The sequence below is a fragment of the Aquisalimonas sp. genome (assembly GCF_007120195.1).
Classification (GTDB): domain Bacteria; phylum Pseudomonadota; class Gammaproteobacteria; order Nitrococcales; family Aquisalimonadaceae; genus Aquisalimonas.
On record NZ_SKOG01000008.1, the window covers coordinates 1 to 56797 of the forward strand.

Genomic DNA, 56797 nt, shown 5'->3' on the forward strand with positions numbered 1-56797 from the left:
AACAATTTGGTTCGACGACGTAGCGAAGCGGAGTCGGTCGTTGGCGCGCAGCGGCAACGACCCGCAGGGCAAGGCGCGCAGCGCCGCAGCAATCCCTCCCTCTCCGCCACCTTTCCTAAGCGGGGCCGCAGGTCCCGCTTAGGAAAGGTCATGGACTCGGGGGATTCGAACCCCCGGATGAACAATTTGGTTCGACGACGTAGCGAAGCGGAGTCGGTCGTTGGCGCGCAGCGGCAACGACCCGCAGGGCAAGGCGCGCAGCGCCGCAGCAATCCCTCCCTCTCCGCCACCTTTCCTGAGCGGGGCCGCAGGTCCCGCTCAGGAAAGGTCATGGTCCGGGGGATTCGAACCCCCGGATGAACAATTTGGTTCGACGACGTAGCGAAGCGGAGTCGGTGGCTTCCTTAGCGCACTGGTGCCGCCGCCCCGCCCGGTGCCGTAACTATTCTACTGCGTGTGTAGCCACGCACTGTTTGCGTGACATCACCTGGATGGCCCCACGGGCACACCCGGGTCCCAGGGAGCAGGCCTGCAATCGGGGGATTAGCCGAAATGTGCAGCGAATCGGGAGGCCGCCAACTCAGCCGTCGTCGAATCATTGCTGCCTCCGCCTGGGCCCTTGCCGGTGCGATCTCGCCAAGTGCAATGATGGCGTTCGCCGCAAGCCGCCAGCGCAGCCTGCGCCTTCACAATTTGCACACCGGGGAGGCCCTGTCTGTCACCTACTGGGAAGATGGCAACTACCTCCCGGACGCCGTGGGGGAGATCAGCTACCTCCTGCGGGACCACCGCACCGATGCTGTTCACCCGATCGACACGGAGCTGTTGGATACGTTGAACGCGCTGCAGTCCAGCCTCGGTTTTGACGCTCGCTATGAGGTTATCTCCGGTTATCGCTCACCGGCGACCAATGAGATGCTGCGTCGCAAGGGCCGGGCCGTAGCCAAGCGGAGCATGCACATGGAAGGCAAGGCAGTCGATGTCAGAGTGCCTGGCCAGCCGCTGGAGCGGGTGCGACAGGCAGCGATGGCTCTACGTGCTGGCGGCGTCGGTCATTATGAGAACTCCGGTTTTCTCCACGTTGATGTCGGGCGGGTCCGCTCCTGGTAGCCGACGCCCCGCCGCAAAACGCCGCGCCGCGAGCAGACACAGGACGGGCAGGGGCGAAGCCAGGGGATCAACCCTTGACGCACACGATTTGCCGCAGCTCGTGCAGGCTTTCCACCAGATCCGACTGATTGGCCATGACCTGGTTGATGTCCTTGTACGCCCCGGGGGATTCATCCAGTACGCTGCGGTCCTTGCGGCACTCGACATGGCGCGTCTGTGCCCTGAATTCCGCCAGGCTGATGCGCTCTTTGGCCTGACGCCGGCTCATCGCACGCCCGGCGCCGTGCGCGCAGGAGTCGAAGGCGTCCGCGCTGCCAAGGCCGCGCACGATGTACGAGCGCGCTCCCATGCTGCCGGGGATGATGCCGAGATCGTCCCGGCCAGCGCGGATCGCTCCCTTGCGCGTGACCCAGACGGTCTTGCCGTAATGGGTTTCCCGGGCGATGTAGTTGTGATGACAGTCGATGACCTCATCGGTGACCTCGAATGTTGGTAATACCCGGCCCAGGGCGCCCAGAATGTTGCCCAGCATCACCTGGCGGTTCGTGTGGGCATAGTGCTGTGCCCACTCGACGGCCGCGACGTAGTCGTCGAACCAGCGTGTGCCTTCGCGCAGATAGGCGAGGTCGCGATCAGGCAGGTTGATGTTGTGAACGCGCATATCATCCCGGGCGAGTTCGATGAAATAGCGCCCGATGGCATTACCGACGCCTCGGCTGCCGGAATGCAGCATCACCCATACCTGCCCGGATTCATCCAGGCACACTTCGATGAAGTGATTACCGCCGCCGAGCGTGCCCATTTGCTCGATCCACTTCCGGTCCATGTTTCGCCCCATCTCGCCGATGACAGGATGTTCGTCGAGGATCTTGCGTAACCCCGGTTGCAGCGGCCGGCAGGCTGCCATGGGGGCATCTGCCGATTGGTGGCTTGCCTGGCCCAGGGGAACCACCGACTCGATGGCCTGGCGCATCGGGCGTAGATTGTCTGGCAGGTATGAGGCTTCCAGGCTCAAGCGCGCCGCAGTCATGCCGCAGCCGATGTCCACGCCGACCGCCGCGGGGATGATGGCCTCCCGGGTCGGGATGACGGCGCCGACAGTGGCACCCCTGCCAAGGTGCGCATCGGGCATAGCGGCCACGTGATGGTGGATGATCGGCAAGGCCGCAATGCGCCTGAGCTGCTCACGAGTTGCGTGGTCCACCTCGTCCGTGTAGACGAGTACCGGAGCCCATTCGCCTTCGAGTTGCTGTCGGATCGGCATGTTTCAGCACCGAAGCGGGGCCGAGAGCACACCCGGCCCCTCGTTTTGATGTCTACATGGAATCGAGGAACTCCTTCCAGGGCGTGGCGAGCATCGTCTCTGTGCTGCCGTGGCCATAGGAGCGAATGATCATAGCCGCGCGCTCCACCGCTCTGGGGTCATCACTCGCCATGACGAATACCTCCTGTCTCCCGGTGTGGGTTGGCAGGCGGGAATGCACACTCTATTCGTAGAGTAAGCATAGACAAGCCCCGAGCATTCGACGAACGCGCGGCGGGGTAGTGGCGCGGCTTCGCGGGGCGGCGCTGCAGGGGACCGAGGAACCGCAGCCGGGCAGGGTTGTCTTATTCAATATCTGCGAGATATGGATTAATTCGGGGGTGTACGTCATGCAGCCGGTTCGGCTACTGGTGGTTGTGCTTGTACTTGTGCTTGTTCCGGCCGTTAGCGCAGCGTCTGGTCACTCGTCCTATGGGTATTGGGGTATCGACCTGCTGGGCACGAAAATTACCGAGGGCGCCGACGCTTTTGGTGACGACTTCGACGACGAGAGCGGCGGCGTGCGCTTCTACGGTGGCTACCGTGTCAACGAATGGGTTGGTGTTGAGGCGGGTCTCCACGACCTGGGGCGTTTCCGCCAGGGTGATTTTCGTGCCAGCTATAACGCCCTGGTGATCTCCGGCATGCTGTACGCGCCGGTCTCTCGCAGCGTTGACCTGTTCGGTCGTGTTGGTGGTGGTGTTGCGCGGCTCGATGAGCGCGACGACGGCTTCTCCGTGTTCACCCGCAAGCCAATTGGCAAGGCTGGGGTTGGTGTGCAGATCCATGTCAATCCCCATCTCCTCGTGCGCGGTGGGGTGGACGTGTACGCCCTGGAGCCCCAGGTGCGCGGCCCGGGCGGCAGTGAAGGGGAGCGCACCAGTCAGCGAATTGGTGCGGGCTATCTGGGTCTGAACTTCCTGTTCTGACTCCCCCCTACGGGGGCCCAAATGCGAAAGATGACGCAACAGACTGCGGCCGGGCGCTCGCAACGAGTTCCCGCGCCCCGTGATGGTGTGTGGGCCCTTCAACTTGACCGGCATAATCCAGGTTCGATGTATTCATTAACTCTTTAACCACCGGATCCGGCCATCGTCGGTGATCGTTGGCGCGACGTGTGGCATGCCCGCACGGAAGGCAGTGGCTTCTGGCTGGAACAGTGGCTCAGCCGTCAACGCCGTGATGACTATTGGCGTCACGGGTCGGTGAACGAGCACTATCGGTGCCCCCGCGGTCACTCTGCAGGTCGCGGCGGATCGCCCTGTTGCAATGATCGCCGTGCGGCTGTCCGACGTCGCCGTGGACGACGAGGCCACCCGGGTCACCTACGGCCTGCTGAACCTCACCCATCGGGACGGGCACGACGAGCCCAAGCCGCTGGAACTCCCCATCCGGGCGGCGCGAGACAGTGTCGACGCTATCCGCGACCCTGGCCCCCCGCGCGGGGCGCCCGCCGGTCGGACAACCCTAAACAGGCCCAGAGACTACGGTTGGACCGTGGTGCGGGATTTGGCGGCCGATTGCTCAACCCTGGAGGTGAAGAAGGACGAGGGCGAGTTTCGCTTCGACGAGCTGCAGGTTGCCATGCAGGTGCGCACAACGGAGTGGTACAGCCACACCAGAAACGATTACGATTCGGTGCGGGGCGAGGTTGAGTGTGTTCGCGGTATGTCCCGTGGTGACTGGTCGATTTCGGTGCGTACCCGCACGGTACTGACCTCCGATTGCGACGACTTCCATCTGCGCGCGGAAATGGACGGCTACGAAGGCGACCAACGCGTGCATTCCCATAATGTGGACCGCTCCATTCCCCGGGATCTGATGTAGCAGACGGGGACTTTGAGCCGTTTGACCGGGGGAACCGCTTGGGCACGGGGCTGCTGCATTGGACAACATAAGCCTCAAGACGCCAGTATGCACTGGATTAAGTTCTGAGCAGTGCCTTGCGATTGAGACGGACGTGTTTCCGCGCTTCGTTGCAGGCTGAACCGCTTGCAGGGGGTGCGAGTGACGTCACTCAGATTTGCGCGGTGGTCCGTGTCGCCAGACCGAGGTCGCCCTCGACGGAGTCATGATGACAGACGATAGCGCCGAACAGCAGGCCCGTCTGGAGCGATTCGCCCAGCGCCTCGATGACGCCTGTGAGCGGCTGGCGCAGGTCCAGTCCTTTGCCAAATTCACCCAGAGTGCAGGTGCATTGGAGGCGGCCCGACGCTTGATGGCGGTGCCGGGGGGCGTAGAGGTGGTCTACCGCCGTATCTGTGCGCTCGAGGCGGCCGGCATATTCATGGGCAGCGACTGGGAGTTCCCGGAAAAGCTCCAGCCCGTTATGGCTGCTAACACGCTCAAGTTGAGCAACGATCACACCCTGATCCTGGAATGTCTCAGCGAACTGCGTCTGGTGGCGGTGGCGCGAGGGGAATTGGCATCGGCGACCCTCTCACCCGACGATGCCCGGCAGTTTCTCGCCCGGGTGCTGGCGCTCAACCTGCGACTGGTCTTTGGCCAGATGGATGAGTCCGAGCGTATTCGCCTGGGCCGGAACGCCGAGCTTGTGTATCAGCACCAGCGGTTCGTGGCAGAGCAGGTCGGTTTCGGCGAAGTGGTCGAGGAGCTGATCAGCGAAATCTGGCGCATCCTTGCGCAGCGGCCGATCGAGTTGGGCCATGTCCACCAAATGATCAATAGCGTTGCCGGCTACCTCAACAGCGGCGAACCGGGGGTGCCCGCGGCGAGCGCGCGCGGTGCCGAAAGGCTGATCAGTGCGCTTTACGGGCCGACCCGCGGCTGCCAGGAGGATCCGGGGCTCGATGTCTTTCGCGACCGCCTGGCCGGCATGGACGAAGCGGCGTTGCGCAATGAAGCCCTTGGTTTTGGGCGGGCCATGCATGACACCGGGCTGGTCTCCCCTTACCACCCGGTGTTTCTGCACTATGTGCTCGACCATGCGCCGGACCTGGTGTCGTCCACCCTGGGTTTGAGCAGCACAGGGGTTGATGGGCTCACCTGTTACAGCGAGCTTGTCCACAAGCTGATCCGCGAGGCACTGTGGCCCGAGACGGCACAGGCGGTGTACGGGCTGGCCGGGTTGCTTGAGCGCGGTGTGCTCTACAGTGGTCCGGTGCCGGCCGCTTTGTGGCGGCAGATCCACCTTCAGCTCTCGCCGGAAGCGGAACGGCTGCTCGGCGTACAGGACGACAATGCCCGCTCGGCGGCATGGGCACGCCTGCTCGCCGGGGTGATCAATGTGCTCGGCTGTCCGCGGGGTATTGGTCAGGGCAACAATCCCACCTGCCAGTCCGCGCGGGCGCTGTCCATGTGGTCGAGCAACGACCCGGATTACCTGCTGCAGGTCGTGGCCTGGGCCACGCGCGATAATGATGTAAGCGCGCACTTCGAGGGCAAAGCGCTCTCGTCGGCGGCGCTCACGGCGCATATGCCACCGGCCCCGTTATATGATGTTGATCCCGTTTCGGCAGTGACTGTGCCGCACCTCGATGCCCTGTATATGGAGATGGGGCGGCTTTGCGCGTTTCGCAGCGAGGACCCACACAAATGGGTGAATCCAGAGTTCCATGGGTGGTGGGTGGGGCGTGGATTCGCCATCGTGGTCGATGTGGCGACTGGAGCTGTGGTCAATTTCGCGCGCTTTATACGCCGTTTCTACGCCTGCTACCATCCGTTGTACAATGGCAAGAACCCGGTGATCCATTCCCAACCCGCCGGCATTGCCGTCACGGACTCAACCGCAAAGTTCGTGGGCTGGCATGCCATTGCCATCGAGCGCGTCGGTTATGATCCCGACGGCGAGATGCGTGTGTATTTTTTCAACCCCAACAACGACAGCACTCAGGATTGGGGGAACGGGGTGGAGGTGTCCACAGAAGGGGCGGGCGAACGGCACGGGGAGTCGTCGTTGCCATTCGAGCAGTTCCTCTCGCGGCTGTATATCTTCCACTTCGACCCGCGGGATGAAGCCGTGGATGCCACGATTCCCGAGGGCGCGGTTGAGAGAATTGCCGACATGGCCAAGAATAGCTGGGCGGCCGGCCGCCAGTTCAGCTGACGGCCGCCGGGCCCTCGGAGATACGCGAACGAAGCGTTGCCGCGGCGTTACACGTAGAAATCCAGCTCCTCTTGGTGCTTCAGCAGATCCCGCAGTTTGTGCGGGTTGTCACCAAAGAAGTAAATCAGACCCCAGTGGGTGCCGAAGGCGGTGCGCTTGGTCACCGTCTCCTCCAATGGAGGCGTGAGTTCGTGGTACTCGAAGTACTCGTGGTTCTCGGTCTCCTCCGGAATCTCTAACTTGCTGACCACACGGCGGCGCGGGTAGACGCCGAAGCAGCCCGCATGGCCCTTGGCATCCAACACCGGGCGGGGGAAGAACGCCTCGATCTCTTCTTCCGTGGTCTTCGGATCGAATGCCAGTACCATGCCCTGATAGGCGTTAAAGCCGTACGCGCGCTCCAACAGCTCGAAGACCTTGAAGCCCGGCGGCCGATACGCGACCTCGCCGAAGTACATGGTGCCGTCGCTGGTCACGAAGTACTCCGGGTGGATGAACCCGAATTCGATGTCGAAGGTCTTGATGAGTTTCTCGATTTCTTTGGTGATCAGGTTGCGCCAGCTTTCCAACTCCGGCGTCGCTGGCACGAATACCGAATAACCCAGCGTGACGTACTCGGAAATATTCAGGAAGCGGATCTTGCCATTCTGGATCCAGGCCTCAACGGCGAATTCCCAGCCGTCCAGGTGGCTTTCCATCAGCACCGGAAACTCTTCTTCCGGAATCGTGTCGATATCTTCCGGCTTGCGAATCACCCGGTGCCCGAGGCAGCCGGCCTTGTCGAACGCCTTGAGGTGAATCGGGTCATCCGGGTCACCGTCGAGCTTGAGCAGGGTCTGGTTGACGCGCTTGAGGAAGCGGATCACGTCCTGGCGGTCATGGGCTTCCTCGAAAATGCCCACGCGGATGCCGCCGAGCTGGGCGCGGCGCTTCATCAGGGCCTTGTCCCGGAAGAGAACGGCCTGGCCGTGCAGCCGCGGGTTGCCCATGAGCACGGCGTTTACGGCGCCCGCCCATTCCACTGTCTCCTCGAATAGTGGGATAGCGACATCCACACCCTCGTCCCGCAGCCGCTCGGCGATCTCCATGGAACGGTCGTTGAGGCGCTCGAAATCCCATGGAATAAACGGGATGTTGTGCTCTTTGGCATAGTCCGCGGCCCATTCAGGGGCGACGATGACGTAGCGCCGGTCGAAACGCTCCAGGGCATCGATGCAGCTGATGCTCCAACCGAGGATGGCAATGTAGCCTTTGTTCGGATCTTTCTCAGTCATTGGCGAATCTTCTCCAATAGGGGTGGGATGGGCGGGCGTCGTTGCATGCCCGCGCTACGAGCGCACCGGTAACGGGGGAGACAGTTCAAGTGCGAAGGCGGTGCGGCCTGGTGCCCTGCTGTCGGGACGTGCCGACAAACCTGTCGCCCCGTTGTCATTGTTGGTACAAATATTACGCACTTATTGGTCAGGTTAACACGTCGGCGACGCCGATTTTGGTTGCCATACTGGCATACGACCGCCTTGGCGTATATGACGGGCGTGCGAGTGCGCAATGCTAGCTGGTCATTTCCAGTATATCCAGGCGTCGAGTGGGCCAGTTAACCACTGCGGTGTATGCGGTCATGCGCTTGGCAAGCTCTGGATGATCCCGGCGGATCACCTCGGCGGCAAAGTGGGCGAGAAAGCGGGATTTCAATTCCGCGCGGGCGCGGTCGACACCGAATTCCTGATACGGTGTCGAGGCGAGCAGCAGAAAGCCGTCATCGGGGATGCGCCCGGCGGCCATGTTGTCGACGATGATTCCTGCGGCGGTGCCGATTGGCTCCGAGAGGTTGGGGTTGTAGGGGCCGATGATGAGCGCCATGTTTGGCACGTGCAGGAAATCGAATCCGCCACCCAGGCAGATCGCCCACTCCCGGTGCTCGATGTCCAGCTCGCGGGCCACGCCGCGAATGGAGTGAACGTGCGCCAGATTGCCCTCCAGGAACGGCAGCAAATCCCGGCAGACCGGGGCCGGCATGTCCGGACAAAGGGCCATCACCCGCTGCTCAAGCGACGGCGCGTCATCGACGTCGAGGGCCGATACATCGAGGGTGGCGCCGTCGTTACCGTGAATGATCAGGGCATCGCTGTCCGTTTCGAAGCCGCAAACCAGCGGGTAGACATGGGCGTGATCGTCGCCGAACAGGGCCTCCGCCTGGGTGCGGATCTGGTAGGCGTGGTCCACGGCGGCCTCGGTGTCGCAGTCAAACCCGGCACAACCACGGGAGGGATCGCCCCGGGAGAAATGGTAGGTGATGAGCATGAGCGCGGGATGCCCGGCGCGGGTGGCCTCGTGCACCGTGCCCGTAAGTATCTCGCCCAGATAGGGCCAGCCCAGATCGAAGATGCCGCCGAGGTTGCGGAATGGGTAAATGATGCCCAGCGGGGTGCGCGTTGTATGGGGAATCTGGATGCGCCCATCCATGCACTTGAGCACGATGATGCGGGTGGGATGCACGGCCAGGTAGCGTTCGCGCGCGAGCCACGCCGACGGGCTGCAAAAGCCCTCCGAATACGCCCGCGAGAGTTCCATGAGCCAGTTGACGCGTTCATTGATGGGACGGGTGTGGATCTGCATCGGTCTCGCGGCCCCTGCTGCCTGGGTGGTTCCCATCATGAGGGTTTGGATGCCACCTTTTCCAGCCCCCGCACGGCGTTTTCTTCAGCATCCGGCAGACGTGCTGCGGCGTCGGCAATGCCGGCGGGGTCCGGCGCTTCGAGTCGGGTCTGGTTGGCCAGATGGCTCCAGGCGTCCGCGCAGTGCCGATAGGCGATCGCGGCATCATGGAAACCCGCATCACCGGTCAGCCGCGCCACCTCGGCACAGAACCCGGCTTGCAAGCGTCGGAAGAGCCCGCCACCGGTGCCGGCTTTCTCCACGAACACCGGGATGGCCCGCACTGACGCGGTCAAGGTGCCGTCATCGAAGATCTCCGGCCAAGCGGCGATGTCCTGGGCGAAGGTGCGTACGCCCTCCAGACCGGTGGCCGTGAGGGCGCCGGCGGGCAACACGTTCGGGTCGAACAGGGAGCCTGTCCCCTGCCGCATGTGCCGCGCGGCTTCTGCGGCAGCATCCCGCGCGACCGTCAGGAGGTCCGGCAGACGGCGCGGGAAGCGCAAGAGGAGTGCGGCGTGACGGTTCGGATCCGGAAAGCCCTGCGAGTTGCGCGCGCGGGCCAGGGCGTCCAGAGGCACCTCCTGGATGGTTTCGCGGTCATTGTCCGCGAGCCACGCGACGCCGCGGCCCTCGTCGTAGCCGACGACGACGATGGAGTGCCGTGTGTTGGAAAGACGCACGCGCAGGTAAGGGAGCTCGGCGATATCCGCATGGATGAGCACCGGGCATCCGGCATCCAGCTCTTCGGTGATCCAGCGCCAGCCCTCGTCCGGGTTATCGGTTCGGCGGGCGGTGGCGGTGATGCCGAGCCGCCGGCAGACATTCTGCTCCACGTCGGCATTGCGGCCGACGACGTAGATTGGCGGCTTCAGTCCCGGGGCGCGCGTGTACAGGAAAGACAAACCGCCGCTTAGGCCGAACACCAAACCTTCTTCGGGCGCGCCGTCCCATCCCAGCGCCGCCCACTCCATCAGGTCGCGCAGTGCGCCGGAGCCACAATGCCCGGCGACACGATGGGGATAGTCATGGATTATGGCTGCGGCCATTTGTTGAGCTCGTCAGGTATCGTCATTGAGTCGATGGTGCGCATGGTCTCGCCGAGGCTGACAGCCAACGGCGCCTGTGCTCCTTATCCCTGGCCGCACAGCGTATCAAGCATGACGCAATAGGGTCGCCGGCTCGCTGGGCGGCGGCTGTGTGGCAAGTAAGTCCGATGTGCGCGGCGGTTTCAAGCTCCCGCAACGTGATTATTCTCGCTCCACTTGCGCGTCTTCCAGCCGATAGAACAGCCCCATGTCGCTGTCCTCCAGCAGCGTCATGCGACCGGAGAGCACCACCGGTTCGAACGTAAACGCAACTGCCCGTGCTGCTTTGACCTCCACCACGCTTTCCGGCCCCCCCGGCAGGCAGTAGAAGCAGCTCGGCGGGGTTCGCGTGATCAGGAAGTGCTGCTGCCTCTCGCTGTTGTCCAAAGGCATCATAAACCCTTGAAGTTTCACGTCGCGCCCGTCCAGATCCCGGATCTCGTCATCGAAGAGCGGCTCCAGCAGCCCATGCCGGCCTCCCTGTGTCTCGACCCCGCCAAGCAGATCCCAGGAGACGGCTCCCTGCACCTGTGGCAGCTCGGTGGCGTGCTCCTCCACGGGGTCGAGGGAGTGGCCGTACGCCTCATCGCTGACATAGACGCTCAGCTGCTTGCTGGTGCCTGCGCCGGTGACGGTCAACGTGTCCTGGCCAGGCAGGATCGCTCGGAACCGGAGGTCGGTTTTACCCTTGGCATCGGTAGTTACTTGGCTCTTGTTGAGCTCGTTGCCCACCAGCGAACTCACGTCAAGCGTTTCGGAGGCGATGGGCTTGCCGCCGTCGTCCTCCAGTGCCAGGGTGAGATCCAGGTATCCCTCCCTGGAGGTGGTCAGCCCCGCGACCTCGCCGAAGTCATCCATGCCGACCATGTAAATGCGAATGGCATTGCCGTTCCGATCGGCCGCCCCCTGGGCGATGGGTCTTTGGGGATCGGCCTGGGCATCGGTGTCCGCCAGACTGTCCGTCGAGGGTTCATCCGACCCGCAGCCGGCGAGGGCAAGGCAGACGGCGGTGATCAAAAGCGCCTGTGAGAATCGCAACATGCTTCGTGTCCCGTGAGATCCGAATTGAGCCGCTCCGTTGGCCCCGCCAATGGGATGTCAGCGGCCGCGGCCAAGCGTCTCGGCGATATCGGTGCGGTACGCCTGGACGGCGGGGATCACCGCCGCAACGATGCCAACCGCCACTGCGAGCCCCACGAGCCACAGCTCTTGGGTGAGGAACACCGCACCGGTAATCTCCAGTTGTTGCGTTTGGCGGAACGACTGGCCCAGAACTTCCGCTGCCACGTGGCCCAGAGCGAGCCCGAGCAGGGCGCCCATTACCGCGAGCATGATCGCCTCGGTGAGAATATGATTGAACAGGCGCCTGCGCGAGGCACCGAGGGTGCGCATCTGCGCGAGATCGTAGCGCCGGTCTTTGAGCGCATTGTAAAGCCCGATGAAGACGCCGAGCCCGGCGGCGATGACGAGCACCCAGCCGAAGGCGCGCAGGGTGTCCAGGCCGATACCCATCATCTGCATCAGACGTGCGGTCTCGTAGGCAGGCGCGGCGGCCTGCAGTGGCCCGCGGCTATTGATGACCCGGGGCAAGGTCACGGCCGCAAGGGGCGATTGATACTGAACCAGCAGTGCGGTGAGTTCGCGCTCGTCGTCAGGCCCCTGCGCCCCCTCGTCATCGCTTTGCGCATCCCCGTTGCCATCGACGGCGCCATCTTGCGCAGGGCGTCCACCGGCGTGCTCATGTTCCGGGCCCAGACCGGCCTCATGGTCGTAGCCATGCACCTTCCAAACACTCGGGACGCTGACAAGGATCAGGCGATCGAGCACACTGTTGGTGTGCCGGAGAACCCCCGTGACTGTGTAAGGGTGGTCCTCGTGGACCTCACCGCCCACCGCCTCGCCCCCCGTGATTCCATGAACCCCCGCAAACCGATCGCCCACCCCCAGGCCGGTGCGTTCCGCGACCCGGGCGCCCAGCACAGCTTCCATGTCGTCGTCCCATAGGCTTCCACCTGCAGGAGCGCCACCATAGTGGCGCACATACCGGGGCGTGGTGCCGACGATGCGGAAGCCGCGGTAGCTGTCACCCAGTGCCAGTGGGATCGTGCCAGCCACCAGCGGGTGGTTTTGCACCCAGCGCGCTTCGTGGAGTGGAATATTCCCGGTGGGCACGTCGATATGAAAGACGCTGGAGAGGATCAGCTGCATGGGGCTGCCTTTTGCCCCGACGACCATGTCGATATCGGCGGCGTCGCGGGTCAGCCGCTGTTCCACCTGATAACTGAACAGCAGCAGGACTGTAATGGTCGCGATGCCCAGCGCCAGCAACAGCACATTGAGCAAGGCTGAAAGTGCGTTGCGGCGCAGATACGCCAAACTCAGGCGAAAGAGGTTCATTCTGCGGGCTCCAGCTCCAGGGCATGCTCCAGCACACCGCGCACGCGGGCGTCATGGGTCGCGATCACCAGGGTGGCGTGACAGGCCAGGGCCTGTGCCGTGAGCAGTTCCAGCACCTGCTGGCAGGTTTTGTCATCCAGGGCGGAGGTCGGTTCGTCGGCCAGGATGACTGCAGGCTCGTTGATGATGGCACGCGCCAAGGCAACCCGCTGGGCTTGTCCCTGGCTCAGGCGATGCGGGTGGTGTCGGGCGACTTCCGCCACGCCCAGACGATCCAGGACCTCGAGGATCTGGTTACGGTCCTGGGAGAGTCCGGCGAAGTACCGGGCGAGGCGCAGATTGTTTTCCACGGTCAGCGCATCCACCAGATGCAGCGTTTGGAAGACGACGCCGATATGCTGGCCCCGAAACTGGTCCAGTGCCCGCTCGCCGAGTTGGTCCAGGCGCCGCTCGCCGATGAATACCTGGCCCCGCTGCGGTCGCAGTAGGCCGCCAAGGATATGCAGCAGCGTCGTCTTGCCGCTGCCGGAAGGCCCAAGCAGCGCCCAGTGTTCGCCATCCTGGGCCTGCCAGTTCGGCAGCGTGATGGTGGTGCCATCACGGTAGCGATGGGTGACGTCCCGAATCCCGAGCATCCCGCCTCCGGGCGATCTTCATAATAAAGGTGTTATGATGTAACTGGATTACTGGTCGAGACCAGCCTCGTTTGCGCAGCGGCGTATCATCAGGGCCATGCTGTGCAACGGCTCATGGGGCCAATTTGGTGGCGCGGCAGAGAGTATCCCACGTCCTGACCAAGGTGATAACCGTTTCGCTCGGAGTGGGCAAGAGGACGGCCCTTCGCAGTCTCCCTTGAGCGGTTTCCGACAGCCGAAGCCTGCGCTCGGGCCCTCTCGCCCTTCAAAAGCCTTGATGGTCGGTGCGTGGTGTAGTCATTAGCGCAGCGTAATCCACGGCCACGGCGTGTCGCCACCCCATGGCACCGCGGCCGATCGAAGGGCGTAGGGGGCATTATCGACAGCGTAATGCACCGTCTAACAAACCGCGCCGCAGGCGCACAAGCGCAGCATGAGTCGTGCGCCTGCGGCGCCATGTCATCGACGGTGGATTACGCTACGCTAATCCACCCTACGCGCTTCGATGATCCTGCACGCCGGAACCGAGGTGCGCTCCGGTCACTTCTGATGGAATTGTTCGCCGCTGGCTGCCATGCGCTCCAGGATCGGCGCCGGCGCAAAGCGCTGCCCGTGCCTGCCCTGGTGTTCCTTCAGCCGCTGCACGATCTCCGGGAGTCCAAGCTCGTCCATGTAACGGAACGGCCCACCACGAAAGGGCGGGAAGCCGATGCCGTAGACCGCACCGATGTCCCCGTCGCGCAGCGTGCGGATCACCCCCTCGTCCCAGCAACGCGCCGCTTCGTTGACCATCATCAGCACGGTGCGGTCAATGATGTCCGACTCCGGCGCCTCCGCGCTGGGGTCAACCTTCAGCAGGCTGTAGACGCTTCTGTCCACCTCCTTCTTGCCCTTTTTCTTCTTGCCGCCGTACTGGTAAAAGCCCTTCTGGCTCTTCTTGCCGTAGCGCCCGTCTTCGAGCATGGCATCCGCGGCTGGCACCGGTCGCATGCGCTCGCCGAAGGCCTCGTGCAGGATCGGTGCAACCTTGGCGGTCACATCCAGGCCGACCTCGTCGAGCAGGGCGAACGGCCCCACGGGGAAGCCGAAGTCGAGCAGGGTCTCGTCGATGCGATCGATGGCCACACCCTCGCTTAGCATGTGGCAGGCCTCATTGATGTACGGGGCGAGGATGCGATTGACATAAAAGCCGGCGCCATCCTTGACGACGATCACCGTCTTGCCCTGGCGGCGACCCATGTCCACGGTGGTGGCGATGACCTCCGGGTGGGTCTGTTCTGTGGCGATCACCTCGAGCAGCGGCATTTTCTCCACCGGCGAGAAGTAGTGCATGCCGATGACGTTGTGCGGCCGCCGTGCGCCCTGGGCAATGTGCGTGATCGGGATGGACGAGGTGTTGCTGGCGAAGATGGTCTGATCGCCGGCGTTCGCTTCCACGTCCTGAACCATCCGGTGTTTAAGATCGAGATCCTCGAACACTGCCTCAATCGCCACGTCGACGCTGGTGAAACCCGTGTACTCCACGGTCGGTGTGACGCGATTGCGCTGCACCTCGGCCTCGAAGGCCGTCATGCGGCCCCGCTTGACCCGCTCCCGGAGCTGATCGTTGACGTGCCGCATACCCTTGTTCAAGCCTTCTACGGCGATGTCCTTCAGCCGCACCGGCAGGCCCGCCTTGTTGGTGGTCACGAACGCGATGCCCGCGCCCATGAGGCCGGCACCGAGGACGGCCACCCGGCGGACCCCCCGCGGTTGCGCCGAGGCATCGTCGCTGCCGGGATCCTTTTTCATGGCCGTGGTGGCGAAGTAAATGTTCATGAGTTGCCGCGCCTGGGGCGTCATGGCCAGCTCGCCGAAGCGCTTCGCCTCCAGTTCGAGTCCCTTTTCCATGCCCTGGCTCATGCCCGTCTCGATGCACTCGATGATCCGCGGCAGGGCCGGGTAGTTGCCGCGCGTCTTCGACTGGGCCTGTTTGCGCGCCTGGTCGAAGACAACGCGCCGGCCGATGGGGTTGGTCTCCAGCAATAGCTCCATCCATGACCGTCGCCGCTCGTTGCCCGACTTCCTGCCCTGTAACTTCCGGGTCAGGCGCACGGCGGCATCTTCGAGGATCGGCTCGGGCACCACGTCGTCCACAAGGCCTATGCGCTTTGCCTTGCCGGGAGTGACCTGCTTGCCCGTGAGCGCCATGTCAAGTGCCGACTGTATCCCCGCCCGGCGCGGAAGCCGCTGGGTGCCGCCGCTGCCGGGTAACAGGCCGAGCATGACCTCGGGCACGCCCAGCGCTGTGCTTTCGGAGTTGGTACAGACGCGGCCGCGGCAGGCCAAGGCGAACTCCAGACCGCCACCCAGACAGGAGCCGTTGATGGCGGCGACCACGGGCACGCGGAAGCTCGCGATGCGGTCGAAGAAGGCCTGTCCAGAGCGGGCGAGCTCCGTGGCCTCTTCAGCGGTGTTGCAGGCGTGCAGCATTTCGACGTCCGCCCCGGCGATAAACGAGCCAGGTTTCGAACTCATGAACACCACGCCGTTGAGCTGCTCCTCCGTCTCGAGGTCGTCCAGACATTGGCGGGCTGCGTCCATGAGGGCGCGGTTTAAGATGTTATGGCTCTTCCCAGGGACATTGATGGTGACCACGGCAATACCGTCGTCACGCTTGTTGATCTGGAAGATGCTTGCATCCGTCTCTTCGGGCGTCGCCGTTGCCATTACGCCACCTCCAGAACCATTGCCGCGCCCAGTCCGCCCGCTGCACAGGCGGTGTTCAGTGCCACACCGCCACCACGCCGGCGCAGTTCATTGAGCGTCTGGATGATCATGCGCCCACCGGTGGCGGCGAATGGGTGGCCGTAGGCGATCGACCCGCCGAGCACGTTGAACCGCTGCCAGTCCACCTCGCCGATGGCCTCGTCGCGGCCCAGTACATCTCGGGCGAAACGCCGGGAAGGCCAGTTCTTGATGTTGGCCAGAGTCTGGGAGGCGAAGGCCTCGTGCATGTCAAGCAGGTCCAGGTCTCCTAGCTTGAGCCCGGCACGATCCAGCGCCTTGGGGGTCGCGTAAGAGGGACCCATCAGTGCGTCGTTGAAGGGGTTCGTCGCCGCAAACGCCCAAGAGCGGATGAAACCCAGCGGTTCGTAACCCAGCTCCAGGGCGCGACCTTCTCTCATGAGTACCAAGCTCGAGGCGCCGTCGGTGAGCGGCGTGCTGTTGGCGGCGGTGACGGTGCCATGGTCACGGTCGAAGGCAGGGCGAAGTTGACTCAGCTTTTCCATGCTGGTGTCACCGCGGACGTTGTTATCCCGCTCCAGGGGGGGCTCCCGGTACGGCGGCACGAAAGCCGTCATGACCTCGGCTGTCAGCTTGCCTTCTTCCCGGGCCCGGGCCGCCAGCTGGTGAGAGCGCAGCGCGAACTCATCCTGTTCCTCGCGGCTGATGTGGTGGTTCTTGGCCATCTGTTCGGCGATGTCCCCCATGCCGAGATTGGTGGAGTAGTCCTTCACCGCCGGCGGGTTCGGCGCCAGATCCCTGGGCCGGATACCTTTGAACAGGCGCAGCTTCCCGCCCAAGGTCTTGGCCTTGGTGGCATGAATCAGCGCCCGCGAGAGCTTCTTACTGAACTGGATCGGCAGCACCGACGTGGAATCCGCGCCGCCCGCCATGCCGATGTCGATGTCGCCCAGCTGGATGGCCTGGGCAATGTCCGCGGTGGACTGGAAGCTGGAGGCGCAGGCGCGTGAAATGCTGTAGGCGTCTGTGGCGGGCAACATGCCTGCGGCGAGCATGACTTCCCGGGCGATATTCGGTGCCTCGGGCTGAATGCCCACTTGTCCGTACACGATTCGCTCCACCAGGGCAGGGTCCAGGTCCAGGCGAGCGAGCAGCTCCGTGGTCACCAGGGTGCCCAACTGGATGGAGTTGAGATCCTTGAAAGCCGTGACCTGCCGCGCAAAGGGCGTTCTCAGGCCGCCGACGACGGCGATGCGGCCACCGGCTTGGTGCTGTTTTTGATCGTTTGCTGTGGCCACGATGTCCTCTGGGGTGGCTGTTTGATTCCTTGGCACAATGTCGACAATTCTGCAAATGTTCAGCTACTTGTCAACAAACGTTCTGTCTGACTAACTATTGTTAACAGTGTATGTCAGTCAAGAGGCACCCCATGGCCACTTGCCCATCGCTCGAAGCAGTGCCGCGAGCCATCGGTGATGGCAACCTCTCAGTGTCCATCGCCAATGCGCTGGGAGAGCGCATTATCCGGGGCGAGGTGGCGCCGCAGACGCGGCTGCTGGAAGTCCAGCTGGCGCGGGATATGGGAGTGAGCCGAGGGCCATTGCGCGAGGCGTTGCGTGTGCTTGAGAAACGGCGGCTGGTACGCATTCTGCCGCGGCGGGGCGCGCTGGTCACCAAGATGGGACCCGACGATGTCCATTGTCTGTACGAAGTGGTGACGCCGCTGTATCAGACGCTGACACGCGGTGTTGCCCACCGCTGGTCGCCCGAAAATCTCCCCGGCCTTTATACGGTGGTGGAGCAGATGGTCGCTTGCGCCGGGCGGGGTGACGTGGAGGGTTATTACGAACATAATTTCGCCTTTGCGCATGCCTGTGCCCCTATCGTCGGCAATTCATTGCTGGAAGAATTGTTGCTGGACCTGGAGCCGGGATTGCGGCGCGTGCTCTACCGCTCCCGGGAGCAGCGTGCCCGTGCAGTAAATCAGCACCTTGCGATCATGCGGCGTATGATGCGTGATGTGATGGACAGGGAGGCGGAGCGCGCCGCCGCGGCCATCGCCGAACTGGCGGCCCTGGAGGCGAAGCTCGCAGCGGCGAGCTTCGAGGTGGGGGATTGATCGAGACGATTGCGCGGATCGGCAGCAACCGGCAAGCGGGGGCCGGTCCACGGTGTACCATTCATTCCAGATACAGTGCAGCTAAACGGGAGGGGTCATGTCAGACCGTATTGTGCACACAACCGACAGCACGTTCGATAAAGAGGTGCTCAAGTCCTCAAAGCCGGTCCTGGTGGACTACTGGGCCGAGTGGTGTGGGCCGTGCAAGATGATCGCGCCTGTGCTGGACCAGGTAGCCGACGACTATGCTGACCGCCTCAAGGTGGTGAAGATCGACATCGACGAGAACCAGGAGACCGCACCGAAGTACGGTGTCCGGGGTATTCCGACACTGATGCTGTTCAAGGACGGCAACGTCCATGCGACCAAAGTTGGGGCTGTGTCGAAGCGTGAGCTCACCACGTTCATCGATCAGAACTTGTGAGCGTCCTTCTGTCCCGCTACCGCGACGAACCGTTCAGCACCCCCTGAACGACTCACTTGTCTTTGAGGCCGGTGCCATACCGGCCTTGCTCTCCTGGGAGTGGCCTGCAAGTCTGTTGACACCATGATCCCGGGGCTCCCGGCTTGTCCGAACTGCCCCGGTCCAGCACAATCACCGCAGGAGCGCTGACCGTCGGCCGGGCTGCGCATGCATCACGGTCGCAGGCAACGACCCAGGCCCAACCAGCAGCAACAGGACACGAGTCATCATCATGAATGATCTGGAGACCATTCCGGCCGATCTGCTGAGGAGACTCGTCAATGCGTCGAACGACGGTATCGTCATTGCCGAGCAGGAGGGCGAGGATAATGTCCTAATCTATGTCAATCCCGCCTTTGAGCGGCTGACTGGATTCAACGCAGACGAGATCCTCTATCAGGATTGCCGGTTCCTGCAGGCCGATGACCGGGACCAGGAGCCACTGGATGAAATCCGTGCAGCGCTGCGTGATGGCCGTGCCACCCGCCAGGTTCTACGCAATTATCGCAAGGACGGCTCGATGTTCTGGAATGAACTGAGCATCACGCCCGTCTATAACGATCAGGATCAGCTCACGTACTATATCGGCATTCAGAAGGACGTGACGGTGCAGAAGGAGTTGGAGCAGCGGCTCGCTGCGCTGGAGGGCGATAAAGGCACCACCTGAGGCGGCCCCTTGGGCAGACCGCAGGGTGTGTGACCGGGATCTAGACGCGCTCGTCCGCGCCGCGCTGGTCGACTCGCGGCATGCGCTGGAGGTGGAACCGAAGTACCGGAGTGCTAGCGTGGCCCGCGCCAAAAGATCCCCGTCATCTGTCAGTGACGACGATTGCGCCGGGCGCTGCGACACAGCACCGCAAGCTCAGGGATGCCGGAGATCGTCGCTACCCCGGATGACCCCCCGGGGTAGCTTGTTCCCCCGAGCGCACTTGGGCGCCGGGGGGCCTTTTTGTAGGCTTTACCAGCGCTTGTAGGGAAGGAACTTGCCATTTAGGGTGAGCACCACGCGATCGCCCTTGGGGTCCTTGATCTTGTCAACATCCATTGAGAAGTCGATGGCGCTCATGATGCCGTCGCCGAACTTTTCCTGGATCACCTCCTTGAGTGTCTCGCCATAGACCATCACCACTTCGTTAAGACGATAGACGAGGGGGTCGCTTAGCATGGTGTCAGCGCGCTGCCCCTTGTTTGGGTAGGCCTCCAGCGTCGCCGCAAGGTGGCCCGGCAGGTCCAGCGCGTTAACGACGGCCTGTGCCTGCTCTGGCAGCAAGCTGTTCTCGCCAAGGCAGGCTGAGCAAACGAATACCGGCGAGAGGCCGGTGGCCTCGCCGAGTGCTTCCCAGGTGATGCCCTTGCGCTGCTTCGCCTCGAGAACGGTTTCACGCATGGCGTTCTTGTCCATGATGCTCTCCTTCGTTGGCAATGGTGGAAAGGTTAGAGTCTGGTGCCGGCAACGACCCGCGGATAAGGCGCTTGATCATCGTCATGGCTGGGCGTCTCATTAGTCCCAGTGTCGTATTCCCCTTGCAGCTCCTTCGATCGGCGTACCAGGAAGTCCACCAGGTGGTTACGGGTCTCGTAGTAGCCCGCCTGCTTCACCAGAGTCTCCCGCTGACGCGGGCGGGGGATATCCACGGTGACGGATTCGGCCACTTGGGCGTACGGCCCATTGGTCATGAGCAAGATGCGGTCCGAGAGCAGGATGGCTTCGTCCACATCGTGGGTAATCATGAACACCGTCTGGTTGGTCCGGCTGCAGATCCGCAGCAGCTCATCCTGGATGCTGCCGCGAGTCAGGGCGTCCAGGGCGCCGAACGGCTCATCCATAAGCAGCATTTTCGGCTCAATGGCAAAGGCACGCGCGATGCCGACGCGCTGGCGCATACCGCCGGACAGCTGTGCTGGACGGCGATGCTCCGAGCCGGTTAGGCCAACCAGCTCGATGTACTTCATGGCATGCTCGTTGACCTTTTTCTTTGACCAGCCGGGCCACTTGGCCTTTACGGCAAACGCCACGTTGCCCAGCGTCGACTTCCACGGCAGCAAGCTGTGATTCTGGAAAATCACGCCACGGTCAAGGCTTGTTCCCTTGATTTCCTTGCCGTCCATGAAGACGTAGCCGTCTGTTGATTGCTCCAGGCCTGCCATGACGTTGAGGATGGTCGACTTGCCACAGCCCGAGTGACCGATAACACAGACGAACTCGTTCTTCTCGATGCCAAAGCTGACGTTCTCGAATACGGTCAGTTCGTCTTCGCCCTTGGGCCCCGGGAACTTCTTGGTCAGGTTTTCCACGTACAGGAATGGTTTGGTCATGATGCGTGCCTCAGTGGTCGTACTGGACCATGCGTGTGGCAGCGGCCAGCAGGCTGTCCAAGAACATGCCGATCACGCCGATCATCAGGATCGAGAAAATGACGCTGGTGAGATCCAGGTTGTTCCATTCGTTCCAGACGTAGTAGCCGATACCGGTGCCGCCCACGAGCATTTCGGCGGCTACGATCACCAGCCAGGAAATACCGATGGCAATGCGCATGCCTGTGAGGATGGTTGGCGCAGCGGCCGGCAGGATGACGGCGAATGCGGTCTTTAGTGACGACAGCTCCAGGGTGCGTGCCACGTTGCGTAGGTCTTTGGAAACCGCCGAGACCCCGAATGCCGTATTAACGAGAATGGGCCAGATGGAACAGATGAAGATCACGAAGATCGACGACGCCCCCGAGTCGCGGATGATGAACAGTGCCAGGGGCATCCACGCAAGCGGTGAGATTGGGCGCAACACCTGGATATAGGGGTTGAGTGCTTTGTACATGAGCGGTGACATGCCGATGACAAAGCCCAGGGGGACCGCCACGAGCAGGGCCATGGAATAGCCGGCGAACACCCGGCCGACCGAATGGGCCAGCTGTATGCCGATGCCCATGTCATTGCTTCCGCGGACATAGAACGGGTCGCTGAGCTCGGTGATGGCATGGCTTATCACTGCCGAGGGAGCCGGTATCCGTGAGCCACCACCGCTGCCACCCGTGAGCTGCTCATACTCGCTCAGCTCCTGGTCGCCCGTCGGGACGATGGCACCCTCAATGCTCCACTCCCAGGCACCGAGCAGCACGATGAGGATGGCGAGACTGAGCAGCGCTGCTTTCAGGTTCTCCATGGTCAGCATGGGTTAGGCCCTCCGGATCTCAAAGCTTTCTACATATTCTTCCGGGGTTTCAGGGTCGAACTCCTTGCCCATGATGGTGTGGGATTTGTACGTGACGCCCGGTGCCTCGTATCCGAGGTCCTCCATGAGCCTGCCGCAGTCCGTTGCCAGGTACACTTGCTCGGCGACGCCTTTGTAGTCCACGTCGCCATCGATATAGCCCCAGCGCTTCATTTGCGTCAGGATCCACACCCCCATGGAGTGCCAGGGGAAGGGATCGAAGTCGATGCGATTCGGCTCGTCCTTGACCTCACCAAGGCCGTCGGCATAGCGACCGGTGAGGACTTGTTCCACAACGGAAACGGGCTGATTCAGGTAGTTGCGACCGGCAATGGCCTCAGCGATTTCCGCGCGGTTCTCATGCGCGGAGGAGTAGTGCGTGGCATCAACGATGGCCTTGAACAGGGCCCCAAAACTGTTGGGTGCCTCTTCAGCAAATGCACGGCTGGTGCTGAATGCACAGCATGGGTGGCCGTCCCAAATGTCCTTGGTGAGCATGTGGATGAATCCCACCTCGTCCCACACAGCGCGCTGGTTGAACGGATCGGGGGCGAGATAGCCGTCCACGTTGCCGGCCTGCAAGTTGGCCACCATCTCCGGTGGAGGCAGCACGCGGATTTGAATGTCCTGGTCCGGGTCAAGCCCGTGCTCCGCGACGTAGTAGCGCAGCAAGAAATTGTGCATCGAGTACTCGAATGGCACAGCGAAGGTGAATCCTTTCCAGTCCTTGGGGTCGCGCTTGTCCTTGTGGTCGTTGCGCAATGTGATGGCCTGGCCATTGATATTCTCGACAGCGGGCATGAGAAACGGCATCGAGCTCGAGCCCGCGCCCATGGTGATGGCGAGGGGCATGGGGGTGAGCATGTGCGCCGCGTCGTACTCGCGGTTCAACGAGTTGTCCCGGACGACCGCCCAGCCGGCAGCCCGCTCGACGTCCACATTTAGACCGTAGCGTTCGTAGAAGCCCATGGGGTGCGCCATGATGATCGGGGTGGCGCAGGTGATTGGGATGAAACCAATACTCAGGTCTTTTTTCTCGGGCGTGCCGAGGTCGTCCTTGAGAAGGGCTTTGGCGGCGTCGAGTGGGAAGAAAGATGCCAAGGCCGCGGCGAACGTGCCCGAGCCCATCATCTTCAGGACTTGACGCCGGCTGGGGTCATGGTGGGCAAAGAGGGAGCGGACCACGGCGCTCTCAATGAGCCGATCCATCATGGTTTCCCGGCTCATGGAGGATCCGGTGTCGTCTGCCGCCTTATCGTGATGCGCCTGCCGATGCGCAAAGGCGCTGTCGTTTCCACGCTCGCAGCTGTTGCACGTGCAGCCCGCGCTATGACGCAGGTCAATGTTCGGATCGAATGGATCGCCTAGTGACTTATTGGTCATCGTCTGGGCCTCAGTTGACGCAAGAATAAGGAGCCCCACAGGTGATGGTGGCAGGAGCCCTTGCCTGGAGGGGGTTGGCGCTACGAACCGCAATCCCGTCGTTGAGAACCACATCAGGCGGTGGTCCGCCGTCACGTGTGTCGTCCCATTCGAAGCAGGTACCGTGCCACGTGCATAACTGACTGATCAAAAAAGGGGGTTTGGGGGTGGAAGTATCAATGGGGGCGGCGGAATGCACTGGTTTGAATCATGATGCACTGTAATTGCGCGCGCTCCGCGGCCAGGGAGACTTGCTGCAGGCAAGCACCATGGCTCGGAGAGCGGGCACCGCGCGCTCGCGCTGAGGCAAAGGCTACGCTTCAAGAGGGTGCGGCGGTGCAGATGGCAACGGCGGGCGCGGCTGTTCCTCACTCCAGTCGGCTGCACGCGCCGACACGCTGTACCGCCGTCACCACCTGCAACGGGAGCGAGCAGCGCTTTTGCTCGCGGGTCGCGGCGCGCAGGAGCCGAATGCCGTCAGTGCCCCATCGGCATGACGCCGAGGCCCACCAAAATTGCGAGCAGCCAGAGATACCACGAGAAAACCCGCAATTGCGCCTTGTAGAGCAGGCGGACGACCAGATAGAGGGCCGCCGTGCCCACTCCAGCGGCCACAACCATACCCACCGTCATCTCCACCCAGCCTAGCTGGGTGGCGCCGCCGGCCTCCTGCAGTTCCAGTGCCTGCACAAGGGTGGCCGCGAGAATCGTGGGGATGGCAAGAAAGAAGCTGTACTCGGCGGCCCAGCGGCGTTTCAGGCCGAACAGCAGCGACGCGGCGATGGTGATGCCGCTGCGGCTGATACCCGGCATCAGGGACAGCCCCTGAGCTACTCCGATGCCCAGGGCGGTGCTTGGCCGAATGCCCCGCAGCCCCATCGGCCGTGGCGGCAGCCGGTCGGTAATCCACAGCAGTGCGCCAGTGATCGCCAGGGTTGCCGCGATCATGGCCGGGCGGGCGAACACGGCCTCGAAAAAAAGCTTGAACGTGATGCCAATGATGCCCGTGGCAAGCACGGACAGGGCACACAGCAGGGCCAGTCGGATCGTCAGCGGTACCGGGCGGAACTGCTGGCGCATTCTCGCCAGACCGAGCAGGCCGTCGCGGACCAGGCGGTATAGGCTGCGACGGAAGACAATGACGATGGAAAAGAGGGTGCCCACATGCACGACCAGATCAAAGAGGATCATCTCGGCGCTGTCCGGCGCCGGCATGTCCGCGCCCTGGGCAATAAGCCAGTGCTGGGTCAGGACCAGGTGTGCCGTCGAACTCACTGGCAAGAACATGAACGCGCCCTGGACAATACCCAGAAGCACCACGATATACAGGGCCATGTTGGCCATCCTCCGAGCCGGTGTGGCGGGATTGCACGGGCCGGGCCGTGGTGGCCCGGGTCCATGGGCGAAGGAAGCGCTGCACGATTCCCTTTGCTCTTGTGCAGCCGCCTTGCCCATGCGCCATGGGGCGGCCGCCCGCCCTCAGGGGCATTCGGGGGCGCCGTGGTCGTGCGTTGCACCGGCAAGCAATGAGCCTACCTGCGGCAACGCCTCGGGTCTCCCAGCGCGCTCGAAAGCCATAAGGGCACGGGACTCGTGCAGGACTTTCCGGATAACTGCGCGAGCCTACCGGAGGCAGCTCACCCGGGGAAGTGCAGCGGAGGTGGGCGCAGGGCTGGCGGCCAGTGAGGCGGCTGCGCAATAGAGGACTGAACCGCAAGGAAATATCTGCATAGTCATTGATTTACGACGTTGTGCAGCGTAGCATTTTACGGTGTAGTAACGGCCCTCTGACCGAACGGATCGGTGCGGCACGCAGCCCAAGGGGGTTGCCATGGGCGACAAAAATTAGCTGGTCTACCGCCATGGGCGCCTCCAGCTTCCGGGGGGCATTGTGGACTGGCGGGTCGCGCGGCGGAGTCCATCCTTACCCGGAACCGGGGCCGGGCAGTGCGCTAAACTGTCGATTGGTCGGTTTCCCGAGCTCGGCGCGGGGGCTTATGTTACCGCCATGAATGACGCCGGCGCGGCTACGGCCGCTGTAGTGGGTCTGCCGGATCCCCATCGATTCCCGGTGTGGAGTGTGCGGTCCGGTTTGGCCGTTTCAGGATACATACATGGATCACGAGGATGAAGCGCTCCGGCGTTATCTGGATGGCCGCTTGGCAGTGGGGCATCTGGAGGCGCGACTGAGGCGTGAAACGCCGGGTGGTGAGCCGATTTTTGATTGGCAGGCGGGCGCGCTCCATCTGGAAAACGCTTCCGTCACTCGCTTTTGCCTGCGCTGGGCGCTGCGCTTGAGCGGCCTCTACACACGGGGGCGGCGCAACACCCGCGCGCTGCAGATCCGCGAGCACCGCCTGGCGATGTCGGGGTTGCCAGCGTCGATGCGAGGCTTTCGTCTGTTACAAATCAGCGATCCGCATATCGACATCGATGCAGATTTTCCGGCGTATCTGGCGCAGCAATTGCGAGGGCTGAGCTGGGATGCCTGCGTGATCACCGGGGATATTCGCTACAAGACGAATGGCAATGCGCGCCCCGCCATGGCTGGTCTCGAACATATGCTCGAGGCCTTGGATGGTCCCGTATACGCCATTCTCGGGAACCACGACAGCATTCGCATGGTGCCGTCTATGGAAGCGCTCGGTGTGCGCGTGCTGCTGAACGAGGGCGTCGTCCTGGGCGACGGCAACGGCAGCGGTGTCTGGCTCGCCGGTGTGGATGATCCGCATTACTACCGCCAGGACGATGTTCGTCGTGCCCTGCGAGAGCGGCCCGACACCATGCCGGTGCTGTTGCTTGCCCATTCTCCCGAGGCTTACGGGGAGGCCCTGGCAGCGGGTGTCGACGCCATGCTGTGCGGGCACACCCATGGCGGCCAAATCCGCCTGCCGGGAGGCATTCCGCTGGTGACCAACGCCGACTGTCCCCGGGATCTCAAGAGCGGTGCCTGGCAATGGCAGGCGTTGACCGGCTACACCTCTGTCGGCGCCGGTTCGTCGGTACTGGATGTCCGCTACAATTGCCCCCCGGAGGTCGTGATTCACTACCTGGAAGATTCGCTCTAGCCGCTGCCAGGTGTGCGCGGGTGTCATCGCGTCAGTGGGGTTCGCGGCGAATCCCGGCGTGATACAGCAGCCAGGACAAAGGTGGGCCGAGCACGACAAACAACAGCGCAGCGCTCAGCCCATTCCACAGCTCCACCTCCGTCAGCGGGATGAGCACCAACAGCGGGAAAAACGCCTCAGGCACTTGGTCCAGGCCCAGGAATCGGCTGCTTGGTTCGAGTCCGAGGCGCCGCTTGGTAAAGCTGGACAGAAGGTCGCCTGTCATTGCCATTGCTCCGGCGGCGGCGCCGGCGAGGATAGGCAGCCCAACAATCCAGGCCACTGCCGCTGCCGCGATGATGGCTGCCACCACCCCGCGAATGGACTTTGAGGCGCCGAACAGCCGCCTGCCGTCGCGCCATTGCAGGCCCCCGTCCACCGGCCAAGCCGGCTCCTGGCGCAGCATCAGCTTCAGCGTCACCGGTGCCGCGTTTGCCGCTACGATGAGGAGCAGGACGTCAAGCGTAGCTATCATGCGCTGCCTGGGGCTCCCCGGTGCCGTTCCTTCACAAAAGGGCCATCAGTTCCGGGGCATGACCCGCCAGCCACTCCCGACCGCCGTCTGTGTCCCGCAACAATGTGAAGCCCTCGAACGCAAAGCCGGGCCCCACCGCACAAGTCGTAAGCGTCCAGCTACCGGAGGGTGTGGCGGCCTGCCAGTCCCCGCACGGCACGACGATCACCGGCAACGACTGCGGCGGTGGACCCAGGCGCAGGTCGCAGCGTGTGCCGTTGTTGCTCAGCCGCCGCAGGGTGAGCGGCTCGCCATCCAGATAATGCCAAATCTCGTCGCCATCAACGCGATGCCAGGCGCTGTAGGCGCCCGCTGGCAAGAGGTAGTGAATAAGCGTGATCCCGGGCCGCTGTGTGCCATCCGGCCGCGTAACCGGCACTGTTCCTGTATGGATGCGACGGTACCAGCCCCCCTCGGGATGCGGGATGAGCCCCAGGTGCGTCACCAGGTGGGCGGCTGCTGCAGGCAGCGCATTCTTGTCGGAAGTCGTGCTCATGCATTCGAGGCGTGTCTCACGCCGGATCCGGAAAGCGCTGTTCCATCAGTCCGTGCCCGGGAATGGCTGACCCCTGTCGCTCCTTGCCACGTGCCAGTTCAGCGATCACCGCGCCGGTCGACGCGTAGCGCCGCAGTCGCTCCAGAGTGTCGCTGGTCGGCGTCATGAGATCAAGTTCGCCGCTGCGGTGTGCCTCCAGGCCGGCCTCGGGCGTGGTCCAGTATTGGTCCACCGTCTCCCGGCCGCAGCAGGTGGCTTCCTGACGCGGGGGGACGACGGCCAGAAAGAAACGGGTGTCAAACCGCTTGGGGGAGTAGGCGGGGGTGATCCAATGGCTGACATAGTGCAGTCGCGAGCCATACACTTGCAGGTCTTCGTGCCGGCACAGCTCAGCCAGGCTAAGACGCTGATGGCGCAGCGCCTCGCGGCGCTGCTCGAAGCGGCGCAGCATGTCCGGATGATCCATCGTGATGGGGGAACCGTCGGTGTGTTGCGCGAGGAGGATGCCGGCCTCCTCGAAGCACTCCCGGATGGCGGCCATGCGATAGGCAAGCCCTGCTGTTGTGAGGCCGAGCTCGGCACTGGCGGTGGCGTCGTCCAGGTTGCACGGGGGTTGGTCCGGCCCCGCATCCACCGCATCCACGGCCCCTCCGGGGAAAACGGATGCGCCCGGCCCGAACAGGGTGCGCGCATGGCGTTTTAGGAGCAGGACTTCCAGTCCCGGCGCACCATCGCGAAGCAGAATAACGGTAGCGGCGGGGCGGGCTCGAACGGGCATGGCACTTGACTCGAGACGGCGAACGGTTATGGGATACTTACTCGCCATCAGAATACCGGTTTTCGGCCGTCACGCCATCGCATGGCTTGCATTAGGCGGCGGAGACATGAGTAGTGCGGCGCGACGTGGCAAACGAACCGTCGCGGCTGTGAACAAACTAAAATGAGGGCATCCATGTTGCAGAAACGAATCGGCTTTCGGGCGTTGGCGGCGCTTTGGTCGGCTTTGTTCCTGGTCATCTCGGTGTGGCTTCCTGCTGCCCAGGCGAACATGATCGGCACTGACGCCGTGGTGGGTGCTGCAGAACTGGAGCAGACGCGCGGTGACGTCCTCGAGTGGCTGGCGGAGGACACCGTTCGCGAGCAGCTTGTGGCCTGGGGGGTGGACCCCGAGTATGCCGAGCAGCGTGTCAGTGCATTGACCGCAGCGGAGCTTCAGACCCTGAGCGAGCGTATGGGCGAAGCACCGGCCGGGGCCGGCGTGAGTTCAGTGGTCAGCGCTGCCCTGATCGTTTTCCTGGTATTGCTGATTACCGACATCATGGGGTTCACCAACGTCTTCCCGTTCGTGGAGCAAACCGCGCGGTAGGCGTGCCCCGGGGAGTCAAGCCCTGGATGGGTCGGGGTGGTGGATTTGGGCGATACGGGCATATAGGCGCTGACAAGGCTGTGTCTATAATGACGGAACAGGAGCGAGCCACGCAGGATTGTGCATGGAGTCCGCGCAACTATTCATCGGCTACGACTGGACGCTATTCACCGGTCGTGTAGATGCGGTGGATGCCCACCGTAATCCCGCCCATACATTGATCATGGGGATCGACGGCCCCTACGCAATGGGCAACGGGGTCCCGCGCCTGGTGCGCAGTGCCTGGGTATTCCCCGGGGCCACGGTTCCCGCCCTCAATTACCAGGGAACGCGGATTGCTCAACTGTTGCTCGGGCCGCACCATCCGGTGGCCCGTCATGCCAGGCACCTGGGCTCGGAGGCGCTAATCACCGATGGCCTGCCATCAGTGCTGACGACGGAATTGTCCGATATCATGGACCGGGCGGCCCGAGGCGATATGGTGCCAGAAGGCGTGTTAGGGCGATTGGACGACCATCTGCCCGGGCCGAAAGCGCTGGTGCTGGATCCACGTGTTCAGCGCATCATCGACATTCTGCTGGAGCAACCCCGGCCGCCCGCTGATCAGGAGGCCCTTGCCAATGAGGTGGAGCTCTCCGCCAGTGGCCTGGGACAGCTGTTTCGCGACGAGCTTGGCGTCTCCTTTGGACGGTTTCGGCTGTGGACGCGTATGCAGCGCTTTGCCATGGCCATTGGCGTCAGCGGTAGCATTACCGAAGCCGCACTGTCGGCGGGATTCCGGGATCCGGGCCAGCTGGCCCGGGACTTCCGTATGCTGTTCGGCCTGAAGCCATCCAGCATCATTCGCAATGCCCAGCCCCTTGCGATTCACCCGCTCTTCGAGCGCTCCAAGGCTCCCTGAAGCGAACCGGCGTGCGGGGCGTGCGGGATAGCCCGGATCAGGCGTCCGTTTCTCTCAAGGCCGCCCGCAGGGCGTCCAGCAGCTCGTGGTCGGGGTGACCGTCCGGCGTGCGACCGACGGCGCCCTGAAAGGCGCGGATCGCCGCCCGTGTCTTCGGGCCGGGCATGCCGTCGGGTTCGCCGCTGTTATGCCCGAGCGTATTCAGGTGGCGTTGAATTTCCTCGACCGCCTCGATGCTCAACGCCTCCTCGTCCCAGTCGGCGTAAAGTGCGCCCATCCCGGCAATACGGTCGGCCAGGTGCCCTACGGCCAGGGCGTAGGAGATCGAGCGGTTCCAGCGCATGATCACGCGGAAGTTCTCATAGACCAGGAACGCCGGCCCGTTGTGCCCCGAGGGGACGATAATGCTGCCGTCCATGTCGGCGCTCGGTAACGGGTTGCCGGCGGCGGTGCGGACACCGCGGTCTGCCCAGTCACTGATGCTTCGGCGCGTGTTCAGCGAGGCCTCGGCGTAGTCAAAATCGTCCGGTAAGCTCACTTCCCGGCCCCAGCGTTCGCCGGGTTGCCAGCCGATGCCGCGCAGGAAGCTGCCCGCGGAGCCAAAGGCGTCGGCAAGGCTGTTCCAGACGTCGATCCGGCCGGAGTCATCATAGTCGACGGCGTGGGCTATGAAGGTGGAAGGCATGAACTGCATATGTCCCATGGCACCCGCCCAGGACCCGCGCATGTTGTCTGGCGCTATATTGCCCGCGTCAATAATGCGCAGGGCATCGATCAATTCACCGGTAAAGAACTGGGAGCGGCGTTGATCGCAGGCAAGCGTTGCCAGCGCATCGAGCACGGGGACACGACCAAAGTAATCGCCGAAGTGGGTTTCCAGTCCCCAAAAGGCAACCACGTACGCTGGAGGAACGCCGAAGTCCCGGTGCACCTGCCCCAGCAGTGCGCCATGTTGCTCCAGGAGCGCTCGGCCGCGTTGCACGCGCTCCGCAGTGACACGCTGGTCGAGATACGCCTGGAACGTTTGTACGAACTCGGGCTGACTCCGATCGAGTTCCAGGATGCGCTCGCGTTGTTCCACCCGGGCGAGAGCCTCCAGGGCGGTCGTTGACGTGATGCCGGCATCCCTTGCCTGCTGTTGTAATCGGTCACGGCACGCTTCGAAGTCGGCCTGAGCGAGTGCGGAGGTGAGCAGCAGAGCTGGGGCAACGTAACGGACGCACTTCATGAAAAACCACTCCCTTCTTCGAGGTGCCGGCGGTGTGCTCTTGTGTTATGGGGGAACGCTCACGTCATGACAACAGCATTCTACCCGTCCTCGCTGTTCCGGGGCATGCGAAATAACGCCCTTGATTGAGTTCGGGCTGGTGTCGTCCCTGCACGCGGGGGCTTTGAAAGCGCCTGGCAGCTTGCGTGGGGCGCAGCCCTGGTCGCCCCGCGGATCGCGTTCTTTGCAGCCGTATCGCGCGCCCGTTATGATTCCGGCTTAGGAGGACGCCGGGGACGGTGATGTCCGCTTTACTGCTGATCGCGCGGATCATTGATGGGTTGAACGGCCACATTGGGCGGGCCATGGGTTGGGTGGCGCTCGTTATGGTCGCCATCGGCGTGATCAACGTTATTGGCCGCTATCTTGGGGCAACACTTGGCATGCAGCTGAGCAGCAATGCCATGCTGGAAGCTCAGGTCTACGCCTACGGTCTCGTTTTCCTGCTTGCCGCCGCTTACGTGCTTTGCCGTAACGGTCATGTCCGCGTCGACGTCATCTACGCCACACGAAGCCGGCGGACGCGCGCCTGGGTGGATCTATTCGGCACCATCTTTTTCCTGATCCCGTTCTGCTTATTCGTCCTGTATTTTAGTGTCGATTACGTCGCGCGCTCGTGGAGCGTGCTGGAATCCAGCCCCAACCCGGGTGGATTACCGCGTTATCCAATCAAGAGCGTCATCCTGCTCGGCTTCTCCATGCTGCTACTCCAGGGTATCAGCGAGATCATCAAGCGCGTGGCCTGGTTGCGGGGTGTGCCGGGCGTTGCCGGGCCGGGTGAGCAGGGCGTGCGGCAACCTGACCCGGGCCGAGAAGGCTGATGGAGTACGTCGCCTTCTGGATGTTCGCGGTGCTGCTGATCTTCATCCTGATCGGCTACCCGGTTGCCTTTGCCCTGGGCGGTACGGCCGTCCTCTTTACGCTGCTCTTCAGCGATCTGCTACCGAATTTGGGCCTGGCCCTGCCGTGGGATTCGGCTTTCAGCGCCCGCCGGCTGACCATTCTGCCGCAGCGCATCTTTGGCTCCATCATGGACAACTACACCCTGGTCGCGGTCCCGTTTTTCGTATTCATGGGGGTAATGCTGGAACGCTCCGGGCTCGCGGAGGATCTGCTTCAGACCATGGGTCGGCTTTTCGGCAAGATGCGCGGCGGCCTGGCGATTTCCGTTGTGGCCGTGGGCGCGCTGCTTGCCGCCTCCACCGGCGTGGTGGGAGCCTCGGTTGTCACCATGACGGTGCTGGCGCTGCCGGTCATGCTCAAGTATGGCTACGATCGGGGATTGGCCAGTGGCACAATCGCAGCCAGCGGGACCCTTGGCCAGATTATCCCGCCCAGCATCGTCCTGATTATACTCGGCGACCAGATGGTCCGCGTGAACGTGGGTGACCTGTTCATGGGGGCGCTGATTCCCGGGATGATGCTGGCCGGGGTGTATATGCTGTGGATCGCCGGTTACGCCTTCTTCAAGACCGACCGTGCCCCCGCCATGCCGGCAGGCGCCGAGGAGTTTGCCATCAGCAACCTCTGGTTGGCCGTCATCTGGAGCCTGCTGCCACCGCTGATCCTCGTGGGCGTGGTGCTGGGGACAATTTTCATGGGGATTGCGACGCCAACGGAGGCAGGTGCCATGGGGGCGTTTGGGGCGACCATTCTGGCGCTGCTCAACGGGCGGCTCACCCTGGCCAACGTCCGCGCCGTCAACGAGCAGACGGTGAGCCTGACCAGCATGGTCTTCATCATACTGGTTGGCGCCACGGCCTTTGCCATGGTCTTCAACGCCCTGGGTGGTCACTGGGTGGTGGAGGATTTTCTGTCAAATCTGCCGGGGGGCGAGTGGGGCTTCCTGGTGTTCGTGATGGTCACTATCTTTATTCTTGGTTTCTTCCTCGATTTTATCGAGATCACCTTCATCGTCGTGCCCTTGGTGACGCCGGTGGCGATCACGCTGGGGATTGACCCGGTGTGGTTCGGCGTGCTCATCGCCATGAACCTGCAGGCATCGTTCCTGACACCGCCGTTTGGTTTTGCACTGTTTTATCTGCGCGGGGCCGCGCCGGCGAGCGTGCGTACCCGGGATATCTACCGCGGGATTATTCCATTTATCCTCATACAGCTGCTCATGCTCGGGATCATTGTGGCATTCCCGAACCTGGTGTTGTGGCTGCCGGAGATCTCGCGGGCGTAGAACCAGTGTGGGATCCGAACGCGGCGACCCCGCGTCCGTATCCCGCCCGCATCAGCGGTTGAAGAGGTAGCTCTGATACTGGTAGGTCGTGCGCTCGTTCCAGCCGCGAACCTGCTTGCGAAAGGCGTCCCATTGCTCGTAGATCGTCGCGTACATCTCATCGCGCATGTCTTCCTCGTGCACTTCCTGTGCCCCTTCCCAGAACGCCTCCAAAACGGATTCCGGAAAGTCGAGCACCTCGACGCCATGCTCGTCACGCAGCTCCTCCAGGGCCGGTGGGTTGGTCGCGAGGTACCGCGCCGCCATCCAGCCGTCCGCCTCATAACAGCAGGCCTTGATTTGTGACTGAATGTCTGCTGGAAACTCCGCCCAAGTGTCCTCGTTGAAGTAGAATCCGAGCATGGCGCTCGGTTCCGCCCAGCTAGGCATGTAGTAGTACTTGGCCACCTCGTGCATGGCGAGGGTTTTGTCGTCGTACGGGCCAACCCACTCGGCGGCATCCAGCGCGCCACGGTCCATCGCCGTATAGACCTCGCCGCCGGGGAGTTGCTGAATGTTGACGCCCGCCTTGGCCATGACCCGGCCCCCGTGCCCGGGGAAGCGCATGCGCAGGCCCCGCAGGTCGTCCGGAGAGTCGATGCGCTTGTTGAACCAGCCGCCGGTCTGGGCGCTGGTATTGCCGCCGGGAAACGCGACGAGGTGATCCCGCGCATTGAGCTCGTCCCAGAGTTCCTGGCCGCCACCGGCACGCATCCAGGCGTTTTGCTCGTCCAGCGTGAGGCCAAAGGGAATCGCCGTGTAGAACCCGTGGGCCGGAGACTCGCCGATGTAGTAGTAGGGCGCGGTGTGGCAGCAGGGGAATGCGCCGCTGGCGACCGCGCCATACACTTCCAGCGGCCCCACCTGGTCGCCGCCCGGGTACGTGCGCACCTCCACGGCGCCATCGGTCATCTCGCCAATGCGTTTGGCGAAGTATTCGGCGGTTCCGTAGAGGTTATCCAGGGCGGCCGGCCAGGAGGTGACCATCTCCAGGCGGAAACGGCGGTTGCTGGCAATCACATTCGGTGCGTACACCGTGCTTGCGGCCACGGCGGCGGCCCCGGTTGCAGTGAGAAAATTGCGACGTTTCATGGCGGCTCCTCCATCATTTTGTCTTTTGCGGTCTATCGGCCCGTCCGCAGGGGGGCTCAACGCCTGTTCAACCATATCGCGAGTGCTCGCGTGACGCGAGGTTTGACGCGCTTTCGCGCGGTTGGGCGCAGCCGGTATAGTGTCCCACCGCAAGTCCAATCAGAGGAGGCGGACCATGTCCCGGCATTTCGAACGCGCCGAGGGTCTGTGCGAACAACCTGACCCGCAAACCCAGGAATTCGTGTTTAACCAGACGATGCTGCGCATCAAGGAGCCGAAGCGTAGCCTGGATTTCTACACCCGCGTCCTGGGGATGCGCCTGGTGCGCACGCTGGAATTCCCGGGCATGGAGTTCACCCTGTATTTCCTGGCGCTCGTGCCCGACGAACTGGCCGAGCGCGTTCCCAGTGACGAGGCCGAACGCACCCGGTGGACCTTCGGGCGTGAGGCGGTACTCGAGCTTACCCATAACTGGGGGACGGAGAACGATCCGCAATTCAGCTACCACAACGGCAATGATGCGCCGCAGGGGTTTGGTCATATCGGTTTTGCCGTCCCGGAGGTCGAGGCCGCTTGCCAGCGCTTTGATGAGCTTGGTGTCGAGTTCGTCAAGCGACCCAATGACGGCAAGCTGAAAGGCATCGCCTTCATCAAGGATCCGGACGGGTACTGGATCGAGATCTTCCAGGCGCAGCGGATGGGGTCACTGTAGTGGCGCACTTCGTGCGACCTCGCCTTGCGCCGGTCTGCTAAGGGGGTGGCCGATTCTGGAACGATAGAGAATCATGGTGACCCGGCTTGGGCTGTGCTAATTAGTTACTGGGGGCACGGGGATGTGCCCGCCGGTCTGGCCCGGGAACTCGGGCGTGGAGCAAATCAATCATCGGCAACTTGAGGAACTCGATTCATGAGACGGAAACTACTTCTGGCGGCGCTTGTGGGCACGGTGTATGCGACTTCGGCACACGCCGACAGTACTGGCTGCGGCCTCGGAACCATGGTTTGGGACGGACAGCAGGGCATCGCGCCACAGACCTTGGCGGTGACGACCAATGGCATCGTCGGCAACCAGACCTTCGGTATCACGTCGGGCACGCTCGGCTGTGAGCAGGACGGTGTCGTTCGGCACAGCGCCCAATTGAGCATGTACACGGGCTCTAACATGGACGCCATTGCGCGCGACATGTCTGTTGGCTCTGGCGAATCCCTGCACGCACTGGCGGACATCCTGGGTATCGAGGCCGAGGACCGCTCCCGGTTCTTCGCGGCCTTGCAGGACAACTACGCCTCGATTTTCTCCGCCAGTGACGTGACCGCCGAGGACGTCATCGCCGGCATCAACCAAACCCTGGAAAACGACAGGCGCCTGGCTGCCTACGCAGCCTGACGCGTCGTCTTAGCGACACAATCGGCTGCTCCGCTGCGGGGCAGCCGATTCGCGTGACACGCCGGCCGTTGGCTCGATAACCGCCCGTTTCCAACCCACTGGTCTGCGGACCGCCCGCTCGCGCTGATTCGGTAGAATGCCCATGGTTCCAAAGCGTTGCCTTGCGCTGCTCGCATCCATTGCGACTCTTGGGGTGTTCGGGACGGTGCATGCGGAGTATCCACCATCCCGTGAGCTTGACCACCTGCTGGAGCGGGCGCATGCCCTCGACCTGGCGGCTGAGCGGGAGTGGCAGGATTTGCTTCATTACCGCGACCGCCGCTTTGTACCAGGTCGCCGCAGTGAAACGCGCGATCCGGATTTTTTCAATGCCGACAACGGCTGGCATGATCCCGAAGCGGAGCTCGATGCCACCCTTGCCGCATTTTTCCGCGACCCGGCCGGTGTTGCCGAGGGCGAACAGCACCCGCAATGCCGATTCGTCGCCCGCCGAGCGTGGCTCAAGGAGCGGTTGGCCATTGACGCCGCGCAGTTGCCGGAAGTCGAATGTACCCGCTTCGAGGAGTGGTACGAGAGCATCAATCCCCATGAGCTGACCCTCGTCTTTGCGGCTGCCTATCTGGGCAACCCGGCGTCAATGTTTGGGCATACCCTGCTGCGGATCGACCCGCCGCGGCAGGATGCCGACACTCGGTTGCTCTCGTATGCCATCAACCATGCAGCTGCCACTGAAGAGACAAGCGGTCTGGTCTTCGCAGTCAGGGGGCTGACCGGTGGCTATCCGGGGCTGTTCTCCCTGATGCCTTATTACGACAAGGTCCAGGAATACAACAGTCTGGAAAGCCGCGATCTGTGGGAATACCGCCTGAACCTCGAGCCCGACGAAGTCGAACGGCTGATGCAGCATGCCTGGGAACTCCGGGGCACGCCCTTCCCTTATTACTTCTTTCTCCAGAACTGTTCCTATCGGCTTCTAGGGTTGTTGGACGTGGCGCGGCCCGGGATGGGGCTCGCGGACCGCTTTGACTGGTGGGCTATCCCCACCGATACCGTGCGCGAGGTGCTGCGCGAGGCGGAGATGCTCAAAGAGGTGAACTATCGCCCGGCCGAGCGGGCCCGCCTGGACCACCAGCTCGGCATGCTCTCCCCGGAGCTTCTGGATTGGACCGTGGCGCTCGCCAACGGCGATCGGCCGGTAGAGGCGGCCGATGCGCTGGACCGCCACGAGCAGGCACTCGTCCTGGAGACAGCTTATGACTATCTGCACTTCCTGCGGCGCTCCGGTGGCGCGCAGTCCGATCCGCGTGAGCGCATGCGCGAGCTGCTCGTCGCCCGCAGCGGCCTCGCTGGGGTTGACCCGGCCGAATCGCCACCGACACCGCGGACAAGACCCGACGAGGGGCATGGCACGTTGCGCCTCGGCCTGGGAGGCGGGGAGCGAGGCGGCGCCGCTTTTGGGAGCCTCCACTGGCGACCTGCCTACCATGACGCCCTGGACCCGCCGCATGGCTATATCCCCGGGGCCCACATCGATTATGGCGATTTGGAATTGCGTTACGACGATGGGCGTAATCGGGTGGAGCTGGAGCGCCTGATGGTTGTGGACATCGAGTCGCTGAGTCCCCAAGACCGCCTGTTTCGACCCTGGTCATGGAACATCCGCGGCGGTGTCGAGCAGCGGCTGCGCCCGGAAGGCGGACGATCCCTCATGGGCGGTGTCGATGGTGGTGGAGGCGTGACCCGCGAGCTGGGTGGCTCGCCCCTGTGGGGATACGTTGGCCTGCAGGGGAGCGCCTGGGCATCCGAGCGCCTTGATGACAGCGTTCGTGCCAAGGGTGGAGCGCGGCTGGACTTGCTCTGGACCGGACAGACCTTGCGCACGCGGCTGCGCGCGGACGGCGGCTGGTCAACCGATGCCAGCCGGCCGGCGTGGCGAATCAGCGCAGAGCAGGCGCTGAACGTGACGAGGCAGCTCTCTGTGCGCCTCGGGCTGTCGCGTGAGCAGGACTTCGATGTGCATGAGACCGCCGCTCAGGCTGTGCTGTATGGCTATTTTTAGATCTCCCCGACAGGGACACAGGCTACGCCTGTTGGCGGTGGTGCTGCTGGCGGTGACCATAACCGGCTGCAGCCATCTGTTCTTCCTGCCGGAGCAGGGGCACCGCTGGGATCCGAAAGAGGCGGGCATCGTCTACGAGGATGTCTGGTTCGAGGCCGATGATGGCGTCACCCTGCACGGCTGGTTTTTACCGGCGCAGGAGCCTCGCGGCACGGTGGTCTTCCTGCATGGCAATGCCCAGAACGTGAGCACGCACATCGGTGCCGTCTACTGGTTGCCGGAGCGGGGGTTCAACGTCTTTATGCCGGACTACCGTGGCTTCGGGCTGTCCAGCGGGAGCCCGGATTTCGTCGGCGTCCACCGCGATGCCGAGGCGGCGCTTGCCGTGGTCGTGGAGCGTGACGACGTGGATTCGGAGCGAGTCGCGGTCCTGGGACAGAGCCTGGGCGGCTCCGTTGCCATTACCACCGTGGCCGACCATGGGGAGGACTACGGTGTGGCGGCGCTGATCGCTGACAGCGCCTTCAGCAGCTATCGCGGCATCGCCCGCGAGAAATTTGGTGAATTCTGGCTGACCTGGCCATTCCAGTGGCCCCTGAGCCTCACCATCAGTGATCGATTCGCGCCGGTGGATCATATCGCCGATGTGAGCCCGATCCCCGTGTTGTTGATTGCCGGGGACGACGATTTCGTGGTGCCGCCGCATCACTCCCGCGAGCTCTACCAGGCGGCACGCCCGCCGGTGGAGATCTGGCGCTACCGGGGCGTGGGCCATGGGCAGGCGCCAACGCGAGCGGATGTACGCCGGGCTCTGGTCGCCTGGCTTGACGAGGTGCTCGAGCCGAAACCCAATGACTGACAGGCGCACCAGGCGCCGGCTTTGACCGCCCCGGCCGTATGCGTTTCAATGCCCACTCACCCACGCCCCCCGGAGTCCACCTTCTCCATGTCCGCCCTGGGACCCCGCGAAGTCGAGCCCGAAGCCTGGAGTGAGTGGGTTCGGGAGGCCGCACGACTGTTGCTGCACCGGCCTTCCTACACCGGGGCGGTGCTGGCGCTGGTGCTCGTCGTACTCTATGCGGTGCATCTCGTTGAATGGATACCCGCGCGGCGCTTCGCCATGCTGTTGTGCCTGCCCCTGGGCCTGATGGTGTTCATCCGCCTGGCGTGGTTCGCGGACCACGGGCGTCGCGCCCGGTTTGCCCAGCTCGTGCCAGGGGAGGGCGAGCTGCTCCTTGCCATCGGCTGTGCCGCGGCGGCCATGGCACTCCATGGCGGGCTCACGGCGGTGATCGAGCCGCTGCTCGATGGGTTCCGGACCGTTGTTGAGCAGACCGGGTTGTGGAGCCCGGTCCGCGCCGACGGCATGCCGGCTGATCCGCCGCTGCGCCATACCCTGCTTGGCCCGATTCTCGTTCCCGGCGGGCTCTTCGGCACCGGGCTGGTGGGGATGTTGCTCATGCTCCTCGCGTTCGGGCAGTGGTTTCTAGTGCCCATGATGGCGCTCCATAATCCACCCCTGCCTCCGGCCATGGCCTCCAGTGCCCGCGCCTACGCGCTCAACCCCGTGCCCATGATGGGTATCACGGGAGTCCTTATGCTCGCCGTGGGCCTGCTCGCCGTGACCGTTGGCTGGGCTTTTATCCTCCTGCTGCCATTCTTCGGCGCGCTGCTCTACGTGGGCTATCGGGATGTCTTTTTGGGGCGGGAATCGGACGCCCCGGAAGCCGTCGAAGATGAAGAGCAGGAAGAGGCGGGCGTGGGCACCCACGGTTGATGCGCCGGCCCTTCCCCCCTGGCAATCGGGCCACGTGGCGCCTTCTTTTGCATCACCCGTGGGGAGCGGACGTGTGAGTGATGTTGATCGTCCATTGCAACCCGATCGCGAGACCCTCGCCAGGGCACTGTGCGCCCGCTACCAAGGCCTCGTGGACGATCCGCAGGCGTTGATCGCTGCCCTTCTGCGCCCGTTGCCGGCGACCCTGTGGGCCAACCACCACCGGATATCCCGGGATGCGCTGCTGACACGCCTGCGTGCCGACGGGCTTACGGCCGAGCCGTTGGCCTGGTCCCCCCTGGGCGTTCGGCTTTCCCCGCAGGCGCGTCCCGGCCGCCATTGGGGCTTTCTGGCCGGGTTGTTCCAGGTCCAGGAAGAGGCCTCCATGCTACCGGTGACGCTTTTGGACCCGCAGCCCGGGGAGCGTGTGCTCGACCTGTGTTCGGCCCCGGGGAATAAAACCGCCCAGATCGCGCTGGCCATGAACAACCGTGGCACGGTCATGGCCAATGACCTGCGCAGGGGCCGCCTGGCGGCGCTGCGTCAGACTGTAAAACGCCTGGGACTGCTGAACGTGGCCATCACCGTCCAGGACGGCCAGGCGGTCGGGTCCCGTGCCGGCGTCTTCGATCGCGTGCTGGTGGACGCACCCTGCAGTTGCGAGGGCACGTTCCGGAAGGTGACCCACCCGAGCGTGAGCACCGCGAGCTTCCGCTTCCGCCGGGCCGGCGTGCAGCTCCGGCTGCTGGAGCGCGCCTTGCGGCTCACCCGCCCCGGCGGGCGGCTGGTGTACTCCACGTGTACCCTGGCGCCGGAAGAAAACGAGGCCGTCGTCGACGCCCTGTTGCGGCGCTTTCCCGGGGAGGTGCGCGTTGTGCCCGCGGCGGTGCCGGGCCTGCTCGGGTCGCCCGGGGTCACCCAGTGGGAGGGGTGCCGTTACGATGCGTCGCTGGCGGGGGCATTGCGCCTGTGGCCGCATCACAATGACACGGGCGGTTTTTTCGTCGCCGTGCTGGAGCGCAGTGCGCACGCGCAGGCCGTGCCGGAACCGCGCTGGTTCACGCCGCCTCCGCAGCCACGGGAGTGGCTCGCCCCACTCACGCAGCGCTTCGGCATCCCCGAGTCGGCGTTTGCCGGCGTGCTGCCGGTAAAACGGGGCAACAAGCACGTGCACCTGGTGCCGGAGGGTCATCAGTACCCCGAGGCCCCGGCGCCGGAAATGCTTGGGTTGCCGGCGATCCGGCGGCGCAGTATTCCGATCAAGCCGACCACGGCGGCCGCCATGCTTTACGGCGATGCGGCGAGCCGCAATGTCGTCGCGCTTCGCACGCAGCAAGCCCAGGCGTATCTCGACCGTCAGCCCATTGAGCGACCGGACCCGGAGCAGCTTGAGGCTTGCACCGGGCCCGGCTATGTGGTGCTGCGTTATCTCGGTTACACGCTGGGGCTCGGGCAGCTTATCTTCGATCGCGCGACCGGTGAGCCGCGTATCGCAAGCCTGATGCCCAAGGCCTGGGCGAAAGACTCCGCCACACTGGATGACGCCTGAAGTGGCGTGGCGGTGCCTGCCGGGTCACGAGTTTGCGTCACTGTCTCTTGGCCTCCACCTGGGGCCAGTTGGCCGTGATTTCGCGGCGCTGGTCGGCGGCGGAGAAGTATTCCCAGATCAGTCCGTTGACATCGTGATCGATGCACAGGGTTGGCGCTGCCGAATCTTCCCAGCCGATGTGCCGAACACGCCCGGCGGCGCCAGGCATGTGCCGAACGGAGAAATTGAGTTTGTCGGTCCGCCAAAGGGCATACCGGCCCGGGATGACAATCTCCGGTTCGGCGCCGAGGCGCTCCGTATAGTCCTGGATACTTGACTCAACATCGGCAACGGCGAGGGCAAGGTGGAACCGTTTCATGGTCATCGTCTCTCCATAAACGCAGGTGCGCCCGGGCATGCTAGCCGGCACGGATGACAGATCGTAAGGGCAGGTGGCGGCGTCGAGCAGGAGTGTGTCGTTCGCCTGTAGCTTGCCGGCACTGGTATCCGTGTCCCAGTGCTCTTCCTAATAATAGACGCTCTACAGCATTCCTCTTGGCATCATGGCTCGCGAGGGTGTCAGCGCCGCGAACGGGATGTCTGCCCGGGTAATTCGGATCACGGCGCCGGGCGGGGCGTTGGCGGCTGTGTCGTGCCCCGGCCACAACGGGCGGCGCGTCTCTCATGGGGTTTGTCGGATGCCTCGGTGGCGATTCACCGCGAGCGGACCGGACGCGGGGAACGACGCGTGGGTATCACGCACACGGTGACTTCTTCGCGGTCGTGATACAGCTGCTTGCAGCGGATGCTCATGACCCGCCCGGCGCGATGGAGTTCATCGTGGAGTTGCTGCAAGCCGTCGCGCACGGTGGCGTAGCGCCGCTTCATGGGCAGTTTCAGGTTGAATACGGCCTGGTGGCAGTCTCCGCGGACCAGCCAGCGGCTCATCAGCGGCACAATGCGGCTGGGGCGCTCCACCATGTCGCACACCATCCAGTCCACGGGGCGACGCGGCCTGAAACGGAAGCCGTCCACGCGCTGGTGATCAACCAGCCCCAAATCCATCAGCGCGGCGTCCATGGGACCGTTGTCCACGGCGGTGACGCGCAGCCCCCGGCGGGCCAGTTGCCAGGTCCACCCGCCCGGGGCGGCGCCCAGGTCCACAGCTGTGCGCCCCGGGCGGAGAAGGCGTTCCCGTTCCGCCGACCCAAGGAGGGTTAACAGCGCCTCTTCGAGCTTCAGTGTTGAGCGGCTGGGGGCCTGCACCGGCATACGCAGGCGGGGAATCCCCAGGGGCCAGGGCGAGCTGTTGGCCACCGGTGCGATGCCCGGGAAGACCGTCGCCGAGTCGCTGAACAGCAGGTGCAGGCGATAGCCTGCGTCGTCCGAGAATGCGCCTTGCTGCTGAAGTGCCTGGCGGACAGCACCCGTGAACCTCCGGCAGAAGCGCGACAGGGTCTTGCCCGCGTTGGTATCGGGGTATTCCAACCACAGGTCGGCGTAGCTTGCGCCGGCGGGCAGCGTCTGGAGCAGCGGGGCCAGACGGTTCTGCGCCGGGAGCGGGGGCAGCCAGCCTGGTCCCGCCAACCACTGGCGCACGAACACCAGGGACGTGAAATCCAGGGCGGCAAACACCGGCACGACAGGGGTGTCGTCGTGGGTGCGGAACTCCACCAGCCCGTCGTTCGGGTGTGCGCGGCAAAAACCGTGTACGCCCGCCTCGTTGGTACGCTCAGCGAGTTCCGCCGCGGCATCGTGCTCAAAGCCGCAGCGCGTGTACACGAGCAAAGCGGGGCTGCTCGCCCAGGCTGCTGAGTTCGGCATGGCGTCAGTATACTAGTGTCCTGTCCCGTAAATAGGTTGCGAAAATTGGCGTGGATCCTGAGGGTTCCTGGCAAGGCGCGCCGACGAGGCGTAGCGGGGACTACGACGAGGAGGCGCAACGCCGCCAGGGGCCGTCAGGGCCGCGACAATCGTAACGTTATTTGCGGGACAGGACACTTGCCTTTCTACCAGGCTTGCCAAGTCTCAGTGGCGGTGTTGCATCCGATGTGGTGGTTCCGTGCCGGGCGCCAGAGACGCTATGCTGAACCTTAACGCCCCTCGACCGTCCAACGATGGGCGGCTCGGGCTGGCCGACTGTCAAATTGCTCCTCAACAATAAGGAGAAGTTCATGGAAACCATTCTGCTCATTATCGGTGCGGCACTGGTTGCCCTTGTGGCATCGGCTATCCGCATCCTGCGCGAGTATGAACGTGGTGTGATCTTCCAGCTTGGTCGCTTCTGGCGCGTCAAGGGACCAGGCCTGATCCTGGTCATTCCGCTGATCCAGCAGATGGTGAGGGTGGACCTGCGCACGGTCGTCATGGACGTCCCAAGTCAGGATGTGATCTCCAAAGACAACGTCTCCGTGGGCGTTAACGCGGTCATCTACTTCCGCGTTGTTGACCCCCAGCGCTCCGTGATCAACGTGGAGGATTTCTTCGCCGCGACCAGTCAGCTCGCGCAGACGACGCTGCGTTCGGTGCTCGGTAAGCACGATCTCGATGAGATGCTGCAGGAGCGCGATCGGCTGAATCAGGACATTCAGGAGATCCTCGACCAGCACACCGATGCCTGGGGCGTGAAGGTCGCCAATGTGGAGATCAAGCACGTGGATGTGGATGAGAGCATGATCCGCGCCATCGCCCAGCAGGCCGAGGCAGAACGTAGCCGGCGCGCGAAGATCATCCATGCCGAGGGCGAGATGCAGGCGGCCCAGAAGCTGCAGGATGCCGCCAATATCCTCTCCCAGAACCCGCAGGCGATGCAGCTGCGGTATCTACAGACCCTCACGGGCATCGCGCAGGACAAGAATTCGACCATCGTCTTCCCCATGCCTATGGACCTGATGAGTGCCTTTGAGGACCTGGTCATGAGGGGTGGCCGCGGCGGTGGCAGCGAAAGCAGCGCAGCCAAGAGCTGAATCGCCGGAACCGGGAGCAGCGGCGCGCATCGAGGCGTTTCTCGATGCGCTGTGGCTTGAGCGCGGGCTGAGTCAGAGCACGCTCACCGCCTACCGTACCGACCTGCTGGGTTTTGCCCGCTGGTTGGCAGGCACTGGCACGCCGATTGAGTCCGCGCAGGCGGGCTTGGTGCTCGGCTATCTGGCCGAGCGGGTGCAAGGCGGCGCGCGTCCGCGGAGCACGGCGCGGCTGCTCTCAAGTCTGCGTCGATTCTATCGGTGGCTGCTGCGGGAGGCAGTGATCCAACGTGATCCCACCGCGAATGTTCAGCCGCCCCGCATCGGACACGGGTTGCCGAACGCCCTCACGGAGGCGGACGTCGAAGCGCTGTTGAACGCGCCGAGCACACAAGACCCCATCGGCCTGCGTGATCGCGCCATGCTCGAGATTCTCTACGCCACGGGGCTGCGGGTCTCGGAACTGGTCAGCCTGCGGCTGTCGCAACTAAACACCCGCCAGGGCGTGGTGCAGGTGGTCGGCAAGGGCGATCGGGAACGACTCGTGCCGTTAGGCGACGCCGCGCTGGACTGGCTTGAGCGCTATGTCACCAGCGGACGCCGGGCACTGCTTGGGCAGCGGCTCACCGCGACGGTGTTTGTCACCGCCAGGGGCGCCGGGATGACCCGACAGGCGTTCTGGTACCGGGTTCGTCGGTACGCGGTCGTTGCGGGCATTCGCAAGCCGCTTTCTCCCCACACCTTGCGGCATTCCTTTGCCACCCATCTGCTTAACCATGGCGCGGACCTGCGCGTGGTACAGTTACTTCTCGGACACAGTGATCTGTCCACGACTCAGATATATACCCACGTGGCCCGGCAGCGTCTGCAGGAACTGCACGCCGTCCATCATCCGCGTGGCTGATGGGCGACGACGCCCGCGGTGGATTGCCGGAAGAGACGCCTTATGAAATGGATAATTAACGCCCTGGTGGCCTCGGTGCTGGGTCCATTCGCCGGTTTCCTGGCCGCGGATGACATCGAAGCGCGCATCACTGAGCGGCTAGAGTCGATTAACCCGGAACTCGTCCCCGAGCATGTGGAACCCTCGCCGTTGCCTGGCATCTACCAGATCGTCGTGCAGGGGCAAGTGGCCTACATTTCCGAGGACGGGCGTTATCTTATTCAGGGGGACGTCCTGGACCTGGACACCCGCGAGTCCGTCTCGGAGGGGATGCAGAGCCAGTTGCGCCGCGATCGCATCGACGCGCATGGCGAAGAGAATATGATCGTCTATCAGCCTGAGGGCGGCGTGTGGCACACGGTGACGGTGTTCACGGATATCGATTGCCCCTATTGCCGGCAGATGCATGCGCGCATGGCCGAGTATCTGGACCGCGGTATTGCCATTCGTTACATCCAGATGCCGCGTGCGGGGGTGGATTCGGGCTCCTACCACAAGGCGGTCAGCGTGTGGTGCGCTGAGGACCGCAACGCGGCCATGGATGCGGCCAAGGCCGGTGAGACGCCGGCGCGCACGGAATGCTCCAACCCCGTGCAAGACCAGCTGGCGCTCGCCCGCTCCCTGGGCGTGAATGCCACCCCGACCATCGTGAGCGAGGATGGCACGGTTTACCGCGGGATGGTGCCGCCGGCCGAGCTGGCGGCGCGCCTTGGAATGGATTAGACAGGCCAACGGGGCAGCGACCGGGGGGCCCTTTCATGGCTTTTGCTCTGTCCGACGCGCCTGGAAGTCGTGGTTGCAGGGTGAGCGATGGGCGCGCCTTCAACGCTCCAGCAACTCAAGCTTGTTGGGTTTGCCGTCCCACTCCTCAGCGTCTTCCGGCGGATCCTTCTGCTCGGTGATCACCGGCCACATCTGTGCCAGCTCCGCATTGAGCTCCAGGAAGTGACTCATCTCCTCCGGCAGGTCGTCCTCGGCGTAGATGGCTTCCGCCGGGCATTCCGGCTCGCACAGGGTGCAGTCGATGCACTCGTCCGGGTCTATGGCCAGGAAATTCGGCCCCTCGTGGAAGCAGTCCACGGGACAGACCTCCACGCAATCGGTGTATTTGCACTTGATGCAGTTTTCCGTGACGACGAAGGTCATGGGTCGCTCCCTTGCGTTGATTGCGACGGCCGCTGCCCAGCCGAGGGGTTTCCTCACATGGACCACGGAGTCTGCGGCGAATACAGCCTGATTCCGATAGGGGGCGTTGCCGCGCCGCGGGTGTGTAACCGCGCCGCGGACGCCGCCGGCCGCGCTTGACACTGCCCCCGGGAAACGCGGGATGTTTCGCTGCGGTGGCGTTTCCGGCGGTAGTTTAGCGTGTTTATACAGCGCTCACGAGCCCTGCACCGGGGGCGATTATCCCGTTGCGAGCGCTTTTAGCTCATAGAGCAGGTCCAGCGCCTGGCGCGGCGTCAGCTCGTCCGGATCGACGGTCTGCAGCCGTGTTTCCACGGGGCCGGGTTGCGGGGTTGCGGCGAACAGCGGCAACTGGTTCACCGGCGCGTGCCGGCGGCTGCTCTCCCGCTCCAGCTCCTCGAGCTTATCCCGTGCGGCGGTGATGACGCTCCGGGGAACGCCGGCCAGTGTCGCGACCTGTAGCCCGTAGCTCTGACTGGCCGGGCCGTCCTTGACCGTGTGCAGAAAGACAATGCGCTCGCCGTGTTCCACCGCGTCCAGATGGAGATTATGGGCAGTGGGGTAGCGCTCCGGCAGTGAGGTCATCTCGAAGTAGTGAGTGGCGAACAGGGTAAACGCGTGCAGTTGGTCGGCGAGCCGCGCCGCCGCCGCCCAGGCCAGCGAGAGCCCGTCAAAGGTGCTCGTGCCACGACCGATCTCGTCCAGCAGAACGAGGCTCCGGGGTGTTGCATTGTTGAGGATGTTCGCCGTCTCCGTCATCTCCACCATGAACGTGGATCGGCCGCTGGCCAGATCATCAGAGGCGCCGATGCGGGTGAAAATGCGGTCGATGGGGCCCAGGCAGGCACTCCTTGCCGGCACAAAACTGCCGACGTGGGCGAGCAGCGTAATCAGCGCCACCTGGCGCATATAGGTCGATTTTCCGCCCATATTGGGGCCGGTGACGATCAGCATGCGCCGCTCGTCACTGAAGTGGACATCGTTGGGGACAAAGGCGTGGTTCAGCACATGCTCGACCACCGGGTGGCGCCCCTGGTCGATCGTGAGCCCGGTGGTCTCCTGGAGACGCGGGCGGCTGTAATTCAACGCGTCGGCGCGCTCAGCGAGGCAGGCCAGGGTGTCCAGCTCGGCCAAGCCCGCGGCGGCCACTTGCAGCCCGCTCAGGTCGCGGTTCAGGGACTCGAGGAGGTCCTCGTAGAGTGCCTTTTCCCGAACCAGGGCCTTCTCCCGGGCGCTCAGCACCTTTTCCTCGAACACTTTGAGTTCCGGCGTGACATAGCGTTCCGTGCCCTTGAGGGTCTGGCGACGGGTGTAGCGCTCGGGAATCAGCTCGGCATTGGCGCGGGTGACCTCGATGTAGTAGCCGTGGACGCGGTTGTAACTCACCTTCAGCGTGCTGATCCCGGTGGCTTCGCGCTCTTCAGCTTCCAGATCCAGCAGGAACTGATCGGCGTTGTGGCTGAGCCCGCGCAGTTCATCCAACTCGGGATCGTAGCCTCCGGCGATCATGCCCCCGTCCCGCGTGAGCACCGGCGGGTTGTCCGTCAGTGCACGCTTGAGGAGCGCCACCGTCTCGGGGTGCGGTGCCAATTGCTCAGCGACGGCGGCCAGGTGTCCGTCGGCGTCGTCCGCGAGCACGTTTTGTAGATGGGGCAACCGCTCCAGGGCCTGCCGCAGGCTGACCAGATCCCGCGGCCGGGCGGAGCGTAGCGCGACCCGCGCGAGGATGCGCACGGCATCGCCGGTGCCCTGGAGTATGTCGCGCAGCGCATCATAGCGGCGCCGCTCGATGAGTTGCTCCAGCGCGTCGTGGCGTGCACCGATTATCCGCTGATCGCGCAGTGGCCGGTGCAGCCAGCGCCGCAGCAAGCGGCTGCCCATGGCGCTGACTGTGCTGTCCAGCACCCAGGTGAGGGTGTTCTCCGTGCCGCCGCCGAGATTGGTTTCGATCTCCAGGTTCCGGCGGCTGGCGGCATCGATAATGATGCCCTCAGCACGCTGCTCGAGCGTGAGCGCCGTGACGTGGGGGAGGGCCGTGCGCTGCGTCTCGGTGATGTATTGCAACAGCGCCCCGGCGGCGCGTACGCACAATGTTAGGTGGTCGCAGCCGAATCCGCTCAGGTCACGCGTTCCGAACTGTCGGGTGAGCAGCCGCCGGCACGTTTCTTCCTCGAAATGCCAAGGTGGGCGCCGGGTGACGCCATTGCGCTCCGACAGGGGAGCGGGCGGCGGATGGTCCTCGTCATGGAGCAGTTCCGCGGGGCCCAGCCGCTCAATCTCGGCGAGCAGGCCTTCGGCGTCCTCGATCTGCTGGACGGTGAAGCGCCCGCTGGAGAGCTCCAGAGCCGCAAGCCCGTACTGCTCGCCATTGTCACTTATGGCAACCAGCAAATTGCTTCGGCGCTCGTCAAGCAGCGCGTCGTCCGTGAGCGTTCCGGGTGTGACAATGCGCGTGACCTGGCGGTCCACCGGGCCCTTTGCGGTATTGGGGTCGCCGATCTGCTCGCAGATGGCCACGGACTCACCGCGGCGAACCAGCCGCGCCAGGTAGTTCTCGACCGCATGTACCGGTACGCCGGCCATGGGGATGGACTCACCGGCGCTCTGCCCGCGCGCGGTCAGCGTAATGTCCAGCAACGCCGCCGCGCGTTTGGCGTCGTCATAGAAAAGCTCGTAGAAGTCCCCCATGCGGTAGAACACCAGGATATCCGGGTGGTCCGCCTTGATCCGCAGGTATTGCCGCATCATCGGGGTGTGGTTGCTCGGCGCGGATTCTGCCATCGGGATCCCTTGCGTGGTCGGGTGCCGGGAGAGCGCTATGCTAGAGTCTGACCGATCACCCTGCAACGAACATGGAACGGACTGCTCATGGACACTAGCCTTGCTCGTACGCCCGACGATGCGCGCCTGGAACAGCTCGCAGGGGCCGTCGGCGAAGCCCTGCGTGCTGCCGGTCAAGTGGTGACCGTGGCGGAATCGTGTACCGGCGGCTGGATCGCCAAGACCCTCACCGATGTCTCCGGGAGCTCCGCCTGGTTCGAGCGCGGGGTGGTGACCTATTCAAACGCGGCCAAGATCGACTTGCTGGGCGTCCCCCCGGACTTATTGGAGCGCCATGGTGCGGTCAGTGAGGAAGTGGTTCGAGCCATGGCCGAGGGCGCACTGGAACGCAGCGGAGCGGGCGTCGCCGTGGCGGTCAGCGGTGTCGCCGGCCCCGATGGCGGCACTGCCGCCAAGCCGGTGGGGCTGGTCTGGTTCGGCTGGTCCTTGCGCTCGGGCTTTGTCATCTCCCGGGCGGAGCGCCTTGCCGGGGATCGTGATACCGTGCGACGGGCGTCCGTGGCGGTGGCGCTCGAGGGTGTCCTGCGGCAGATCGGGTGAATGCAATGGCACGCCTGTTCTTTGCCTTGTCGCCCGATGCCAGCGCGCGGCAGTCGCTAGCCGATGCGTTGCCCCCGGATCTCGAGGCGGGTCGCGCGATTCCCGTCGCCAACTTCCATGTGACCCTGGCGTTTCTCGGTGATCTGGCCGACGCACAGGAGGCTCAAGCCCGCGAGGTGGCCGCGGGGGTGTCTGCGCCGGCCTTCGTCATGCGCTTCTCCGATCTGGCATTCTGGCCGAAACCACGCCTGCGCGTGCTGCTGCCTGAGACAGTGCCCGCATCGGCTCAGGAACTCCGCGCCCGGCTGGCCTGGGGGCTTCGTGCCCATGGCATTCCCTTCGACGCGCGGGTCTGGCGCCCCCACGTGACCGTGGCGCGGCGGGCCCTCTCCGGGGAGCACTCGCTGTTACGCCCCGTTTGCGTATCGTTTCGCGAGTATGTGCTGATGCGGTCCCAGGCCAGCGCGCAAGGCTCGGTTTACGAGCCCGTGGCGCGTTGGCCACTTGCCAGCGGTTGACATGAAGGCTGAAGGCGTGCGCGGGCGCCCCGCGGGGGTGGGAGGGTGCGGATGAGTATGGAATAATGCCGCCCGTTAGGCGGAGTGTTTGCCACGTGGGCACCCGTCTCCAGGATGGGCTTAAACCAAGGCAGGGGTTGAGAATGGACGAGGATCGGAAGAAGGCGCTGGGTGCTGCGCTCGGGCAAATCGAAAAGCAGTTCGGGAAAGGTGCGGTCATGCGCATGGGCGATGCCGCGGCGGTCAAGGACGTTGAGGCCATTTCGACCGGATCGCTGAGCCTGGACGTGGCCCTGGGGATCGGCGGCATGCCCCGTGGCCGGGTGGCGGAAATCTATGGCCCGGAGTCGTCGGGCAAGACGACGTTGACCCTCCAAATCATTGCCGAGGCGCAACGTGCCGGCGGTACGGCTGCGTTTGTGGACGCGGAGCACGCCCTCGATCCGGATTACGCCGGCAAGCTCGGCGTTGACGTCGACGAGCTGCTGGTCTCGCAGCCGGACACCGGCGAGCAGGCGCTGGAGATCTCGGACATGCTGGTTCGCTCCGGCGCCGTGGATGTGGTCGTGGTGGACTCCGTGGCTGCCTTGACACCCAAGGCCGAGATCGAGGGCGAAATGGGTGACTCCCACGTGGGCCTGCAGGCGCGGCTAATGTCCCAGGCGCTGCGAAAGCTCACCGCCAACATTAAACGAACGGGCACGTTGGTGATTTTTATTAATCAAATCCGCATGAAGATCGGTGTCATGTTCGGCAGCCCTGAGACCACTACCGGCGGTAACGCCCTCAAGTTCTACTCCTCCGTGCGCATGGACATCCGCCGCATTGGCGCCATCAAGCGAGGGGACGAAGTCGTGGGTAACGAGACCCGCGTGAAGGTGGTGAAAAACAAGATGGCGCCCCCGTTCAAGCAGGCCGAATTCGAGATCCTCTACGGAGAAGGGATCTCCCGCGAAGGAGAGCTCATCGACCTGGGGGCGAAGCATAGCATCATCGACAAGGCCGGTGCCTGGTACAGCTACAACGGCGACCGTATCGGTCAGGGCAAGGAAAACGTCCGCAACTTCCTTAAGGAACACCCCGAGGTCGCTGATGATATCGATCGCAAGCTGCGCGACATGCTCCTGCCGGGCCGCACCGCCCAAAGAGGAGGTGAGGCTGAAGCCACGGAGGTCGAGGCCTGACCTCACGGTGGTATGAGCCATGGACGAGGCAGCGGGTGAACACGCAGTCGAGGCAGCCTATGAAACCGGCGTGCGGCTGCTCGCACGCCGTGAACATTCCTCCCTCGAACTTGCACGCAAACTGGGCAGTCGCGGCTATAGCCGTGATATTGTAGAGTCTGTTTTGGACCGTTTGGTCTGGCAAGGTTACCTCAGCGACGAACGCTTCACGGAAATGTTTATCCGCCAGCGCTGCGAGCAAGGTCAGGGGCCGGTCAGGATCGTCGCGGATCTGGCCCAACGGGGCATTGGCGAGTCGCTGGCTCGCCACTATCTCGATCAGCAGGCGGTCGATTGGATCGACCAGGCCCGCTTGGTTCGGCAACGCCGATTCGGTGACACACGACCCACGAGCCGCCGCGACTGGGCCCGTCAGGCGCGGTTTCTTGCAGGCCGGGGGTTCAGTGCGGAACAGGTCCATGCGGTGCTGAATGCGCGCACCGATGAGTGATTCAAGAGCGCTTGGTGGAGGCCGCGGCTTTGCATAGGCAGGTGAGACCCTTGACGACGATCACGAGCGCTGAACTGCGTCGCATGTTTCTGGAGTATTTCCGGGAACACGGCCACGAGGTCGTGCCGAGCAGCCCGCTTGTGCCCGGGAATGATCCCACGCTGCTCTTCACGAACGCTGGCATGGTCCCCTTCAAGGACGTCTTCCTGGGGCGGGAGTATCGCGGCTATACGCGCGCCTGCTCCTCCCAGCGTTGTGTTCGCGCCGGCGGTAAGCACAACGATTTGGAGAATGTCGGCTATACCGCGCGGCACCACACCTTCTTCGAGATGCTGGGCAATTTCAGCTTCGGCGATTACTTCAAGCGCGAGGCCATCGAGTACGCCTGGGTATTTCTCACCGAGGTAATCGGCCTTGCGCCCGAGAAGCTCTGGGTGACCGTCTACGAAGACGATGATGAGGCCGCGCGCATCTGGCTCGACGAGATCAGCATCTCGCCGGATCGCTTCTCGCGCATCGGTGCGCACGACAACTTCTGGTCGATGGGTGATACCGGCCCCTGCGGACCGTGTTCCGAGATCTTCTACGATCACGGGCCGGAGGTGCCCGGTGGCCCGCCCGGCACCCCCGAGGAAGACGGCGATCGGTACATCGAAGTCTGGAACCTCGTGTTCATGCAATACAACCGGGATGCCGATGGCGTATTGAGCGATCTGCCGAAGCCCTGCGTGGATACCGGCATGGGGCTGGAACGGCTCGCGGCCATCGTCCAGGGCGTGCACAGTAACTTCGACATCGATCTGTTCCGCAACCTCATTCAGGCGTCAGCGCAGGCCACTGGTGTAACGGCAGATGCCGATAACAGCTCGCTGAAGGTCATTGCCGATCATGTTCGCGCCTGTGCATTCCTTATCACCGATGGCGTGTTTCCCGCCAACGACGGGAGGGGGTATGTGCTGCGGCGCATCATTCGCCGCGCCGTTCGCCACGGCTACAAGCTGGGTCAGCAAGAGGCCTTTTTCTACCGCCTGGTGCAGCCGCTGGTCGACGAAATGGGCGCTGCCTATCCGGAACTGGTTGAACACCAGGCGCAGGTGGAACGGCTGCTCAAGCGCGAGGAAGAGCAGTTCCACGAGACCCTGGAACAGGGGCTGAAACTGCTGGAATCCGACTTGGCGAGCCTGTCGGGCTCGGTCATCCCCGGTGAGACCGTATTCAGGCTCTACGATACCTACGGCTTCCCGGTCGATCTCAGCGCGGATATCGCGCGTGAACGTGGCCTGACCCTGGATATGGAGGGCTTTGAGTCCCACATGGAGGCTCAACGCCAGCGTGCCCGTGCCGCCAGCCAGTTCCGGGCGGATCATGCCGGCGGCGCCGAGGTCTCCGCCACGTCACGGTTTACGGGCTACGATCAGCTGCACGATGACGGCACCGTTGCCGCCCTGTTCGCAGATGGCCGGGCCGTGAATCGCCTGGAGACCGGAGACAAGGGCATGGTCGTGCTTGACCGGACACCGTTTTACGCCGAGTCGGGGGGGCAGGTCGGTGACAGGGGTGTGCTCACGGCGGCCGGCGTGCGCTTTGAGGTGGAAGACACCGTCCGGCAGGGCGAGGCAATTGGCCATCTGGGCGTCGTTTGCCAAGGCGCCATCGAGCCCGGGCAAACGCTCCGGGCCACTGTAGATGCCGAGCGCCGCGCCGCCACGCAGCTCAACCATACTGCGACGCACCTGCTCCATGCCGTGCTGCGCGAACGCCTGGGCACGCATGTGCATCAGAAGGGATCGCTGGTAGCGCCTGATCGGTTGCGCTTTGACTTTTCCCACCCCGAACCCATCGATCGGGAGGAATTGACGCGCATTGAGCAGATCGTCAACGCCCGCATCCGCATGAATGAAACGGCGGATATCCGGGTCATGCCCTATCGGCAGGCCATCGACATGGGGGCCATGGCCCTGTTCGGCGAAAAGTACGGGGACGTCGTGCGCGTGGTTCGCTTCGGCGAGCTCACCACCGAGCTCTGCGGCGGCACCCATGTCCAGCGCACGGGAGATATCGGGCTGTTTAAGATCGTCGACGAAGGCGGTGTCGCCGCCGGGGTTCGCCGCATCGAGGCCATCACCGGTGCCAGAGCCGTGGAGTGGGTGGAAGCGCAGACCGCCGCGGTCGGTCGAGTCGCCGAGATGCTGCGCGCCAGCCCTGAGAATATCCAGGTACGCCTGGAACAGCTTCTGGAGAGAAACCGGCTGGCCGAGAAAGAACTGGAACGTTTGAAGCAGAAATTGTCCAGCCAGGCCGGCGGCGATCTGGTGGGCTCCGCAGTGGACGTCAATGGCATTCAGGTCGTGGCCTCGATGCTCGAAGGCGGTGATGCGAAGTCGCTCCGCGATACAGTCGACCAGCTGAAGAACAGGCTCGTCAGCGCTGCGGTCGTGCTGGCGACGGTGGAGGGCGAGAAGGTGCGCCTGGTGGCTGGCGTGACCAGTGACCTTACAGATCGGGTCAAGGCCGGCGATTTAGTCAACGCCGTCGCCGAGCAGGTCGGTGGTCGCGGTGGTGGCCGGCCGGATATGGCCCAAGCCGGTGGCACGCAGCCCGAGCGGCTACCCGATGCCATGAAATCCGTGCCCGAGTGGGTGCGGGAGCGGTTGCATTGAGCGTTGGCCGTAACAGCCGGACTGAACTGATAGCGACAAACAGGTATAGGGACTGATGCCTCTGATCGTGCAGAAATATGGCGGAACCTCCGTGGGCTCCATCGAGCGCATCGAGGAGGTCGCGCGCAAGGTCATCAAGACCAAGGAGGCGGGCAATAATGTCGTTGTTGTCGTCTCCGCCATGAGCGGCGAGACCAACCGGCTCGTGGAACTGGCGAAGTCCATGAACCCGAACCCGCCCGCTCGCGAGCTCGATATGATGCTCTCAACCGGCGAGCAGGTCACAATTGCCCTGCTCGCCATGGCCATCGAGAAGCAGGGTCATGCGGCGCGGTGTTACACCGGCGCGCAGGTGCAGATTCTCACGGACAGCGCGCACAGCAAGGCGCGGATCCAGGAAATCAACGCCCAGGTGGTGACGCAGGATCTTAAGGAGGGCCGAATCGTGGTCATCGCCGGCTTCCAGGGGGTGGATTCCACCGGCGCCATTACGACCCTCGGTCGCGGCGGCTCCGATACCACCGCCGTTGCGCTGGCCGCCGCCTTGGGGGCGACCGAGTGCGAAATCTACACCGACGTGGACGGCGTCTACACGACGGACCCCCGGGTCGTGTCCAAGGCACGCCGCCTCGACCGGATCACCTTCGAGGAAATGCTGGAGATGGCGAGCCTCGGCTCGAAGATCCTGCAAATTCGGGCAGTGGAGTTTGCAGGTAAATACCATGTGCCCTTGCGGGTGCGTTCCAGCTTCGATGATGGCCCCGGTACGCTGATTACGTATGAGGATGAGAACATGGAAGAGCCCCTGATTTCCGGAATCGCGTTCAATCGTGACGAGGCCAAGCTCACCATGCTGGGCGTCCCCGATCAGCCCGGCATTGCCGGCCGGATTCTAGGGCCTGTGTCCGAGGCTGACATTGAAGTGGACATGATCGTGCAGAACATCAGCCAGAGTGGGCTGACGGACTTTACGTTCACGGTCCACCGCAACGATTACGAGAAAACGCTCAAGATCCTGCAGGCAATCAACGACGAGTTGGGCGCGCGCGAGATCTTCGGCGATACCAAGATCGTCAAGCTCTCCCTCGTCGGTGTGGGCATGCGGTCGCATGCCGGTGTGGCCAGCACGATGTTCAAGGCCCTGGCGCAGGAAGGTATCAATATCCAGATGATCTCCACCTCCGAGATCAAGATTTCGGTGGTGATCGACGAGAAATACCTCGAGCTCGGTGTACGGGCTTTACATACGGCGTTTGAGCTGGACGACGAAGACTCGAACATTAGTGTGGAGGGCAAAAGCGGTAGCGGTTCATTGAGTTGATGGTCCGCGTCGTCATCGGTGGCCTGAACCGGCTGCCGGTGGAGTCACGGAAGGTGACAGCCACCGCTTGTTGGTGGTTTCCGTGGCGTTGTTGGTGCTTGACTGATGGTGGCGGTTGCGCGGGATGCGAACCGTTGAAACTCGAAAGGGGAACCGCGGGTCCACGTGTAACTACGGAGTCTTGGTTTGCGGTTTGAGGAGGCTGCGACGAGATTTCTAGATTGCGTCAACGTGGAAAACGTCTGGTGCTAAAACCAGCGTAGCGGGGGCCAGTGGACTTTAGGAGAGAGGCAATGCTCATTCTGACCAGACGGGTTGGCGAGACGCTGATGATTGGTGACGAAGTCACCGTCACCGTACTTGGAGTTAAAGGAAACCAGGTACGTATCGGCGTGAACGCGCCCAAGAACGTGTCCGTGCATCGGGAGGAGATCTACGAACGCATTCGGCATGAGAACGAAGATGACAAGAGCGTTCCCGGGGCCAATTGAGCCTCGGGCACAGACCCGTAAGGAGGTAGTCTAGTGGGTTTACCCCGGAGGCGAAATCCCGTAGCCTACTGCGCTTGACCGTTGGCGGGAAATCCCGCCAACGGTGCAGTTCCGGAGAGGTGGCCGAGTGGCTGAAGGCGCTCCCCTGCTAAGGGAGTATGGGTACTGCCCATCGAGGGTTCGAATCCCTCCCTCTCCGCCACCTTTCCTGAGCGGGGCTTCAGGCCCCGCTCAGGAAAGGTCATGGACCCCGGGGGTTCGAACCCTCGATTAAACAATAGGGTTCGACGGCGTAGCGAAGCGGAGCCGGTCGTTGGCGCGCAGCGGCAACGACCCGCAGGGCCAGGCGCGGAGCGCCGCAGCAATCCCTCCCTCTCCGCCACCTTTCCTGAGCGGGGCTTCAGGCCCCGCTCAGGAAAGGTCATGGACCCGTGGGATTCGAACCCTCGGTTAGCAGCAGTTCTAATTTTGCCGATCTGCCGTTGGCGCTGGCTCCGGGCCATCACTCCCGCGGTGGGTACGTGGTGGAGTCCTGACATGGCCCCGGGTCTGATCGAAGGGAGTAGGGTGCATTAGCGCGAGCGTAATGCACCGTCAAACAAACCGCGCCGCAGGCGCACAGGCGCAGGTTGAGGCGCACAGGCGCAGGTTGAGTTGCGCGCCCGCGGCGCGATGTTATCGACGGCGGGTTACGCTGCGCTAACCCGCCCTACGGGTATGGCGTGCAGTCCTGCCATGGCACCGGGTCTGATC

The 56797-nt window shown here is 63.6% G+C and carries 51 protein-coding genes and 1 tRNA gene; 29 read left to right on the forward strand and 23 right to left on the reverse strand.

All coding sequences use genetic code 11. From position 1 onward, the window contains the following. The first annotated feature begins 552 nt into the window (after positions 1-552). On the forward strand, positions 553-1110 hold the full coding sequence (locus QZT63_RS00715) for a DUF882 domain-containing protein (protein WP_290647760.1): 558 nt from the start codon (positions 553-555) through the stop codon (positions 1108-1110). 67 nt (positions 1111-1177) lie between these two features. Here the strand turns inward: QZT63_RS00715 and QZT63_RS00720 are convergent, their stop codons facing one another. Beyond that, a complete protein-coding gene (locus QZT63_RS00720; protein WP_290647761.1) occupies positions 1178-2374 on the reverse strand; it encodes an RtcB family protein in 1197 nt (398 codons plus the stop codon). Positions 2375-2763: 389 nt separating this feature from the next. Here QZT63_RS00720 and QZT63_RS00725 point away from each other — a divergent pair, with 389 nt between their 5' ends. From QZT63_RS00725 to QZT63_RS00735, 3 genes are all read left to right on the forward strand, one after another. Next, positions 2764-3342 carry an outer membrane beta-barrel protein gene (locus QZT63_RS00725; protein ID WP_290647762.1) on the forward strand — a complete coding sequence of 193 codons (579 nt, stop codon included), beginning with the start codon at positions 2764-2766 and terminating at the stop codon, positions 3340-3342. 340 nt (positions 3343-3682) lie between these two features. Continuing rightward, entirely contained in the window at positions 3683-4240 is a 558-nt protein-coding gene (locus QZT63_RS00730; RefSeq protein WP_290647763.1) for a CocE/NonD family hydrolase C-terminal non-catalytic domain-containing protein, read from the forward strand. Positions 4241-4484: 244 nt separating this feature from the next. After that, positions 4485-6479 carry a hypothetical protein gene (locus tag QZT63_RS00735; protein WP_290647764.1) on the forward strand — a complete coding sequence of 665 codons (1995 nt, stop codon included), beginning with the start codon at positions 4485-4487 and terminating at the stop codon, positions 6477-6479. 47 nt (positions 6480-6526) lie between these two features. Here the strand turns inward: QZT63_RS00735 and QZT63_RS00740 are convergent, their stop codons facing one another. The 8 genes from QZT63_RS00740 to fadI form a co-directional block, all read right to left on the reverse strand. Next, positions 6527-7753 (reverse strand): carboxylate--amine ligase, encoded by a 1227-nt coding sequence (locus QZT63_RS00740; protein WP_290647765.1) that lies wholly within the window; start codon positions 7751-7753, stop codon positions 6527-6529. Positions 7754-8030: 277 nt separating this feature from the next. Beyond that, positions 8031-9095, reverse strand: coding sequence for a carboxysome shell carbonic anhydrase domain-containg protein (locus QZT63_RS00745; protein ID WP_290647766.1), 1065 nt, complete (start codon positions 9093-9095; stop codon positions 8031-8033). A 35-nt stretch (positions 9096-9130) separates the two neighbouring features. Continuing rightward, positions 9131-10180 (reverse strand): BtrH N-terminal domain-containing protein, encoded by a 1050-nt coding sequence (locus QZT63_RS00750; RefSeq protein WP_290647767.1) that lies wholly within the window; start codon positions 10178-10180, stop codon positions 9131-9133. A gap of 201 nt (positions 10181-10381) precedes the next feature. Then, positions 10382-11260, reverse strand: a complete 879-nt coding sequence (locus tag QZT63_RS00755; RefSeq protein ID WP_290647768.1) for a DUF3299 domain-containing protein — start codon at positions 11258-11260, stop codon at positions 10382-10384. 57 nt (positions 11261-11317) lie between these two features. Beyond that, entirely contained in the window at positions 11318-12616 is a 1299-nt protein-coding gene (locus QZT63_RS00760; protein WP_290647769.1) for an ABC transporter permease, read from the reverse strand. Further along, positions 12613-13251 carry an ATP-binding cassette domain-containing protein gene (locus QZT63_RS00765; protein WP_290647770.1) on the reverse strand — a complete coding sequence of 213 codons (639 nt, stop codon included), beginning with the start codon at positions 13249-13251 and terminating at the stop codon, positions 12613-12615. Before QZT63_RS00765 ends, QZT63_RS00760 begins: the two co-directional genes overlap by 4 nt. Positions 13252-13791: 540 nt before the next feature. After that, positions 13792-15960 (reverse strand): fatty acid oxidation complex subunit alpha FadJ, encoded by a 2169-nt coding sequence (gene fadJ, locus QZT63_RS00770; protein ID WP_290647771.1) that lies wholly within the window; start codon positions 15958-15960, stop codon positions 13792-13794. Continuing rightward, a complete protein-coding gene (fadI, locus tag QZT63_RS00775; protein ID WP_290647808.1) occupies positions 15960-17279 on the reverse strand; it encodes an acetyl-CoA C-acyltransferase FadI in 1320 nt (439 codons plus the stop codon). Before fadI ends, fadJ begins: the two co-directional genes overlap by 1 nt. Positions 17280-17407: 128 nt before the next feature. Here fadI and QZT63_RS00780 point away from each other — a divergent pair, with 128 nt between their 5' ends. From QZT63_RS00780 to QZT63_RS00790, 3 genes are all read left to right on the forward strand, one after another. Then, a complete protein-coding gene (locus QZT63_RS00780; protein ID WP_290647772.1) occupies positions 17408-18097 on the forward strand; it encodes a GntR family transcriptional regulator in 690 nt (229 codons plus the stop codon). A gap of 97 nt (positions 18098-18194) precedes the next feature. After that, entirely contained in the window at positions 18195-18521 is a 327-nt protein-coding gene (gene trxA, locus QZT63_RS00785; protein WP_290647773.1) for a thioredoxin TrxA, read from the forward strand. A 271-nt stretch (positions 18522-18792) separates the two neighbouring features. Then, positions 18793-19227, forward strand: coding sequence for a PAS domain S-box protein (locus QZT63_RS00790; RefSeq protein WP_290647774.1), 435 nt, complete (start codon positions 18793-18795; stop codon positions 19225-19227). Between the two features lie 291 nt (positions 19228-19518). On the opposite strand, the gene cynS is transcribed toward QZT63_RS00790, so the two are convergent. The 5 genes from cynS to QZT63_RS00815 all read right to left on the reverse strand — a co-directional run bounded on the left by cynS (position 19519) and on the right by QZT63_RS00815 (position 24522). Continuing rightward, positions 19519-19962, reverse strand: coding sequence for a cyanase (cynS, locus tag QZT63_RS00795; RefSeq protein ID WP_290647775.1), 444 nt, complete (start codon positions 19960-19962; stop codon positions 19519-19521). 32 nt (positions 19963-19994) lie between these two features. Then, a complete protein-coding gene (locus QZT63_RS00800; RefSeq protein WP_290647776.1) occupies positions 19995-20876 on the reverse strand; it encodes an ABC transporter ATP-binding protein in 882 nt (293 codons plus the stop codon). 10 nt (positions 20877-20886) lie between these two features. Beyond that, positions 20887-21726 carry a nitrate ABC transporter permease gene (gene ntrB / locus QZT63_RS00805; protein ID WP_290647777.1) on the reverse strand — a complete coding sequence of 280 codons (840 nt, stop codon included), beginning with the start codon at positions 21724-21726 and terminating at the stop codon, positions 20887-20889. Positions 21727-21729: 3 nt separating this feature from the next. Beyond that, a complete protein-coding gene (locus tag QZT63_RS00810) occupies positions 21730-23148 on the reverse strand; it encodes a CmpA/NrtA family ABC transporter substrate-binding protein (protein ID WP_290647778.1) in 1419 nt (472 codons plus the stop codon). A gap of 516 nt (positions 23149-23664) precedes the next feature. Continuing rightward, positions 23665-24522 (reverse strand): undecaprenyl-diphosphate phosphatase, encoded by an 858-nt coding sequence (locus QZT63_RS00815; RefSeq protein ID WP_290647779.1) that lies wholly within the window; start codon positions 24520-24522, stop codon positions 23665-23667. Positions 24523-25301: 779 nt separating this feature from the next. Between QZT63_RS00815 and QZT63_RS00820 the strand changes: the two genes are divergently transcribed. Continuing rightward, on the forward strand, positions 25302-26255 hold the full coding sequence (locus QZT63_RS00820) for a metallophosphoesterase (RefSeq protein WP_290647780.1): 954 nt from the start codon (positions 25302-25304) through the stop codon (positions 26253-26255). Between the two features lie 31 nt (positions 26256-26286). Here the strand turns inward: QZT63_RS00820 and QZT63_RS00825 are convergent, their stop codons facing one another. Genes QZT63_RS00825 through QZT63_RS00835 form a run of 3 tightly spaced genes read right to left on the reverse strand, consistent with a single transcriptional unit; the run spans position 26287 to position 28082 of the window. Further along, positions 26287-26769 (reverse strand): CDP-archaeol synthase, encoded by a 483-nt coding sequence (locus tag QZT63_RS00825; protein WP_290647781.1) that lies wholly within the window; start codon positions 26767-26769, stop codon positions 26287-26289. A gap of 31 nt (positions 26770-26800) precedes the next feature. After that, positions 26801-27304 (reverse strand): cupin domain-containing protein, encoded by a 504-nt coding sequence (locus QZT63_RS00830; RefSeq protein ID WP_290647782.1) that lies wholly within the window; start codon positions 27302-27304, stop codon positions 26801-26803. A 16-nt stretch (positions 27305-27320) separates the two neighbouring features. After that, positions 27321-28082, reverse strand: a complete 762-nt coding sequence (locus QZT63_RS00835) for an NUDIX domain-containing protein (protein WP_290647783.1) — start codon at positions 28080-28082, stop codon at positions 27321-27323. A 174-nt stretch (positions 28083-28256) separates the two neighbouring features. On the opposite strand from QZT63_RS00835, the gene QZT63_RS00840 reads away from it, so the two are divergent. After that, complete coding sequence (locus tag QZT63_RS00840; protein ID WP_290647784.1) at positions 28257-28670, forward strand: PA2779 family protein; 414 nt, start codon at positions 28257-28259, stop codon at positions 28668-28670. Between the two features lie 124 nt (positions 28671-28794). Continuing rightward, positions 28795-29571 (forward strand): AraC family transcriptional regulator, encoded by a 777-nt coding sequence (locus QZT63_RS00845; RefSeq protein ID WP_290647785.1) that lies wholly within the window; start codon positions 28795-28797, stop codon positions 29569-29571. A 37-nt stretch (positions 29572-29608) separates the two neighbouring features. On the opposite strand, the gene QZT63_RS00850 is transcribed toward QZT63_RS00845, so the two are convergent. Continuing rightward, positions 29609-30799 carry a lytic murein transglycosylase gene (locus QZT63_RS00850; protein WP_290647786.1) on the reverse strand — a complete coding sequence of 397 codons (1191 nt, stop codon included), beginning with the start codon at positions 30797-30799 and terminating at the stop codon, positions 29609-29611. A 281-nt stretch (positions 30800-31080) separates the two neighbouring features. Here QZT63_RS00850 and QZT63_RS00855 point away from each other — a divergent pair, with 281 nt between their 5' ends. Together QZT63_RS00855 and QZT63_RS00860 are read left to right on the forward strand one after the other, a co-directional pair. Then, positions 31081-31659: a TRAP transporter small permease subunit gene (locus QZT63_RS00855; protein WP_290647787.1), complete on the forward strand. Its 579-nt coding sequence runs from the start codon at positions 31081-31083 to the stop codon at positions 31657-31659. Further along, a complete protein-coding gene (locus tag QZT63_RS00860) occupies positions 31659-33026 on the forward strand; it encodes a TRAP transporter large permease subunit (protein ID WP_290647788.1) in 1368 nt (455 codons plus the stop codon). The genes QZT63_RS00855 and QZT63_RS00860 overlap by 1 nt, the downstream gene beginning before the upstream one ends. Before the next feature lie 51 nt (positions 33027-33077). Here QZT63_RS00860 and QZT63_RS00865 read toward each other — a convergent pair whose 3' ends face one another. Beyond that, positions 33078-34157: an ABC transporter substrate-binding protein gene (locus QZT63_RS00865; protein WP_290647789.1), complete on the reverse strand. Its 1080-nt coding sequence runs from the start codon at positions 34155-34157 to the stop codon at positions 33078-33080. A gap of 256 nt (positions 34158-34413) precedes the next feature. On the opposite strand from QZT63_RS00865, the gene gloA reads away from it, so the two are divergent. The 6 genes from gloA (at position 34414) to QZT63_RS00895 (ending at position 40929) form a co-directional block, all read left to right on the forward strand. Then, a complete protein-coding gene (gloA, locus tag QZT63_RS00870) occupies positions 34414-34869 on the forward strand; it encodes a lactoylglutathione lyase (RefSeq protein WP_290647809.1) in 456 nt (151 codons plus the stop codon). Positions 34870-35064: 195 nt separating this feature from the next. Further along, on the forward strand, positions 35065-35544 hold the full coding sequence (locus tag QZT63_RS00875; RefSeq protein ID WP_290647790.1) for a DUF3015 family protein: 480 nt from the start codon (positions 35065-35067) through the stop codon (positions 35542-35544). A 142-nt stretch (positions 35545-35686) separates the two neighbouring features. Next, positions 35687-37603, forward strand: coding sequence for a DUF4105 domain-containing protein (locus QZT63_RS00880; RefSeq protein ID WP_290647791.1), 1917 nt, complete (start codon positions 35687-35689; stop codon positions 37601-37603). Further along, positions 37590-38462: an alpha/beta fold hydrolase gene (locus tag QZT63_RS00885; RefSeq protein ID WP_290647792.1), complete on the forward strand. Its 873-nt coding sequence runs from the start codon at positions 37590-37592 to the stop codon at positions 38460-38462. The genes QZT63_RS00880 and QZT63_RS00885 overlap by 14 nt, the downstream gene beginning before the upstream one ends. Before the next feature lie 87 nt (positions 38463-38549). Next, positions 38550-39380, forward strand: a complete 831-nt coding sequence (locus tag QZT63_RS00890; protein WP_290647793.1) for a hypothetical protein — start codon at positions 38550-38552, stop codon at positions 39378-39380. A 73-nt stretch (positions 39381-39453) separates the two neighbouring features. Continuing rightward, positions 39454-40929 (forward strand): RsmB/NOP family class I SAM-dependent RNA methyltransferase, encoded by a 1476-nt coding sequence (locus tag QZT63_RS00895; RefSeq protein ID WP_290647794.1) that lies wholly within the window; start codon positions 39454-39456, stop codon positions 40927-40929. A gap of 37 nt (positions 40930-40966) precedes the next feature. Here the strand turns inward: QZT63_RS00895 and QZT63_RS00900 are convergent, their stop codons facing one another. Continuing rightward, the gene (locus tag QZT63_RS00900) at positions 40967-41293 is read right to left on the reverse strand and encodes a hypothetical protein (protein WP_290647795.1); all 327 of its coding nucleotides are present in this window, start codon (positions 41291-41293) and stop codon (positions 40967-40969) included. A 329-nt stretch (positions 41294-41622) separates the two neighbouring features. Then, positions 41623-42732 (reverse strand): 23S rRNA (cytidine(2498)-2'-O)-methyltransferase RlmM, encoded by a 1110-nt coding sequence (rlmM, locus tag QZT63_RS00905; protein ID WP_290647796.1) that lies wholly within the window; start codon positions 42730-42732, stop codon positions 41623-41625. A 350-nt stretch (positions 42733-43082) separates the two neighbouring features. On the opposite strand from rlmM, the gene QZT63_RS00910 reads away from it, so the two are divergent. The 3 genes from QZT63_RS00910 to QZT63_RS00920 are packed head-to-tail and all read left to right on the forward strand — an operon-like array spanning position 43083 to position 45537. Next, positions 43083-43874, forward strand: coding sequence for a slipin family protein (locus tag QZT63_RS00910; protein ID WP_290647797.1), 792 nt, complete (start codon positions 43083-43085; stop codon positions 43872-43874). Then, complete coding sequence (xerD, locus tag QZT63_RS00915; protein WP_290647798.1) at positions 43843-44775, forward strand: site-specific tyrosine recombinase XerD; 933 nt, start codon at positions 43843-43845, stop codon at positions 44773-44775. The genes QZT63_RS00910 and xerD overlap by 32 nt, the downstream gene beginning before the upstream one ends. A gap of 42 nt (positions 44776-44817) precedes the next feature. Then, a complete protein-coding gene (locus tag QZT63_RS00920; RefSeq protein ID WP_290647799.1) occupies positions 44818-45537 on the forward strand; it encodes a DsbC family protein in 720 nt (239 codons plus the stop codon). 99 nt (positions 45538-45636) lie between these two features. Here the strand turns inward: QZT63_RS00920 and fdxA are convergent, their stop codons facing one another. Continuing rightward, entirely contained in the window at positions 45637-45960 is a 324-nt protein-coding gene (fdxA, locus tag QZT63_RS00925) for a ferredoxin FdxA (protein ID WP_290647800.1), read from the reverse strand. A gap of 258 nt (positions 45961-46218) precedes the next feature. After that, on the reverse strand, positions 46219-48780 hold the full coding sequence (gene mutS / locus QZT63_RS00930) for a DNA mismatch repair protein MutS (protein ID WP_290647801.1): 2562 nt from the start codon (positions 48778-48780) through the stop codon (positions 46219-46221). 87 nt (positions 48781-48867) lie between these two features. Here mutS and pncC point away from each other — a divergent pair, with 87 nt between their 5' ends. From pncC to QZT63_RS00970, 8 genes are all read left to right on the forward strand, one after another. Then, on the forward strand, positions 48868-49380 hold the full coding sequence (pncC, locus tag QZT63_RS00935; RefSeq protein WP_290647802.1) for a nicotinamide-nucleotide amidase: 513 nt from the start codon (positions 48868-48870) through the stop codon (positions 49378-49380). A gap of 5 nt (positions 49381-49385) precedes the next feature. Continuing rightward, a complete protein-coding gene (thpR, locus tag QZT63_RS00940) occupies positions 49386-49898 on the forward strand; it encodes an RNA 2',3'-cyclic phosphodiesterase (protein ID WP_290647803.1) in 513 nt (170 codons plus the stop codon). 143 nt (positions 49899-50041) lie between these two features. Then, positions 50042-51082 carry a recombinase RecA gene (gene recA / locus QZT63_RS00945; RefSeq protein ID WP_290647804.1) on the forward strand — a complete coding sequence of 347 codons (1041 nt, stop codon included), beginning with the start codon at positions 50042-50044 and terminating at the stop codon, positions 51080-51082. 19 nt (positions 51083-51101) lie between these two features. Then, complete coding sequence (locus QZT63_RS00950) at positions 51102-51572, forward strand: regulatory protein RecX (RefSeq protein ID WP_290647805.1); 471 nt, start codon at positions 51102-51104, stop codon at positions 51570-51572. A gap of 83 nt (positions 51573-51655) precedes the next feature. After that, positions 51656-54232, forward strand: coding sequence for an alanine--tRNA ligase (gene alaS / locus QZT63_RS00955; protein ID WP_290647810.1), 2577 nt, complete (start codon positions 51656-51658; stop codon positions 54230-54232). Positions 54233-54287: 55 nt separating this feature from the next. Then, positions 54288-55553, forward strand: a complete 1266-nt coding sequence (locus tag QZT63_RS00960; RefSeq protein ID WP_290647806.1) for an aspartate kinase — start codon at positions 54288-54290, stop codon at positions 55551-55553. 293 nt (positions 55554-55846) lie between these two features. Beyond that, positions 55847-56044: a carbon storage regulator CsrA gene (csrA, locus tag QZT63_RS00965; protein WP_290647807.1), complete on the forward strand. Its 198-nt coding sequence runs from the start codon at positions 55847-55849 to the stop codon at positions 56042-56044. 113 nt (positions 56045-56157) lie between these two features. After that, positions 56158-56246: transfer RNA gene (locus QZT63_RS00970), tRNA-Ser, on the forward strand. The last annotated feature ends 551 nt before the right edge of the window (positions 56247-56797 follow it).

Excerpts from the sequence above, each read along its gene's own strand:
- QZT63_RS00815 (WP_290647779.1), bottom strand. The coding sequence starts at position 24,522 with ATGGCCCTGTATATCGTGGTGCTTCTGGGTATTGTCCAGGGCGCGTTC.
- QZT63_RS00810 (WP_290647778.1), bottom strand. The coding sequence starts at position 23,148 with ATGACCAATAAGTCACTAGGCGATCCATTCGATCCGAACATTGACCTG.
- mutS (WP_290647801.1), bottom strand. The coding sequence starts at position 48,780 with ATGGCAGAATCCGCGCCGAGCAACCACACCCCGATGATGCGGCAATAC.
- rlmM (WP_290647796.1), bottom strand. The coding sequence starts at position 42,732 with ATGCCGAACTCAGCAGCCTGGGCGAGCAGCCCCGCTTTGCTCGTGTAC.
- fdxA (WP_290647800.1), bottom strand. The coding sequence starts at position 45,960 with ATGACCTTCGTCGTCACGGAAAACTGCATCAAGTGCAAATACACCGAT.
- QZT63_RS00850 (WP_290647786.1), bottom strand. The coding sequence starts at position 30,799 with ATGAAGTGCGTCCGTTACGTTGCCCCAGCTCTGCTGCTCACCTCCGCA.
- alaS (WP_290647810.1), top strand. The coding sequence starts at position 51,656 with ATGTTTCTGGAGTATTTCCGGGAACACGGCCACGAGGTCGTGCCGAGC.
- QZT63_RS00830 (WP_290647782.1), bottom strand. The coding sequence starts at position 27,304 with ATGAGCACGACTTCCGACAAGAATGCGCTGCCTGCAGCAGCCGCCCAC.
- trxA (WP_290647773.1), top strand. The coding sequence starts at position 18,195 with ATGTCAGACCGTATTGTGCACACAACCGACAGCACGTTCGATAAAGAG.
- QZT63_RS00950 (WP_290647805.1), top strand. The coding sequence starts at position 51,102 with ATGGACGAGGCAGCGGGTGAACACGCAGTCGAGGCAGCCTATGAAACC.
- QZT63_RS00835 (WP_290647783.1), bottom strand. The coding sequence starts at position 28,082 with ATGCCCGTTCGAGCCCGCCCCGCCGCTACCGTTATTCTGCTTCGCGAT.
- QZT63_RS00715 (WP_290647760.1), top strand. The coding sequence starts at position 553 with ATGTGCAGCGAATCGGGAGGCCGCCAACTCAGCCGTCGTCGAATCATT.
- QZT63_RS00735 (WP_290647764.1), top strand. The coding sequence starts at position 4,485 with ATGATGACAGACGATAGCGCCGAACAGCAGGCCCGTCTGGAGCGATTC.
- QZT63_RS00745 (WP_290647766.1), bottom strand. The coding sequence starts at position 9,095 with ATGCAGATCCACACCCGTCCCATCAATGAACGCGTCAACTGGCTCATG.
- QZT63_RS00720 (WP_290647761.1), bottom strand. The coding sequence starts at position 2,374 with ATGCCGATCCGACAGCAACTCGAAGGCGAATGGGCTCCGGTACTCGTC.
- pncC (WP_290647802.1), top strand. The coding sequence starts at position 48,868 with ATGGACACTAGCCTTGCTCGTACGCCCGACGATGCGCGCCTGGAACAG.
- QZT63_RS00760 (WP_290647769.1), bottom strand. The coding sequence starts at position 12,616 with ATGAACCTCTTTCGCCTGAGTTTGGCGTATCTGCGCCGCAACGCACTT.
- gloA (WP_290647809.1), top strand. The coding sequence starts at position 34,414 with ATGCTGCGCATCAAGGAGCCGAAGCGTAGCCTGGATTTCTACACCCGC.
- QZT63_RS00725 (WP_290647762.1), top strand. The coding sequence starts at position 2,764 with ATGCAGCCGGTTCGGCTACTGGTGGTTGTGCTTGTACTTGTGCTTGTT.
- QZT63_RS00885 (WP_290647792.1), top strand. The coding sequence starts at position 37,590 with ATGGCTATTTTTAGATCTCCCCGACAGGGACACAGGCTACGCCTGTTG.
- QZT63_RS00845 (WP_290647785.1), top strand. The coding sequence starts at position 28,795 with ATGGAGTCCGCGCAACTATTCATCGGCTACGACTGGACGCTATTCACC.
- csrA (WP_290647807.1), top strand. The coding sequence starts at position 55,847 with ATGCTCATTCTGACCAGACGGGTTGGCGAGACGCTGATGATTGGTGAC.
- fadJ (WP_290647771.1), bottom strand. The coding sequence starts at position 15,960 with ATGGCAACGGCGACGCCCGAAGAGACGGATGCAAGCATCTTCCAGATC.
- QZT63_RS00740 (WP_290647765.1), bottom strand. The coding sequence starts at position 7,753 with ATGACTGAGAAAGATCCGAACAAAGGCTACATTGCCATCCTCGGTTGG.
- QZT63_RS00875 (WP_290647790.1), top strand. The coding sequence starts at position 35,065 with ATGAGACGGAAACTACTTCTGGCGGCGCTTGTGGGCACGGTGTATGCG.
- QZT63_RS00910 (WP_290647797.1), top strand. The coding sequence starts at position 43,083 with ATGGAAACCATTCTGCTCATTATCGGTGCGGCACTGGTTGCCCTTGTG.
- ntrB (WP_290647777.1), bottom strand. The coding sequence starts at position 21,726 with ATGCTGACCATGGAGAACCTGAAAGCAGCGCTGCTCAGTCTCGCCATC.
- QZT63_RS00920 (WP_290647799.1), top strand. The coding sequence starts at position 44,818 with ATGAAATGGATAATTAACGCCCTGGTGGCCTCGGTGCTGGGTCCATTC.
- QZT63_RS00855 (WP_290647787.1), top strand. The coding sequence starts at position 31,081 with ATGTCCGCTTTACTGCTGATCGCGCGGATCATTGATGGGTTGAACGGC.
- QZT63_RS00755 (WP_290647768.1), bottom strand. The coding sequence starts at position 11,260 with ATGTTGCGATTCTCACAGGCGCTTTTGATCACCGCCGTCTGCCTTGCC.
- QZT63_RS00960 (WP_290647806.1), top strand. The coding sequence starts at position 54,288 with ATGCCTCTGATCGTGCAGAAATATGGCGGAACCTCCGTGGGCTCCATC.
- recA (WP_290647804.1), top strand. The coding sequence starts at position 50,042 with ATGGACGAGGATCGGAAGAAGGCGCTGGGTGCTGCGCTCGGGCAAATC.
- QZT63_RS00750 (WP_290647767.1), bottom strand. The coding sequence starts at position 10,180 with ATGGCCGCAGCCATAATCCATGACTATCCCCATCGTGTCGCCGGGCAT.
- QZT63_RS00730 (WP_290647763.1), top strand. The coding sequence starts at position 3,683 with ATGATCGCCGTGCGGCTGTCCGACGTCGCCGTGGACGACGAGGCCACC.
- QZT63_RS00765 (WP_290647770.1), bottom strand. The coding sequence starts at position 13,251 with ATGCTCGGGATTCGGGACGTCACCCATCGCTACCGTGATGGCACCACC.
- QZT63_RS00865 (WP_290647789.1), bottom strand. The coding sequence starts at position 34,157 with ATGAAACGTCGCAATTTTCTCACTGCAACCGGGGCCGCCGCCGTGGCC.
- QZT63_RS00800 (WP_290647776.1), bottom strand. The coding sequence starts at position 20,876 with ATGACCAAACCATTCCTGTACGTGGAAAACCTGACCAAGAAGTTCCCG.
- QZT63_RS00840 (WP_290647784.1), top strand. The coding sequence starts at position 28,257 with ATGTTGCAGAAACGAATCGGCTTTCGGGCGTTGGCGGCGCTTTGGTCG.
- cynS (WP_290647775.1), bottom strand. The coding sequence starts at position 19,962 with ATGGACAAGAACGCCATGCGTGAAACCGTTCTCGAGGCGAAGCAGCGC.
- QZT63_RS00825 (WP_290647781.1), bottom strand. The coding sequence starts at position 26,769 with ATGATAGCTACGCTTGACGTCCTGCTCCTCATCGTAGCGGCAAACGCG.
- QZT63_RS00860 (WP_290647788.1), top strand. The coding sequence starts at position 31,659 with ATGGAGTACGTCGCCTTCTGGATGTTCGCGGTGCTGCTGATCTTCATC.
- thpR (WP_290647803.1), top strand. The coding sequence starts at position 49,386 with ATGGCACGCCTGTTCTTTGCCTTGTCGCCCGATGCCAGCGCGCGGCAG.
- QZT63_RS00880 (WP_290647791.1), top strand. The coding sequence starts at position 35,687 with ATGGTTCCAAAGCGTTGCCTTGCGCTGCTCGCATCCATTGCGACTCTT.
- QZT63_RS00780 (WP_290647772.1), top strand. The coding sequence starts at position 17,408 with ATGGCCACTTGCCCATCGCTCGAAGCAGTGCCGCGAGCCATCGGTGAT.
- QZT63_RS00820 (WP_290647780.1), top strand. The coding sequence starts at position 25,302 with ATGGATCACGAGGATGAAGCGCTCCGGCGTTATCTGGATGGCCGCTTG.
- QZT63_RS00890 (WP_290647793.1), top strand. The coding sequence starts at position 38,550 with ATGTCCGCCCTGGGACCCCGCGAAGTCGAGCCCGAAGCCTGGAGTGAG.
- QZT63_RS00790 (WP_290647774.1), top strand. The coding sequence starts at position 18,793 with ATGAATGATCTGGAGACCATTCCGGCCGATCTGCTGAGGAGACTCGTC.
- QZT63_RS00900 (WP_290647795.1), bottom strand. The coding sequence starts at position 41,293 with ATGACCATGAAACGGTTCCACCTTGCCCTCGCCGTTGCCGATGTTGAG.